This is a genomic window from Micromonospora sp. MP36, from assembly GCF_008119785.1.
Taxonomy (GTDB): Bacteria; Actinomycetota; Actinomycetes; order Mycobacteriales; family Micromonosporaceae; genus Micromonospora.
In genome coordinates, this window is sequence record NZ_VSFA01000034.1 from 1 (window position 1) to 55651 (window position 55651).

General features: G+C 73.4%; 54 protein-coding genes and 1 riboswitch (1 of these 55 cut by a window edge). Of the genes, 21 read left to right on the top strand and 33 right to left on the bottom strand.

Annotated elements, in window-relative coordinates; genetic code table 11:
- Positions 1-308: 308 nt before the first annotated feature.
- Positions 309-1184, bottom strand: a complete 876-nt coding sequence (locus tag FXF52_RS21630) for a DUF2726 domain-containing protein (RefSeq protein ID WP_255472202.1) — start codon at positions 1182-1184, stop codon at positions 309-311.
- A 210-nt stretch (positions 1185-1394) separates the two neighbouring features.
- Here FXF52_RS21630 and FXF52_RS21635 point away from each other — a divergent pair, with 210 nt between their 5' ends.
- The 7 genes from FXF52_RS21635 to FXF52_RS21665 all read left to right on the top strand — a co-directional run bounded on the left by FXF52_RS21635 (position 1395) and on the right by FXF52_RS21665 (position 5214).
- Positions 1395-1583, top strand: a complete 189-nt coding sequence (locus FXF52_RS21635; RefSeq protein ID WP_148799387.1) for a hypothetical protein — start codon at positions 1395-1397, stop codon at positions 1581-1583.
- Positions 1584-1597: 14 nt separating this feature from the next.
- Positions 1598-1981: an Asp23/Gls24 family envelope stress response protein gene (locus tag FXF52_RS21640; protein ID WP_148799389.1), complete on the top strand. Its 384-nt coding sequence runs from the start codon at positions 1598-1600 to the stop codon at positions 1979-1981.
- A 1-nt stretch (position 1982) separates the two neighbouring features.
- Positions 1983-2501 (top strand): hypothetical protein, encoded by a 519-nt coding sequence (locus tag FXF52_RS21645; RefSeq protein WP_148799391.1) that lies wholly within the window; start codon positions 1983-1985, stop codon positions 2499-2501.
- A complete protein-coding gene (locus tag FXF52_RS21650; RefSeq protein ID WP_148799394.1) occupies positions 2498-3049 on the top strand; it encodes a hypothetical protein in 552 nt (183 codons plus the stop codon). The genes FXF52_RS21645 and FXF52_RS21650 overlap by 4 nt, the downstream gene beginning before the upstream one ends.
- Positions 3050-3115: 66 nt before the next feature.
- The gene (locus FXF52_RS21655; RefSeq protein WP_148799396.1) at positions 3116-3832 is read left to right on the top strand and encodes a helical backbone metal receptor; all 717 of its coding nucleotides are present in this window, start codon (positions 3116-3118) and stop codon (positions 3830-3832) included.
- Positions 3833-4105: 273 nt separating this feature from the next.
- Positions 4106-4699: a DoxX family protein gene (locus FXF52_RS21660; RefSeq protein WP_370518010.1), complete on the top strand. Its 594-nt coding sequence runs from the start codon at positions 4106-4108 to the stop codon at positions 4697-4699.
- A gap of 146 nt (positions 4700-4845) precedes the next feature.
- Positions 4846-5214 carry an FKBP-type peptidyl-prolyl cis-trans isomerase gene (locus FXF52_RS21665; protein WP_148799399.1) on the top strand — a complete coding sequence of 123 codons (369 nt, stop codon included), beginning with the start codon at positions 4846-4848 and terminating at the stop codon, positions 5212-5214.
- 68 nt (positions 5215-5282) lie between these two features.
- Here FXF52_RS21665 and FXF52_RS21670 read toward each other — a convergent pair whose 3' ends face one another.
- Positions 5283-5633, bottom strand: a complete 351-nt coding sequence (locus FXF52_RS21670) for an STAS domain-containing protein (protein ID WP_148799401.1) — start codon at positions 5631-5633, stop codon at positions 5283-5285.
- A 185-nt stretch (positions 5634-5818) separates the two neighbouring features.
- Here FXF52_RS21670 and FXF52_RS21675 point away from each other — a divergent pair, with 185 nt between their 5' ends.
- Positions 5819-6835 (top strand): SMP-30/gluconolactonase/LRE family protein, encoded by a 1017-nt coding sequence (locus FXF52_RS21675; RefSeq protein ID WP_148799403.1) that lies wholly within the window; start codon positions 5819-5821, stop codon positions 6833-6835.
- A 106-nt stretch (positions 6836-6941) separates the two neighbouring features.
- On the opposite strand, the gene FXF52_RS21680 is transcribed toward FXF52_RS21675, so the two are convergent.
- The 5 genes from FXF52_RS21680 to pdhA all read right to left on the bottom strand — a co-directional run bounded on the left by FXF52_RS21680 (position 6942) and on the right by pdhA (position 13759).
- On the bottom strand, positions 6942-8207 hold the full coding sequence (locus tag FXF52_RS21680; protein ID WP_148799405.1) for an Ig-like domain-containing protein: 1266 nt from the start codon (positions 8205-8207) through the stop codon (positions 6942-6944).
- A gap of 140 nt (positions 8208-8347) precedes the next feature.
- Positions 8348-10027, bottom strand: a complete 1680-nt coding sequence (locus FXF52_RS21685) for a right-handed parallel beta-helix repeat-containing protein (RefSeq protein WP_148799407.1) — start codon at positions 10025-10027, stop codon at positions 8348-8350.
- 110 nt (positions 10028-10137) lie between these two features.
- A complete protein-coding gene (locus tag FXF52_RS21690) occupies positions 10138-11553 on the bottom strand; it encodes a dihydrolipoamide acetyltransferase family protein (protein WP_148799409.1) in 1416 nt (471 codons plus the stop codon).
- Positions 11550-12554, bottom strand: coding sequence for an alpha-ketoacid dehydrogenase subunit beta (locus FXF52_RS21695; protein ID WP_148799411.1), 1005 nt, complete (start codon positions 12552-12554; stop codon positions 11550-11552). The genes FXF52_RS21690 and FXF52_RS21695 overlap by 4 nt, the downstream gene beginning before the upstream one ends.
- Complete coding sequence (gene pdhA, locus FXF52_RS21700; RefSeq protein ID WP_148799512.1) at positions 12554-13759, bottom strand: pyruvate dehydrogenase (acetyl-transferring) E1 component subunit alpha; 1206 nt, start codon at positions 13757-13759, stop codon at positions 12554-12556. Before pdhA ends, FXF52_RS21695 begins: the two co-directional genes overlap by 1 nt.
- A gap of 72 nt (positions 13760-13831) precedes the next feature.
- On the opposite strand from pdhA, the gene FXF52_RS21705 reads away from it, so the two are divergent.
- Positions 13832-14341, top strand: coding sequence for an Lrp/AsnC family transcriptional regulator (locus FXF52_RS21705; RefSeq protein ID WP_148799413.1), 510 nt, complete (start codon positions 13832-13834; stop codon positions 14339-14341).
- A gap of 3 nt (positions 14342-14344) precedes the next feature.
- On the opposite strand, the gene FXF52_RS21710 is transcribed toward FXF52_RS21705, so the two are convergent.
- From FXF52_RS21710 to FXF52_RS21720, 3 genes are all read right to left on the bottom strand, one after another.
- Positions 14345-15319, bottom strand: a complete 975-nt coding sequence (locus FXF52_RS21710; protein WP_148799415.1) for a DNA polymerase domain-containing protein — start codon at positions 15317-15319, stop codon at positions 14345-14347.
- A gap of 56 nt (positions 15320-15375) precedes the next feature.
- Positions 15376-15702 (bottom strand): hypothetical protein, encoded by a 327-nt coding sequence (locus tag FXF52_RS21715; RefSeq protein ID WP_148799417.1) that lies wholly within the window; start codon positions 15700-15702, stop codon positions 15376-15378.
- A 169-nt stretch (positions 15703-15871) separates the two neighbouring features.
- A complete protein-coding gene (locus FXF52_RS21720; protein WP_255472206.1) occupies positions 15872-16114 on the bottom strand; it encodes a hypothetical protein in 243 nt (80 codons plus the stop codon).
- A gap of 136 nt (positions 16115-16250) precedes the next feature.
- On the opposite strand from FXF52_RS21720, the gene FXF52_RS21725 reads away from it, so the two are divergent.
- A complete protein-coding gene (locus tag FXF52_RS21725) occupies positions 16251-16985 on the top strand; it encodes a histidine phosphatase family protein (RefSeq protein WP_148799418.1) in 735 nt (244 codons plus the stop codon).
- A 165-nt stretch (positions 16986-17150) separates the two neighbouring features.
- Here FXF52_RS21725 and FXF52_RS21730 read toward each other — a convergent pair whose 3' ends face one another.
- Positions 17151-17618 carry a FixH family protein gene (locus FXF52_RS21730; protein WP_222870602.1) on the bottom strand — a complete coding sequence of 156 codons (468 nt, stop codon included), beginning with the start codon at positions 17616-17618 and terminating at the stop codon, positions 17151-17153.
- Between the two features lie 122 nt (positions 17619-17740).
- A complete protein-coding gene (locus FXF52_RS21735; RefSeq protein WP_148799422.1) occupies positions 17741-22507 on the bottom strand; it encodes a hypothetical protein in 4767 nt (1588 codons plus the stop codon).
- Positions 22508-22751: 244 nt separating this feature from the next.
- Here FXF52_RS21735 and FXF52_RS21740 point away from each other — a divergent pair, with 244 nt between their 5' ends.
- From FXF52_RS21740 to FXF52_RS21750, 3 genes are all read left to right on the top strand, one after another.
- Entirely contained in the window at positions 22752-24254 is a 1503-nt protein-coding gene (locus tag FXF52_RS21740) for a S8 family serine peptidase (protein ID WP_148799424.1), read from the top strand.
- Between the two features lie 117 nt (positions 24255-24371).
- Positions 24372-24872, top strand: a complete 501-nt coding sequence (locus FXF52_RS21745) for a hemerythrin domain-containing protein (protein WP_148799426.1) — start codon at positions 24372-24374, stop codon at positions 24870-24872.
- Positions 24873-25010: 138 nt separating this feature from the next.
- A riboswitch (ZMP/ZTP riboswitch) is annotated at positions 25011-25099 on the top strand.
- Positions 25100-25117: 18 nt separating this feature from the next.
- Positions 25118-26554, top strand: coding sequence for a glycine hydroxymethyltransferase (locus FXF52_RS21750; RefSeq protein ID WP_148799428.1), 1437 nt, complete (start codon positions 25118-25120; stop codon positions 26552-26554).
- Between the two features lie 171 nt (positions 26555-26725).
- On the opposite strand, the gene FXF52_RS21755 is transcribed toward FXF52_RS21750, so the two are convergent.
- From FXF52_RS21755 to FXF52_RS21780, 6 genes are all read right to left on the bottom strand, one after another.
- Positions 26726-26977: a hypothetical protein gene (locus tag FXF52_RS21755; protein ID WP_148799430.1), complete on the bottom strand. Its 252-nt coding sequence runs from the start codon at positions 26975-26977 to the stop codon at positions 26726-26728.
- 68 nt (positions 26978-27045) lie between these two features.
- The gene (locus tag FXF52_RS21760) at positions 27046-28359 is read right to left on the bottom strand and encodes a PLP-dependent aminotransferase family protein (protein ID WP_148799432.1); all 1314 of its coding nucleotides are present in this window, start codon (positions 28357-28359) and stop codon (positions 27046-27048) included.
- A 1-nt stretch (position 28360) separates the two neighbouring features.
- The gene (locus tag FXF52_RS21765) at positions 28361-29467 is read right to left on the bottom strand and encodes an alpha-hydroxy acid oxidase (RefSeq protein ID WP_148799516.1); all 1107 of its coding nucleotides are present in this window, start codon (positions 29465-29467) and stop codon (positions 28361-28363) included.
- Between the two features lie 4 nt (positions 29468-29471).
- Positions 29472-30455, bottom strand: a complete 984-nt coding sequence (locus FXF52_RS21770) for an alpha/beta hydrolase (RefSeq protein WP_148799434.1) — start codon at positions 30453-30455, stop codon at positions 29472-29474.
- A 9-nt stretch (positions 30456-30464) separates the two neighbouring features.
- Positions 30465-31682 (bottom strand): cytochrome P450, encoded by a 1218-nt coding sequence (locus FXF52_RS21775; RefSeq protein WP_148799436.1) that lies wholly within the window; start codon positions 31680-31682, stop codon positions 30465-30467.
- 60 nt (positions 31683-31742) lie between these two features.
- A complete protein-coding gene (locus FXF52_RS21780) occupies positions 31743-33053 on the bottom strand; it encodes an SGNH/GDSL hydrolase family protein (RefSeq protein ID WP_148799438.1) in 1311 nt (436 codons plus the stop codon).
- Positions 33054-33386: 333 nt separating this feature from the next.
- Here FXF52_RS21780 and FXF52_RS21785 point away from each other — a divergent pair, with 333 nt between their 5' ends.
- The 4 genes from FXF52_RS21785 to FXF52_RS21800 all read left to right on the top strand — a co-directional run bounded on the left by FXF52_RS21785 (position 33387) and on the right by FXF52_RS21800 (position 37329).
- On the top strand, positions 33387-34958 hold the full coding sequence (locus tag FXF52_RS21785) for a class I adenylate-forming enzyme family protein (RefSeq protein ID WP_148799440.1): 1572 nt from the start codon (positions 33387-33389) through the stop codon (positions 34956-34958).
- Positions 34955-36178, top strand: coding sequence for an MFS transporter (locus FXF52_RS21790; RefSeq protein ID WP_148799443.1), 1224 nt, complete (start codon positions 34955-34957; stop codon positions 36176-36178). Before FXF52_RS21785 ends, FXF52_RS21790 begins: the two co-directional genes overlap by 4 nt.
- Before the next feature lie 87 nt (positions 36179-36265).
- Positions 36266-36658 carry an MmcQ/YjbR family DNA-binding protein gene (locus FXF52_RS21795; protein WP_148799445.1) on the top strand — a complete coding sequence of 131 codons (393 nt, stop codon included), beginning with the start codon at positions 36266-36268 and terminating at the stop codon, positions 36656-36658.
- Positions 36655-37329, top strand: a complete 675-nt coding sequence (locus FXF52_RS21800; protein ID WP_255472208.1) for an HAD family hydrolase — start codon at positions 36655-36657, stop codon at positions 37327-37329. Before FXF52_RS21795 ends, FXF52_RS21800 begins: the two co-directional genes overlap by 4 nt.
- Positions 37330-37335: 6 nt before the next feature.
- On the opposite strand, the gene FXF52_RS21805 is transcribed toward FXF52_RS21800, so the two are convergent.
- Entirely contained in the window at positions 37336-37806 is a 471-nt protein-coding gene (locus tag FXF52_RS21805; RefSeq protein WP_187413619.1) for an LOG family protein, read from the bottom strand.
- A gap of 98 nt (positions 37807-37904) precedes the next feature.
- On the opposite strand from FXF52_RS21805, the gene FXF52_RS21810 reads away from it, so the two are divergent.
- From FXF52_RS21810 to FXF52_RS21820, 3 genes are all read left to right on the top strand, one after another.
- A complete protein-coding gene (locus tag FXF52_RS21810; protein ID WP_148799447.1) occupies positions 37905-38513 on the top strand; it encodes a hypothetical protein in 609 nt (202 codons plus the stop codon).
- 71 nt (positions 38514-38584) lie between these two features.
- The gene (locus FXF52_RS21815; RefSeq protein ID WP_148799449.1) at positions 38585-39304 is read left to right on the top strand and encodes an SGNH/GDSL hydrolase family protein; all 720 of its coding nucleotides are present in this window, start codon (positions 38585-38587) and stop codon (positions 39302-39304) included.
- A gap of 15 nt (positions 39305-39319) precedes the next feature.
- Entirely contained in the window at positions 39320-40834 is a 1515-nt protein-coding gene (locus FXF52_RS21820) for a hypothetical protein (RefSeq protein ID WP_148799452.1), read from the top strand.
- Positions 40835-40840: 6 nt separating this feature from the next.
- Here FXF52_RS21820 and FXF52_RS21825 read toward each other — a convergent pair whose 3' ends face one another.
- From FXF52_RS21825 to FXF52_RS21880, 12 genes are all read right to left on the bottom strand, one after another.
- Positions 40841-42196 carry a hypothetical protein gene (locus FXF52_RS21825; RefSeq protein WP_148799454.1) on the bottom strand — a complete coding sequence of 452 codons (1356 nt, stop codon included), beginning with the start codon at positions 42194-42196 and terminating at the stop codon, positions 40841-40843.
- A 3-nt stretch (positions 42197-42199) separates the two neighbouring features.
- Entirely contained in the window at positions 42200-43165 is a 966-nt protein-coding gene (locus tag FXF52_RS21830; protein WP_148799456.1) for an alpha-ketoacid dehydrogenase subunit beta, read from the bottom strand.
- Positions 43165-44133, bottom strand: a complete 969-nt coding sequence (locus FXF52_RS21835) for a thiamine pyrophosphate-dependent dehydrogenase E1 component subunit alpha (protein WP_148799458.1) — start codon at positions 44131-44133, stop codon at positions 43165-43167. Before FXF52_RS21835 ends, FXF52_RS21830 begins: the two co-directional genes overlap by 1 nt.
- Positions 44130-44927, bottom strand: coding sequence for a DUF3050 domain-containing protein (locus FXF52_RS21840; RefSeq protein WP_148799460.1), 798 nt, complete (start codon positions 44925-44927; stop codon positions 44130-44132). The genes FXF52_RS21835 and FXF52_RS21840 overlap by 4 nt, the downstream gene beginning before the upstream one ends.
- Before the next feature lies 1 nt (position 44928).
- Positions 44929-45852, bottom strand: a complete 924-nt coding sequence (locus FXF52_RS21845) for a phytanoyl-CoA dioxygenase family protein (RefSeq protein ID WP_148799462.1) — start codon at positions 45850-45852, stop codon at positions 44929-44931.
- Positions 45849-46955 carry a 4-hydroxyphenylpyruvate dioxygenase gene (hppD, locus tag FXF52_RS21850; RefSeq protein ID WP_148799464.1) on the bottom strand — a complete coding sequence of 369 codons (1107 nt, stop codon included), beginning with the start codon at positions 46953-46955 and terminating at the stop codon, positions 45849-45851. Before hppD ends, FXF52_RS21845 begins: the two co-directional genes overlap by 4 nt.
- A 71-nt stretch (positions 46956-47026) precedes the next feature.
- A complete protein-coding gene (locus tag FXF52_RS21855) occupies positions 47027-48361 on the bottom strand; it encodes a beta-ketoacyl synthase (protein ID WP_148799466.1) in 1335 nt (444 codons plus the stop codon).
- Complete coding sequence (locus FXF52_RS21860; RefSeq protein WP_148799468.1) at positions 48358-50007, bottom strand: class I adenylate-forming enzyme family protein; 1650 nt, start codon at positions 50005-50007, stop codon at positions 48358-48360. Before FXF52_RS21860 ends, FXF52_RS21855 begins: the two co-directional genes overlap by 4 nt.
- Entirely contained in the window at positions 50004-50510 is a 507-nt protein-coding gene (locus tag FXF52_RS21865) for a beta-ketoacyl synthase chain length factor (protein WP_255472209.1), read from the bottom strand. Before FXF52_RS21865 ends, FXF52_RS21860 begins: the two co-directional genes overlap by 4 nt.
- Positions 50507-51601: a beta-ketoacyl synthase gene (locus FXF52_RS21870; protein ID WP_148799470.1), complete on the bottom strand. Its 1095-nt coding sequence runs from the start codon at positions 51599-51601 to the stop codon at positions 50507-50509. Before FXF52_RS21870 ends, FXF52_RS21865 begins: the two co-directional genes overlap by 4 nt.
- Complete coding sequence (locus FXF52_RS21875; RefSeq protein WP_148799472.1) at positions 51594-51839, bottom strand: acyl carrier protein; 246 nt, start codon at positions 51837-51839, stop codon at positions 51594-51596. Before FXF52_RS21875 ends, FXF52_RS21870 begins: the two co-directional genes overlap by 8 nt.
- Positions 51839-52105, bottom strand: a complete 267-nt coding sequence (locus tag FXF52_RS21880) for an acyl carrier protein (protein WP_148799474.1) — start codon at positions 52103-52105, stop codon at positions 51839-51841. The genes FXF52_RS21875 and FXF52_RS21880 overlap by 1 nt, the downstream gene beginning before the upstream one ends.
- Before the next feature lie 17 nt (positions 52106-52122).
- On the opposite strand from FXF52_RS21880, the gene FXF52_RS21885 reads away from it, so the two are divergent.
- Complete coding sequence (locus tag FXF52_RS21885; protein ID WP_148799476.1) at positions 52123-52731, top strand: 4'-phosphopantetheinyl transferase superfamily protein; 609 nt, start codon at positions 52123-52125, stop codon at positions 52729-52731.
- A gap of 8 nt (positions 52732-52739) precedes the next feature.
- On the opposite strand, the gene FXF52_RS21890 is transcribed toward FXF52_RS21885, so the two are convergent.
- A complete protein-coding gene (locus FXF52_RS21890) occupies positions 52740-54086 on the bottom strand; it encodes a class I adenylate-forming enzyme family protein (RefSeq protein WP_370518011.1) in 1347 nt (448 codons plus the stop codon).
- 361 nt (positions 54087-54447) lie between these two features.
- Positions 54448-55651, bottom strand: the 3' portion of a protein-coding gene (locus tag FXF52_RS21895) for a beta-ketoacyl synthase N-terminal-like domain-containing protein (protein WP_148799480.1). The gene runs 50 nt beyond the window's last position; 1204 of the gene's 1254 nt are visible here — the last part of the coding sequence; the start codon falls outside the window, past its right edge — the gene reads right to left on this strand; it ends in the stop codon at positions 54448-54450.

The window sequence follows — 55651 nt, forward strand, 5'->3', positions numbered from 1 at the left end:
GGTTCACCGTCGGGCACACCGGGGTCACGCTGAGAAATCGGCGTGACCCCGGTCGACTTTTCCCCGCGTTAACAATTTTCATCCACGGGAGCAGAGGCGGCAGCCGACTCCACCCCGTCGCCCCGCTGCCCTGATCAACCGGCTGGGCGGGGTTCGTCGCCAGCTACCTCGACGTCGACCTGGTCTCCGTCCGGCACGTCGCCCCGTCGTACGCCGGGTGGTAACCGGGTGTCGAAGGCGGGCGTCTGGTTGGCCCGCTCCATCATCGGGATGCGGTGCGAACCGTCACCGGCCCAGACCGCGCGGGGTCAGTCGGCGCAGAGGTGATCGAACGCGAAGCCGCCGTCGAGTTCGTCCCGCCGGGCGGCGAGCCGCCGGATCTGCTCCCGCAGTGCGTCCCGGTCCACCAGCGGCGGCTCGGTGACCTCAAGGTCGCGCAGCCGCTCCCCGAGCGCCACGGCGGCCAGGTCCTCGGCGAGCCGGCCCGGGTCCACCCCACAGGAGAAGCGCTGCGCGAAGAGCTGGACCCGCTCGACCAGGCACCGGCCGGGCCGCACCTCGACCCAGCTCCACCCCTCGGCCGGGCCGTCCGTCCAGCACACGTGCAGCCCGCGGACGATCGGGTCGGCGAGGCGCCGCTCGACGTACGCCTCGACGGCGGCGGCCCGGGCCAGCGCCCCGAGGTCGTTGACCGGCCCGCGACGGCCGTCGGGGAGCCGGCCGACGATGTCCCGGAACCCGACCGCGTCCCCGCCCTCCGGTTCGGTGCCGGCCGCGTAGCCGCGCGCGTCGATGACGTACTCGGCCAGGCGGCGGCCGTGCTCGGCGCCGCCCAGCGTCGGCGACTCGACCCGCAACACCGGCAGGCCGACCGCGGCGCAGACCGCGCTGGTCATCCGCTCGGCCCGCTGAGCGGCGGAACCGGCCGGCGCCGGCGGGACGAACTGCACGGCGAACACCGGCCAGCCGGTGTCCGCGGCGCACACCACCTGGTCGAAACCCTCCCGGCTGGCGGTGTTCCACTGGTGTCCGGTGATCCCCGGCGGGCGCCCCTGCACCAGCTCGCTCAGCCGCCGCGACGCGTACCCGACCTGGCCGGCCCGGCTGAACAGCGGGGCACCCGTGATCGGACGCAGCCAGGACGCCGCCACGCTGCCGGTGCTCGTCATCTTCGCCAGATCCATCCGTCGCTCGATCGACGCTCGAGTGTAGGCGTTCGATCATGGCCGACGCCTCGCCGGTGCCGGGGGGACCCGCCCGTTGGGCCGGCGCCCTGACCGGCTCGTACCCGTTCGTCGCCTTCGCCCGGCACCGGCCGCGCCCGCCATGAGTGCGCGACGGGAAAAGGGGTACGCCCCGCCCGTCCGGTCGGTCACCGCACAGCGGAGGTGGGCATGACGCGCCAGCAGTTCGGGTTCCTCGCCGGGTTCCTCCTGGTCGCGGTCTGGGCGCTCGGCGGGGCCGGCGCGGCGGCGGGCGCCACCCTGGCCGGGCTGGTGGGCTGGCTCCTGGTGCGGATCCTCGACGGGGACGTCACCGTGCCCGGGCTCGCCGACCGGGCCCCCGCGGACCGGCGCCGCTGATTGGAGGGCGTCCGATGACCGGCACTCTGCCCCGGCGCGCCACCGCTGTCCCCGGCGGTGCCTTCCCGCCGGCCCGCCCCTGGACCGAGGAACGGCTCGCCCGGCTTGTTGAGGACGTGGCGCGGCTGACCCCGGCCGTGTCCGGCCCGGTGGCGACCGTCCGGGTGGACGGGCCCGCCGCCCGGATCGACCTCGACCTCGTGGTCAACTACGGCGTCCACCTGCCGACGGTGGCGGCGGCGGTCCGCCGCCGGGTCACCGCCCGGATCGCGGCGCACACCGGCCTGGCCGTCGAGTCGGTCACCGTCACGGTGGTGGACGTCGTCCTGGACACGGACCCGCCGTACCCCGGAGGCGACGGCGCCCGGGGCCGCGCGGTCACGGCGGCCGGGGGTTGATGTGCGGACGGCCAACCGGATCGCCACCCTGCTGCTCGCCGTCGCCCTGCTCGCCGCCGGGGCGCTCGCCGTGGCCGAGGGGCTGCTCGCCGCGCTCGGCCGTCCCGGTCTGCTGATCCACCGCTGGTACGCGACGCTCACCACCACCCGCTGGCAGGACGCCCCGGTCCGGGCGGTCGCTGCCGGCGTGGCCCTGTTCGGGTTGGTCGTGCTCGCCGCCGAGCTGCGCCGGTGGCGCCCGGCCCGGCTTCGGCTCGCCGCGGACGACGGCTGGCACCTGCACCGCCGGTCGGTGGAACGGCGGCTGGCCCGCGCGGTCTGCGCCGTGCCCAGCGTCCGCCGGGCCCGGGTACGCCTGCGCCGGCGGGGGGACGCCTGGCGGCCCCGGGTGATCGCCACCGCCGATCCGGCGGCCCGCGCCGACGTCGAGTTCGCCCTGCGCCGCGAACTCGACCGGCTGGCCGCCCCGCGCCGGGGCCGGATCGAGGTCCGGCTCCTACCGGCCCGGCGGTCCACGTGAGCAACGCCGCCCACCGGCTGCTGTGGACGGTGCTCGCCCTGGCGCTGGTGGCCGTCGGCGGGGCGGCGCTGGCGGTCGGGCTGGGCTGGCTGCCCGGCGGCGGCGCCCCCTTGCTCGCGGCCGGCGCGGCCACCTGGTGGCGCGCCGGTACGCCGTGGAGCCCCCTCGCGGTGGCGGTCGGCGGGGTGCTGGTGACCCTGCTCGGGCAACAGCTGCTGGTTGCGGGGCTGCGGGTGCCGGGCCAGCTGGCCGGGACCCTGGCGCATCCCGGTGACGGGCGCGGGCGTACCCGGGTGGCGAGCGAGGTGCTGACCGCCGCGCTGGAGCGGGATCTGTGCCGGGCTCCCGGAGTACGCCGCGCCCGGGTGGTGCTCACCGGCGCGATCGGCCGGCCGGACGTCTGGGTGGAGGTGTGCCTGGACCCGGACGCGGGTCTCGACGCGGCCCGCGCGCACGTGGACGCCGCGGTCCGGCGGTTCGCGGCGACGATCGGCTGCCAGCCGGCCCACCTGGACGTGACCGCCCTGGTAGCCGAGTCCCCGCGCTGACCCGCCCGCTCGTCGGTTTGCCGACCGCCTGCGGGAGCATGGACGGGACCGAGGGGAGGGCCCGACGTGCGGGTGGTGTCGCTGGTGCCGTCGTTGACCGAGGCGGTGGCGCTGACCCGGCCCGAGGTGCTGGTGGGGGCGACCGACTGGTGCAGCCATCCGGACGGGCTGGACGTCGCCCGGGTGGGCGGGAGCAAGTACCCGGACCTGGACCGGGTGCTCGCGCTCCGGCCCGATCTGGTGCTGCTCAACGAGGAGGAAAACCGGCGTGCCGACGCGGCGGCACTGCAAGCGGCCGGCGTACCGGTGCGGGTCACCTTCCCCCGGACGGTGCCGGAGGCGCTGACCCAGCTCGGCGAGCTGGTCGCCGCGCTCGGCGTGACCGGCGAGCCGGACTGGTTGCGGGCCGCCCGCCGGGCCTGGGCCGACCTGCCCGCCCCGACCGCGCGCCGGGCGGCGGTGGTGCCGGTGTGGCGGCGGCCGTGGGTGGTGCTCGGCCGGGACACCTTCGCCGGTGACGCGCTGCACCGGCTCGGGGTCGCCAACCAGTGGGCCGACCACGCGGAACGCTATCCCCGCCCGAGCCTGGACGAGCTGCGCGGGCGACGGCCCGACCTGGTGGTGCTGCCGGACGAGCCGTACCGGTTCACGGCTGACGACGGGCCGGAGGCGTTTCCCGGCGTACCGGCCGTGCTGGTGTCGGGCCGCCACCTGACCTGGTACGGGCCTTCCCTCGCCGAGGCGCCCGCGCTGCTCGCCGCCCAGCTCGCCCGTCCGGTCTGAGCACGGCGCGGGCCCACCGGTCGGGTGGGCCCGCAGCCGGCGACGTCGCAAACCTGCCATGCCCGCCGACCTCCTCTTTCCACTCACGACGCTAGGACCGCGTCGGTGGCGCTGGGCAGAGGCGGTGGACCGGCCGGGGCAGGCCGACCGGACCGGCCGGAGACGGGTCCAAGGTCCCGGGCAGGAGCGGCCTGGTCGGCCCTGCCCGCCGCGCCAGCGCAGAGCTGGAATGGAGTTGCCACCGGAAAGCGCGGTGCGAGCCACAGAAGGGACGTGGACACCATGACCGCGACGATCGAACGGGTCACCGCCAACAACAAGGCGCCGACCAACACCAGGGTTCCGGCGGTCGCCACCACCCGTAACGTCGAGACCACCCGCGCGAAGGCCCTCCGGTACGTCCTCGCCGGCCTGCGGATCGCGCTGGGCTGGACCTTCCTCTGGGCCTTCCTGGACAAGATGTTCGGCCTCGGGCACGAGACCGCGGCGAAGGCCGCCTGGATCAACGGCGGCAGCCCGACCAAGGGCTTCCTGGCCTTCGGCACGGCCGGCCCGTTCCAGGGCTTCTACCAGGGCATCGGCGGCGCGGCCTGGGCGGACTGGCTGTTCATGCTCGGCCTGCTCGGCATCGGTGTGGCGCTGCTGCTCGGCATCGGCACCCGGATCGCGGCGGTCGCCGGCGGGCTGCTGCTGGTCATGATGTGGACGGCCGTGCTGCCGCCCGCGAACAATCCCTTCATGGACGACCACCTGATCTACGCCGGTGTGCTGGCGGTCCTGGCCCTGGTCGGCGCCGGCGACACCCTCGGCCTCGGCCGGGTCTGGGCGCGGCTCCCCATCGTCCAGCGGCTCCCCTGGCTCAGGTGAACTGAGCCCCGGGCGGGCGCCACCTGCGGTGACGCCCGCCCTTTCGGGCGACGACCGGTCCCTTTGCCGGGACCGGCGCGGATCGGCCGGTCGCGATCCGGCAGGATCGACGGGGACCACACCCGGAACACCGAGGAGACCCGCTCATGCAGAAGCCCGAGGTTGGCCCGATCGAGGGCGCGCCGCCCGCCGATCTCGTCGTCGAGGACATCACGGTCGGCGAGGGCCCGGAGGCCCGCTCCGGCCAGCTCGCCACCGTGCACTACGTCGGCGTGGCCCACTCGACCGGCCGCGAGTTCGACGCTTCGTGGAACCGGGGTGAGCCGTTCGAGTTCCCGCTCGGCGGCGGCCAGGTCATCGCGGGCTGGGACCAGGGCGTGGTCGGCATGAAGGTCGGCGGCCGTCGCCGGCTGACCATCCCGCCGCACCTGGGCTACGGCGCGCGGGGCGCCGGCGGCGCCATCAAGCCGAACGAGACCCTGATCTTCGTGGTGGACCTGCTCGGCGTCCGCTGACTCGGCCCACCGGGCCGTCGGCAGCCCATGCCGGCGGCCCCGGGCCGTCCTGCTGAGACGGTCGAGGGTCAGGCCGCGACGAGCTCCGCCGCGACGACCGACTCCCGGACCGGCATCACCCGGTGCAGCCCGGTGGCCCGCAGCACCCGGGCGACCACCGGACCGGGATCGACCAGCACCAGCTCGCCGCCCCGGGCCCGGACCCGCAGGTGCGCCGCGACCAGCGTGCGCACACCGGCCGCGGAGAGCAGCCGCACGCCGGAGAGGTCCACCCGCAGCACGGGCCGCGCCGGGGCCGCCCAGAGCGCGGCCCGGAACGACGCCACGGTGGCGATGTCGATCTCGCCGACCGCCCGGAGGTCGACCTCGTGGTCGCCCACGGTGATCTCGACGTGGAACCGGTCGTTGTGCTGCCCCATGCCGAGAAATCTATCCTGGGGGACCGACACTTCCGGCCTGCCGGAACCCGGGATCCGGGTACGTCCCGGGTCCGACCCCGAGACCCTCGGGGTTGTCCCCCAGACCCGCGGGTCGGCCCGTCAGCGGAACCACGACACGCCGTCGGGAGCTGCCCGGCGCGACATCGGCGGGGAACAATGACCCGATGGCCGTCCCCCGCCAGCGTCCGCCCCTGCTGATCCGGCCGGTCCGCGAGCCGGCCACCGTGCCGCCGCCGTTGGCCGGGCCGTGGGCCCCCACCGACGACCGGCTCGACCGGGCCGATCTGCTGCCGCTGCCCGACGGCGGGCACGGCCCGGAGGACGTGCTGATCGACCCGGACGGCCGGGTGGTCAGCGGCGACGAGCAGGGCCGCCTCTGGTGGTGGCCGGCGGACTGCCCGGCCGGCACCCGCCCCACCCTGCTGGCCGAGACCGGCGGCCGGCCGCTCGGCATCGAGCTGGACCCGGTCGACGGCGGGCTGGTGGTCTGCGACGCGTACCGGGGGCTGCTGCGGGTCACGCCGGACGGGGCGGTGCGCGAGCTGACCGGCGGCGAGGCTGTGCACCTCGCCGACAACGCCACGGTGGCCCGGGACGGCACGATCTACTTCACCGACTCCTCCGACCGGTTCCCGCTGTCGCACTGGAAGCGGGACCTGCTGGAGCACCGCCCCAACGGGCGGGTGCTGGCGTACGACCGGCGGACCGGACGCACCGAGGTGGTGACGGACGGCCTGTACTTCCCCAACGGGGTGGCGCTGACGCCGGACGAGTCCGCACTGATGCTGGTGGAAACGGCGACCCACCGGCTGCTCCGGGTGGACCTGCCGGAGGGCCGGGCCACGGTGCTGACCGACCTGCCGGCCTATCCGGACAACGTGTCCGCGGTGGGCGACGGCACCTACTGGATCGCGCTGCCCAGCCCCCGGCTGCCGATCATGGAGAAGCTGCTGCCGCATCCCCGGGTACGCCAACTCGTCGCGCTGTTGCCGGGCGCGGTGCAGCCGCAGCCGCGCCGGTATGGGCTGGTCGCGCGGGTGGACGGCGCCGGACGGGTGCTGCGGACGCTGCACGGGCCGAGCGGGACGTACCCGATGATCACCGGGGTGCGGCAGCACGGGCAGCGGCTCTGGCTGGGCAGCCTGACCGCGGCGGGCGTGGCCCGCGTCGACCTGGCCTGACCGCCGACGTCGACCCGCCGTGGTTCCCGAAGGGGCACCGTCGGGCCGACCGAGGGGTCGGCCCGCCGTTACGGCGGGCCAACCATGGTTGTTCCTCCCCCGGTGGTCAGCCGCCGCTGCTGGAGGGGGCGGGGGCGGGCGCCGAGCCGCCGGCCACCGCGCCCGGGTGCGGCGTGGCGCTGACGGTGGGCTTGAGCCCGGCCGGCACCGGCAGCGCGCTGCCCTTGGCGAACTCGTCCCAGCCGACGTTCCAAGCGGTCCAGCCGTTGCCGGCCTGCAACTGCACCTCCGTGCCCTTGACCGTGACCAGGTCACCGACGTGGGTGATGCCCATCAGCCAGTCCGCCGCCGAGGTGGAGACGTTGGCGCAGCCGTGCGAGGTGTTGGTGTAGCCCTGTTCCCCTTCCGACCACGGCGCGGCGTGGATGAACTCGCCACCCCAGGTGAGCCGCTGGGCGTCGTCCACGTCGACCACGTACCCGCCGTTCGCCTCACCCCGGGTGTCGAAGGTGGTCCGGTCGAACTTCTCCATGATCACCATGTTGCCGCTGGAGCTGGGCGTGTCCGGCTTGCCGAGGCTGACCGGGATCTTCTTGAGCAGCTTGCCGTCCTGGTAGACGGACATCTGCTTGGTGGCGTTGTCGATATCGAGCGAGACCTGTCGATCGATCTTCGAACTCGCCGAGCGGTCCGCGTCCCCGATCCGGTCCTTGCCGATCGGCAGCCCCTCCAAGCCGGCCCGCACGCTGATCTTCGTGCCCGGCTTCCAGAAGTCGGGGGCCCGGTAGTAGACCTGCGTGCCGTCCCCCACCCACGACCAGGTGCCCGGCTGCGGCGGATCGGTCTTCACGAACAACCGGCGTTGCACATCCGCCCGGGCCTCCTTCGGAATGCCCGGCTCGAAAGCGACCACCAACGGCATGGCCGTCCCGTACGTCTGCTCCCCGGTGAAATACAAAGTACTCTTGATCGCCTGTTTGGTCGATTTCGCCATTGTGGTGAACGTCGTCTTCTGCGTGGCCGTCTTCCCCTTGTCACCGGTGGCGGTCACCTCCGCCGTGTACGTCCGCGAATTCTGCAACGGGCGCGCCGGGACCCAACTGGACCCGTCCTCGCGGGGCTCCGCCGGCACCTGCGCACCCTTGTCGTCGGTCAACCGCACGCCGGTGATCTTCCCGTCCTTGACGGTGGCCCCCACCTCGGCGCTGACCGGCACGTCCTTCGTCCGGTCGGCCGGTGTCACCGTGATCGAAGGGCCGGCAGCATGACCGTGCTTCACCACCGACTTCGGCCCGGCGGTGCACGCGCCGACCGCCAGTGGCGTGGCTGCGATGGTCACCGCGAACAGCGTCATTCGCCGCCTCAGGTCCATTTTCCGCACCCCATTTCCACTCCCCCTTCGTTCACATTCTGTCGGTCGCCGGAGAAGCTGTCGGCCGTTCCCGACAATTGCTTGACCGGGGCGACTTCACTTCTGTCGGGCGCGTACGGGAATGGGAATTGTTCGACCTCTCAGTCCCATTCGTCGTCGCCGTGGTTGCGTTCCCACCGGCCGCCGATCGGCGGGGTGTCGAGCCGGGTGGGGCCCTCGGCGTTGCCGGCCAGGTCGTTGTCCTCCACCCGGCAGTCCACGCAACTGCCCCGTTCGGTGATCCAGAACCCGTGCGTCTGGGTGGCCGGCCGCAGGCTGTCCCAGACCCGGTTGCCCCGGATGCTGGCCGAGTCGAGCGCGGCGTGCACGGTGATGCCGGCCCGGGCCCCAGGCGCCCCCGGCAGCTCGTACGCGGTGCCGGGCGTCGGGACGTCCGCGCTCCAGGCGGTGACCGCGTCGGGGCGGACCGGCGCCAGGGTGAGCTCAGTGGCGTTGTTCGCGGCCACCAGCGCCATCCGGCCGCCGACCCGGACCACCTTGCCCCGGTGCTCGTCCTCCTGCCACTCGGCCCGCCGGTCGACCACCAGCTTCTCGCTGTAGCGCACCGACTCGCCGCCGCCCCGGACGACCGGGCCACACTGCCGTCCGTTGCTCCGGATCCGGTTACCGACGATGATCGCGTCGCCGATCGGCCGGTCGATCCGGATCGCGTCCAGGCTGTTGCCGTAGAAGTCGTTGCTCTCGATGACGATCTCCCGGGCGCACTCCTGCTCCTCGCCGCCCAGGCTGCGCTGGTGGTACCCGTACCGGCCGTTGCCGGTGATCCGGTTGCCCCGGATGGTGTACGGCCCGGGGGTGTTGCCGATGCTAACCCCGTCACGCACGTTGCCGTCGATCACGCAGTCGGTGAGGATGCCGCCGCGACCGGCGGTGCCCGTGGTGCCCTTGGCCGAGACATGGAATCCCGCCTCCAGGTTCCCGGTCAGGGTGCAGGCGGAGACGATCAGGCCGTTGGCGCCCCAGTCGGTGATGCCGAAGCGGTTGCCCTGGGCGTGGCAGCCGATGATCCGGATCCCGCGTGGCCGCAACGCCCCGGCCTGCTGCAACTCCAGGAAGATTCCGCTCGTGGCGTTGCCGACCGCCGAGCAGTTGATGATGTTGACCCGCTCGATGCTCCCCCACCCGCCGACCCCGACGCCGACGCCGGCCCCTCCCATCTCGGTGCCGTTGTCCAGCCGCCCGCAACCGGCCACCAGCACGCCGTCGATCAGGCAGTCCTGGAGGAAGTCGCAGCCCAGGCCCGTGCCCGCGGTGTGGTGGATGTAGAGGTTGCGGAACACGCCCCGCACGACGTACTGGAGCCCCAGCCCCTTGGCCAGCGGGTTGTACTCGGCCGACGCCACCCCGGAGCCGTCGATCTCGAAGTCGGCGAAGGTGCAGTCCGCCAGGTGACGCTCCCGGTCCGCGCCGTGCAGCGCCGCCGTGTGAAAGGCCAGCGGGGTGGGATCGGCCCGGTTGCCCGAGTTGCTCAGCACGAACCGGGTCGCGCCCGGACCGGCGCCCAGCAGCGACACCCCGCTGCGCCAGACCGTGCCGGCGTCCCGGATCGAGTACACCCCGGGCGGGCAGTAGATCACCCGGGCCCGCCGGTCGGCGGCGTACGCGTCCCCCAGCCGGTCCACCAGCGCGGCGAACGCGGGCTGGTCGTTGGTCGTCCCGTCCCCGGTCAGCCCGTGCTCCCGGGCGTTGCACATCAGCGGCGCGCCGGCGACCGGGTGCGGGCGTACGCCACCGGCGGAGGGCACGTGCGAGTGCTGCATCCCGTTCCTCCCCCTCGGCGACCGGGCTCGCTTTCCCGGTCCGGCGGCGGAGAAACGGCGAACGGCCCCGGCCCCCGGGCGTGGCCGGGGCCGGGGCCGGGGCCGGGAGGTCAGACGTTCGCCACCAGCAGGGCGGGCTGCTCGACGCAGTCCGCCACGTGCCGCAGGAAGCCGCCGGCCACGCCGCCGTCGCAGACCCGGTGGTCGAAGGTGAGGCTGAGCTGCGTCACCTTGCGGACCGCGAGCTGCCCGTCGACCACCCAGGGCTTGTCCACGATGCGGCCGACACCGAGCAGCGCCGCCTCCGGGTGGTTGATGATCGGGGTGGAGCCGTCCACCCCGAACACCCCGTAGTTGTTCAGGGTGAAGGTGCCGCCGGTCAGCCGCGCCGGGGGCAGGGTACCGGCGCGGGCCGCCGCGGTGGTCTCCGCGAGGGCGGCGGCCAACTCCCGGGTGGTCAGCCGCTGGGCGTCGCGCAGCACCGGGACGACCAGGCCCCGGTCGGTCTGCGCGGCGATGCCCAGGTGCACCCCGGCCGACTGGATGATCCGCTGCCCCTCGGTGTCCACGTGCGCGTTGAGCTGCGGGTACTTTCGCAGACCACTCAGGCAGATCCGGGCCAGCAGCGCCAGGATGCTGACCGGCGCGTCCGGGGTGGCCGCGTTGATCGCGGCCCGGGTCGCCAGCAGCCCGGTCGCGTCCACGTCGACCCAGATGGTCACCTCGGGGATCTCCCGCCGGCTGCGGGAGAGCTTGTCAGCGATGACCTTGCGGATGCCGGTCAGCGGGATGACCACGTCACCGTCCCCGCCGGGGGCGAGCCCGACGTGCGCGTCCGGCACGGCGGCCAGCCGGGGCGCCGGGGCGGCCGAGGCGGCCTCCACGTCGGCGCGGCGGATCACCCCGCCGGGGCCGGTGCCGCGCACCGACGCCAGGTCGACCCCGCGCTCCTTCGCCAGCCGTCGCACGATCGGCGAGATGACCAGCGCCGCCGTCCGCGGGGCCGGGCCCACGGCCACCCCGGCGCCGCCGGCCGCCGCGCCACCCGGGGCCGGGTCGGCCGCCGCCGGCCCGGCGGCCCGGTCCGCCGACCGGCCGGTCGGGACCGGCGCGGCGGCCGGGGGCTCCGGGGCCAGCGCGAGCCGGGGGCGGCGACGCCGCCGGCCGGAGCCGCCGTGCCCGGTGCCGTACCCGATCAGCACGTTGCCGGAGCCGGCCCGCTCCTCCTCGCGGTAGGTGGCGTGCCCGGCCGCCTCCGCGCTCCCGCCGCCGTCCAGCGGCGCGATGGTGATCAGCGGCTGGCCGACCGGCCGGACCTCACCCGCCGCGCCGTGCAGGGCCACGACCCGACCGGCGTACGGGCAGGGCACGTCGACGACCGCCTTGGCGGTCTCCACCTCGACCACGGTCTGGTCCACGGTGACCACGTCGCCGACGGCGACCCGCCACTCGACGATCTCCGCCTCGCTGAGCCCCTCGCCAAGGTCCGGCAGGAGGAAGTCCAGAGTGCCCAGGGCGGTGCTCATGCCGCCACCCACCGGGTGTCGGGCTGGTCGTCCCACTGCAGGCGGGCCACGGTGTCCAGCACCCGGTCCACCGAGGGCAGGTGGGTGTGTTCCAGCATCGGCGCCGGGTACGGGATGTCCAGGCCGGACACCCGCAGCACCGGGGCGTGCAGGGCGTGGAAGCAGCGCTCCTGCACCCGGGCGGCGATCTCCGCGCCCACCCCGGCGAAGCCCTGCGCCTCCTGGATCACCACGCACCGGCCGGTCTTCCGCACCGACGCGGTGACCGTGGCGTCGTCGAACGGCACGATGGTGCGTACGTCGACGACCTCGAGGTCCCAGCCCTCCTCCCGGGCCGCCTCGGCCGCCTCCAGCGCGACCGGCACCGCCGGCCCGTACGCGACCAGGGTGGCGTCGGTGCCCGCCCGGCGCACCACGGCCTTGCCGAACGGCGCGGTACGCGCCGGCAGCTCCGCCTCGGCGCTGGAGAAGTAGAGCTTCTTCGGCTCCATGAACACGACCGGGTCCGGGTCGTCGATCGCCTCGCGCAGCAGCGAGTACGCGTCCTCGACGGTGGCCGGGGTGACCACCTTCAGGCCCGGGGTGTGCGCGTAGTACGCCTCGGAGGAGTCGCAGTGGTGCTCCACGCCGCCGATCCCGCCGGCGTACGGCACCCGGATGACGATCGGCACGCTGAGCGCGCCACGGGTGCGGTTGCGCAGCTTCGCCACGTGCGAGGCGATCTGCTCGAACGCCGGGTACGCGAACGCGTCGAACTGCATCTCGACCACCGGCCGCAGCCCGGACATGGCCAGGCCGACGGCGAAGCCGACGATGCCGGCCTCGGCAAGCGGGGTGTCGAAGCAGCGTTTGTCGCCGAACCGGGCCTGCAGGCCGTCGGTGATCCGGAAGACGCCGCCCAACTGCCCGACGTCCTCGCCGAAGACGACCACCCGCTCGTCGTCCAGCATCGCGTCGGCGAGCGCGGCGTTGAGCGCCTTCGCCATGGTCATGGTGGCCATCAGGCGTCCCCCTCCTCGTCGCGGTCGGCGGCCAGCTCGGCGCGGACCTGCTCGCGCTGCTCGACCAGCTGCGGGGTCGGCTCCGCGTACACGTGGTCGAAGAGGCTGAGCGGGTCGACCGTCGGCTGGGCGTTCATCCGGTCGCGCAGCGCGGCGGCGTACGCCTCGGCCTCGTCGGCGATCGCGGCGACCGCGGCGTCGTCCAGCTCGCCCCGGGCCCGCAGGTACGCCTCCAGCCGGGCGATCGGGTCGCGGTCCCGCCACGCCTCGACCTCCTCGGCGTCCCGGTAGCGGGTCTGGTCGTCCGCGTTGGTGTGCGGCTCCATCCGGTAGGTGTGCGCCTCGACCAGGAACGGCCCCTTGCCCGACCGGGCGTGCTCGACCGCGCGGGTGAGCACCGCGAGCACGGCCACCGGGTCGTTGCCGTCGACCTGCTCGCTGGGCACGCCGTAGCCGACGCCCTTGTACGCCAGGCTCGGCGCGGCGGTCTGCCGGGACAGCGGGACGCTGATCGCGTACTTGTTGTTCTGCACGAAGTAGACGACCGGGGCCTTGAACACGGCGGCGAAGTTGACCCCCTCGTGGAAGTCACCCTCGCTGGTCGCGCCGTCCCCGATGAAGGCCAGCGCCACGGTGTCCCGCCCCTGGTACGACTCGCCGTAGGCCAGGCCGGCGGCATGCACGCACTGGGTGGCAAGCGGGGTGCACTGCGGCGCAGTGTGCCGGGCGGCCGGGTCGTACCCGCAGTGCCAGTCGCCGCGCAGCAGGGTGAGCACCTCGACCGGGTCGATGCCCCGGGCGGTCAGCGCCATCGACTCGCGGTAGGTCGGGAAGACCCAGTCGGTGTCGCGCAGCGCGAGGACCCCGCCGACCTGGCACGCCTCCTGGCCCCGCGAGGACGGGTAGACGGCGAGGCGGCCCTGCTTGGTCAGCGCGGTGGCCTGCACGTCGAAGCGGCGGCCGACGACCATCCGCCGGTACATCTCGCGCAGCGCGTCGAGCGGCGGCTCGGGGTAGTCGTCCCGGGCCGGCAGCGGGGTGCCGTCCGGGTTGAGCAGCCGGACCGGTTCGGTACGCGGCAGCAGGCCGGCCGACGGGTCGGGGACGGAAGGGTTGGCCTTCCGGCGGGTGCGGGGGGATGCCCTGCGGACCGCCTGGGGTGTGGTCGTCACGGCGGGGACCTCCTGGACGTGTGGTGGACCTATGCTCACGCCGTCGGATGATTGACTCAAGTTGCCCGCTGAACGCGGGACGAATGGCATGACTGGGAGCGGTTCATGAGCCAGGAGACCAGCCCGGCACCGGCCGTGGCGGGCGGAACGGGACGTTCGGCCGGGCCGCTCGACGAGGTGGACCGGCGGATCCTGCGCGAACTGGTCGACGACGGCCGGCTCTCCATGCGCACGCTGGCCGAACGGGTGCACGTCTCGCGCACCAACGCGTACGCCCGGGTGGAGCGCCTGATCCGGGACGGGGTGATCACCGGGTTCCGGGCCCGGGTGGCGCCGGAGCCCGCCGGGCTGGGTACGTCGGCGTACATCGCGCTGACCATCGAGCAGAACACCTGGCGGGAGGTGTCCGAGGAACTCGCCCGGGTGCGCTACGTCGAGCACGTCGCACTGCTCAGCGGCGAGCACGACGTGCTGGCCCTGGTGCGGGCGCCGGACAACGCCACCCTGCGGGACGTGGTGCTGGAGCGGGTGCAGAGCATCGCCGGGGTGCTGTCGACGCGTACCTGGCTGGTCTTCGAGGAGTTCGACGGGGCGCAGAGCCCGTGGCAGCAGTAGCTGTCAGCGTTCCGGCGGCGCCTCCAGGCCCTCCCGGTCGGCCAGCTCCAGCAGCGGCTCCAGGGAGAACCGGCGGTCGTCCAGGCCGGCGTGCGGGTCGCCCCGCTCGGCGAACCGGGCCGGCATGCTCACCACGTCGAAGTCCTCCGGCCGCGCGTCGTCCAGCTCCGACCAGTCCAGCGGGGCGGAGACCAGCGCCTGCGGGGTGGGCCGGATCGAGTACGCCGACGTGATGGTGTGGTCGCGGGCCATCTGGTTGTAGTCCACGAAGACCGGCCGGTCCCGCTGCTCCCGCCACCAGGTGGTGGTCACCATGTCGGGCAGCCGACGCTGCATCTCCCGGCCCAGCGCCAGCACCGCACGCCGGCACTCGCCGAAGCTCCACCGCGGCTCGATGGACAGGTAGACGTGGATGCCCCGACCGCCGGTGGTCTTCGGGTAGCCAGCCATCCCCAGCTCGTCGAGGAACGCGCGCACCTCGTGGGCGACCGGGACCACCTGGGCGAAGTCCACCCCCGGCATCGGGTCCAGGTCGATGCGGAGCTGGTCGGGGCGCTCCACGTCGCCGGCGGACACCGGCCACGGGTGGAAGCGCAGGGTGCCCAGGTTGACCGCCCAGATCACCACGGCCAGCTCGCTCGGGGCCACCTCGTCGGCGGTCCGGCCGCTGGGAAAGGTGATGTGCGCGGTGCGTACCCACTCGGGCGCCCCGGCCGGCAGCCGCTTCTGGTAGAACGCGTCGCCCCGGTTGTCCTGCCGGGTGGCGATCTTCGCGCCCTCGAACACGCCGCGCGGCCAGCGCTCCAGCATGGTCGGCCGGTCGCGCAGAGCACGCAGGATGCCGTCGCCGACGGCGAGGAAGTAGCGGACCACGTCGAGCTTGGTCAGCCCGCGCTCCGGGAAGTACGGCTTGTCGGGGCTGGAGACGCGGACCACCCGCTCGCCTACCCGGATCTCCTCGGCCGCCGTGGTCGCCACGCCTCACACGGTAGCGGGCGACGGGCCGCCACGGTCGCCCGCCGCGCAGCGGAGGGTCAGGAGACCAGCATGACGCCCACGACGACGAGCGGCAGCCCGACGAACAGGAAGATCCCGACGCCGGTCAGGACCCGGCCGCCGCCGCCCGTCTCCCGCTCGGGCGCGAGCCCGAAGGCCGCCCGGGCGCCGAGCATGCCCACCCGGCTGAGGGTCAGGTCGCCGGTGACCCCGAGCAACGCGCCGACGACGATCAGGGCGACGGCGAACCGGGAGACGAACTCACCGCCGGACACCGCGACCCAAACACCCGCGCCGGCCGCGACCACCACCAGCGCGATCACCAGCAGCACCAGGGCTTCCCGCAGACCCTTGAGGACCGTCATCGATGGCTCCATCCCGTCGTGTCGGACGGGACATTCTGTTCCATCGACGGGTCCGACCGCTGCCCCGTTCCAGGCAGCGGTCAGCCGGGCGGCACTGCCCGGGAAAGGGTCGCGGCTGCCGGGACCGGCGCGCGTACGGCGTGCGTCCCGGCCCCGGCCGCGCCGGTGCTCAGCGACCTTCCTGCTGCATCCGTGCCATGAGCATCTGCTTGCCCTGGTCACCGGCCTTGCGGTTGTTCTCCTGGATCTTGCGGAACCAGTTGGCGAGTTCGGTGTCGCCGCGCTGGTCCGCGTCGGCGATGTACGTGTCCATCCGGTAGATGTTCTCCAACGACATCTGCAGCGTGTGGATCAGGTCGTAGTTCTTGTCCCGCACCGGGCTCATCTGTTCCTTGGTCATGGTCGTGGCCACGACATACCTCCCCCATGTCTCGGCTTGCGGTAGCGCCAGCGCATACCCGCCCGCGACGGGTTCACGCCCCGCCGGTCCGGCGGACGCGCGGCGGCCGCACGGTTACCGCCCGGCGGGCCCGGGTACGGGAGGCCGCATGGCGGAACTGGCGGCGCTGTGGATCGTGCGGCACGGCGAGAGCACGGCCAACGTCGCGGCGAGCCGGGCGGAGGCGGCCGGGGCCGAACTGATCGGACTCACCCACGAACGCGACGCGGACGTGCCGCTGTCGCCGACCGGGCAGGAGCAGGCCCGGGTCACCGGACGCTGGCTGGCCGGGCTGCCCGAGGCGCACCGCCCCGACCTGGCCGTGGTGTCGCCGTACCTGCGGGGGGTGCAGACGGCCGACCTGGCGCTGGCCGGCACGGGCATCCCGGTCAGCCGGGACGAGCGGTTGCGCGACCGGGAGCAGGGCATCCTCGACGGGCTGACCGAGCACGGGGTGCGGCAGCGGTTCCCCATGGAGGCGGAACGCCGGACCCGCCTCGGCAAGTTCTACTACCGGCCGCCCGGCGGCGAGTCCTGGCCCGATGTGGCGCTGCGGCTGCGCGCGCTCCTCGGCGACCTGCGCCGCGACCACGAGGGCCGGCGGGTGCTGCTCTTCGGCCACGACGCCCTGGTCTTCGTGCTCCGCTACCTGGTGGAGGGGCTCACCGAGGACGAACTGCTGGCGCTGACCCGGGCATACTCGATCGCCAACTGCTCGGTCACCGGCTGGTCGGTCGACCCCACCGGCCGGCTCGCCCTGGACATGTTCAACGACGTCACCCACCTGCACGAGGAAGGGGCGCCGCGAACCCGAGAGGACGAGATCCGTGCCGAGCCGGTCTGACGTCATCGCCCCCGCCCTGCTGCGGGTCTGGGCGCTGAGCATCCAGGTCCCACACACCCTGGCGACCGTCTGGACTCACATCTGCTGCGAGTCCCCGCGACGTGGTCGTGGGCCGGCTCCCCAAGGGACCGACCCACGACCTCAGGTTTCATGGACAGGCGGGCATCAGCTCTTCGTCACCCCCTGCACATCAACCCGCTTGTCCGCTCGCGATGCCATCGGTTGCCGCACCTCGACAGTGACGTTGTACTCGCCGATCATGGGCACCTGGGTAACAGCTTGATACGTGCCGGGCCGGCCGGCCACCTCGGCCATCACGATCGGACCCTTCTTGTGGGACAGCGGCATGGCCACCATGTCGGTGTAGGCGAACACCTGCCCCTTCGTGATCGGATCGTAGGAGCCGGGTGCGGTGACCTTGGCTTCGATCCGCACCTGCAGGTCGCCGATATGCTGGGCCGTCACGTCGATCGACGCCGCCGGCTGCTCCTGGCCTGCCGCCGGCTGGCCGGCCCCCTTCTTCTCGGCTTGCCCCGCGGACACGTCCGCTACGGCGGTCGGTCGAGTGAGCAGGAATCCCAACGCTCCGATCATCAGCGCGACGGTCATCCCCAGACAGATGCCGAGGATCATGCCTTGGCGGAACGGACTCGGGCCCCGGTGCCGCTTGCTCCGGCCGCGGCCGGCCGGTCTTCTGACCGGCCCTCGCGACGGCGGCCTGCCCAACATCTCATCGGGCAGCCTGAGTTTGCTGGTCACCGTCGCCTCCCTCGGCGTCCGCGGCGGCTGGCCGGTGCCGGTGTACCGAGCCAGGCCAGGGACTGTGGGGTGGTTCCGCTGGCGCTCCCTGACGGCCCGAGCGGGTGATCGGCAAGTTGGATCAGATTGGACTGCGCTGTGGCATGCACCCGGAACAGCCCCCATTGCCCCCCGGTCATGTGACGAGCGAGGGTGTTGGTGTGGTAGAGGTAGTCGCCCGCCGCAGCGCGGCGGCCCCCAGCCCCGCCGGTGACGGCCGGGTCAAGGACGATGTCGTAGACCACCCCTGGGTTGAACTGGCCCTGGCTCGCGGCGATCTGGGACTGCGGGTCGTTCGGCGAGCGCCGCCAGGTGTGATCGTGCAGGCTGAAGCTCGTCGAACGCGGGTCACCGACGGCCTGCCCGACCCGGAAGACGGTCTTGTCACCGGCATACGACTGGAACAGCGGTGTCGACGGATCGCCGTGTATCGCTGAGCTGAAGATGTTGGTGATGTTCTGGTCCGTCGCGTACCGGTGCGACCAGGGTTCGTTGCGGTAGTTCACCGAGAACTCGCCCTGGTCCTCGGGGTCGTCCGCCTCCCGACTCGGCGTGGTGACCAGATCGAAGTTGTCCGGCACCGGCGGGTCGTCTGCGGTGTTGCCGTTCGTGTCCTTCCGGAACAGCGCCAGATCGCTGTTGAGCAGGACGATGTTCTCCCGGAAGTCCGGTTGAGTGGGGTGGGTGATGACGGCGCTCGTGCCACTGGTGAGGGCGCGGCCGTCGACCGGGCTGACCCAGTTCGATCCGGCGGGTTCGATGACCAGCGCGCCGTACAGACCGTGGTGCAGGTGGTTCTGGACGTCCGCGCCGTCGCGCAGCAGGGCCATCCCGGTGACATTCGTGGGAATCTTCCAGCGGTACTGGGTGCTCCCGCCGGGTGCCACCGCGACCGGAGGCGTCGATTCCACGAGCTGCGCGGTGATGGAGGCCTTCGCGCTGACCGGGAACGGCTGGAATCCTGGCACGTTGTGTTCGTTCTTCGGGGGTTGGTCGATGCAGGCCGGATAGCTCAGTACCCCGCGCTTGAACCCGAGTTGCCCCGGTTCGATGGCCTCGTGGCAGTGCGGGGCCATCTTGGCGGGGTCGATCTTGTTGGTGAACGTGACGGCGATGCAGTCACCCGCGTTCGCCCTGATCACCAGTGGCTCGGGCTGCTTCTTGCCGGTTCGGATCGCATTCTCGTCGGCCGCCAGCGCGTACATCAGACCGTTGGGGTCGTGATCACCGGCGTTGTTGTAGGTGATGTCCTTGTTAATCGCCACGATGCTGAAGGACCGATCCGCCCCCGTCGTGCAGGTCTCGGCGGCCGGACTCGCGTTTTCCGCCGCCTCGGCCCTGGCCGCTCCCGAGGGCAGGACATCCCCGCCGATACAGAAGTCCGCCGGATAGTCGGGCAGTGTGGGGACCGACGGCGGCGGCCCGAACTCGGGGTTCGAACAGGAGTACAGCCGCACCTTGCCCCAGGCGCCGAGGAAAAAGTCGTCGGCGCCGCCGAGGTAGTACTCGAAGTCCTGCGTCATCACATGTTGCGTCAGGGGCGGGAACTGGTCCAGTGGCATCGCTAGCTCGAAGTACTCCAGGATGCCGATGTGCTGCGCCTGCACGACGTTCGACTCAGGGTCCTTGGGTTCGAATTTCCAGCGGAAGCGCTCGAGGTTGAAGCCGTGCGACTCCTCCTGGGACAACTGGAAAATCTGGAACTTCACCGGGTCCCCGCCGTACGCATGCAACAGCGGGGTGTACGGATCGCCGTGGACCGATGAGTTGAACAGGTCCGCCGGGTCGGCGTTCCTGCGCGCCTCGAACGGCTCGAGGCGGTAGTTGATCCCCATGACGCCCTGGTCATCAGTGCTGGACGGGAACTTGGGCGGATGCACCGGCACGCCGTCGTTGGTGACGAAGGCGTCGTCGTTGCTGGTGTTCGGGTCGTCCGGCTGGAAGACCGGCACGTGGTCCTCTATGAAGAGCGAGAAGTTGCGGTAGTCCTTGCCGTCGGTCTGCTGGCCGGCGTAGTCGGTCGTGGGTGTGCAGTGCAGGTCGAAGATCGTCCCGATCGGTGAATCGGGCCGAGGGTTAGGCGACGGCACGCATCCAGCCGGGTGGATGGTCGAACCACCGAAGAGCCCGTTGTCCTGATGGACGTTGGGGAAGAAGTGGTCGTGGAAGGAGTTGGTGCTCGTGTTCTCGTGGACGAAGTCGCGGTAGGTGATGGTCTGGTCGATGTCGGCGCCCTGGTCGTAGTTCCAGCCGTTGGCCGCCCCGTCGGACGACAGCACGTCGAACTGGACCATGTGCTGGTGCAGGCCGACCTCGTTCGTCTCCTGAGCGCGGTCGAAGACATTGCCGCCGAACTGCCGGGGCAACTCGTTGGTCAGCTTGTAGACGACGCAGTCCCCGACGTTCAGGATCGGCGCGAAGGGCTCCGGTTTTCGCCCGTCCCGCACCGCCTGTTTGTCCGACTGCAGCACGTAGACCCGGGACTGCGGATTCGTCCACTTCAGCTCCGGGTTGTACTCCTGGCTGATTTCGATCGCCGCCACCTCATAGGTCTTGGTGGGGCGACCGGCGGGACAGGGATCCTGGAAGTAGCCTCCAGGCACCTTGGCCCCCGGGTCCGCCGCCGCCTGCTCCAAGGCCGTCGGCGGGAAGACACCGGCTTCGCTGCGGTCGGGCACTCCGAGCGGCGGTTTGGGCGCCTTGAATCCGAATTTGCCGGGTACGAACAGCGGGAAGCCAGGTCTCCCCGCCGTCGGCGAAGGCGGCGGGTTCACCCCGTCCACGTCCTTCTGATAGTCGAAGTCCGCAAGTGGTTCAAGTGCCGGGATGGGCGTCCCGTCCGGGTTCCACCGGCTCCCATCCTCGAATTTGTCGAGGGTGCGGTTGAGCCCCCACATGCCGGTGGCGAAGTGGGGGTAGAGGTGGCAGTGGAAGATGATGTCGCCGAAGGTGGCCGGCTTGTCCCGGTGTGCCGATCCGGCGCCTCCCTGGACGACCAGACCGTAGTGGCTGCCGGGCGACACCGCCTGCACATCGAGGACGTTGGTGGTCGTCGTCCGGTGGGTGGGCTTGCTGATCTGATCCAACCCGCCCTCGTCAGCCGGGTCGAACATCCAGCGGTTCACGTGCCAGTGGAACGTGTGGGTCTCCAACTCGGCCGGGTGCAGCAGCCGGACCTGCGTCGGCTCACCGCGGTAGTTGGCGAACACCAGGTCACCGCCGCCGGGATCGCCGTACGCCCAGGAGGAGAGGGCTGTCTCCTCTCCGATGCAGCGCTCCGCGTCGTACTCTTGGGCCGCCCGGGTGGCGGCCGGGCAACCCACCTCTTCCCGGTTGAATCCGGGTTCGGAGCGGTAGTTGAAGGCGAACCATTCCAGCTTGACCGGCACCTCACCTTGGACGAGGGCGTCCGCGTCACCGCCGCCGAGGCCCGGCAGTGTCCCCTCGGTCAGCAATTCCAGCTGGGCAGCCGTCGGCTGCACGCACTCGTTGCCACCCTGTTCCCCGCTAGATTCGCTGCGGCAGAAGCGGGTCAGGATGCCCGGCTCCGCCTCCACCTCGTCGTGCATGAACAGCACGTTCTCCCGAAAGTCGGAGCCGTCCGGCCGCTGCACGACGGCCCGCGTGCCCGACGAGAGCGGCGCGCCCGTGCGGGAGTCCACCCACGTTGCGCCCGGCGGCTCAACAATGATGGCGCCGAACGCGCCAAACGAGTGCGAGCCGATGAAGCGGACCTTGCCGGTGCTGTCGACCGGGCGGGTCTGCTGCGACGAGAAGTCCGCTCCGTCCTTGAACTGGAACTCGCCCTCCACCTGAGCGAACAACCGGTAGGTGATGGTCTGGCCGGGGCGGGCGGTGGAGTCGGGGTTGTAGCCGGCGATGGTGCCATCCGAGCCCTTGACGTCGTAGTCAAGCCCGTCGAAGTGCATCGAAGCGTTCGGCGCCACGGTGCGATCAAAGTCGTTGTCGGGCACCGTGAGCGCGGGGGCGAACTCGCGGGGTGCCGTGGTGACCGTGCCCGCAGCGCGCAAGGTCTCCCCGGGCAGCGTGAAGATCGCATTGTCGCGTACCTGCCGAGTGAGGGACGGCGCCGCTTCGTTGAGGCGGTTCGTGAACTGAACCTCGACGCAGTCGCCCCGATTGACGCGCAATGTCAGGGGCTCGATCAGGTCGTTCTCGTCCGCCTTGGCCGGGTTGGCGGCATCGGCGAAGCCGCTCCGGACCTTTTCGACGTTCTCATCGAGCACGTACATGCGGCCTTCCGGCACCACGTCCCCGAAGCGGTTGAGGAAGATCGGCAGATTGATGAGCGAGACCGTGAAGCGTTTCGGTGTCTGACCTGCGGAACACGGATCACTGGATGAGGCGGGCTGCGGTCCGGGCAGTTGAGCGGCGGTTGCCTGGCTCACCATCCAGATCGATCCGGCAGCGAGCGCCATCCACAGCCCCGCTCCGAGGGACAGCGCGAGCTTGACCGGCCACGACGGATTGCGCCGGGCCCGCAAGAGCACGAGCGCGACGACGGCCAGGATGACGAGGATGGGAGTGAGGTCGGCATACGGTGCGGCCATGCATCCTCCTGGTATGACCAAGACGGTCGGACCCAGGGACGCGCGACGAACCTGATACAGCCATGACGCGCAACAGTTACACTGCGCGACCCCCCGAGGCCGGTCTGCAGTACAGACGACAATCATCGTCTTCGAAACAGTGAAGTGTGTCAATGATTTTGAGCGGCATGCGGTCGGTTGGGGCCTGCTGTCGTGGCATCGACAGAGACCGACCGACCCAGTCAACTGACCGGGGTTTGGCCACCGTCTGACGGTTGTTGTTCGTCCGTTCGGGTGTGTGTAACACCACACCGGCTCCCTACGCTGATCCCTCGAAGGCGAGCAGCCTGCTCGTTTTCCGCCGGTCCCCTGCCCGCCAGGCATGGGGCTCGGCTGGATCGGCCCTCTGGGAGTCTGTGTGAAGAACCTTCGTCGCAAGACACTGGCCGCAGCGTCCGTCGTGGCGCTCGGCGTCGGCCTCGCCGCCACCGGCGGGCTGGCACCGGCGGCCGCAGCCGGACCGGACACCACGTTCCTGGTCCTCGCCCCACAGGGCGGCAAGACCGACAAGGCCGCCGCCCGCGTGGCGGCCGCCAAGGGCACCGTCGTGGCCAGCTACGACCAGATCGGTGTGCTCGTCGTCCGCTCGACCAACCCGAATTTCGCCACCCAGGTGGCGGGCGCGGGCGTCGAGTCGGTCGCGTCCACCGCCGGCCTGGGCACCGCCCTCGACGAGGGCGAGACCGTGGAGGTCTCCGCAGAAGAGGTCGCCAATGCCACCGGCGACCCGACCAAGGAGCCGCTGTACGGCCAGCAGTGGGACATGAACACGATCCACGTCCCGCAGGCCCACGCCGTCACCAGCGGCAGCTCGAACGTCGTGGTCGGTGTGCTGGACAGCGGCATCTCCAGCAGCCACCCTGACCTGGCCAGCCAGATCGCCAAGGACAAGAGCGCGTCCTGCATCGGCGGTGTCGCCGACACCACCGAGGCGGCCTGGAACCCGACCACCTCGGACCACGGCACCCACGTGGCCGGCACCATCGCCGCCGCCGTCAACGGCGTCGGCGTGACCGGCATCGCGCCGGGGGTGAAGGTGGCCGCCGTCAAGGTCGTAAACAACGACCAGTTCATTTACCCCGAGGCTGCGATCTGCGGCTTCATCTGGGCCGCCGACCACGGGATGCAGCTGACCAACAACAGCTACTACATCGACCCGTGGGAGCTGAACTGCCGCAACGACGCGCGCCAGCGCCCGGTGTGGCAGGCCGTGCAGCGGGCGATCCGCTACTCGCAGTCCAAGGGCGTGCTGAACGTGGCGTCCGCGGGCAACTCGAACTTCGACCTCGCGCACAAGATCACCGACACCGGCAGCCCGAACAACGTGCCCGACGACCAGAAGGAGAACCGCGAGAACCTCACCAACGCCTGCCTCGACCTGCCGGCCGAGGCGCCGGGCGTGGTGACCGTCGGTGCGGTGGGTCCGACCGGTGCGAAGAGCTTCTACTCCTCGTACGGCCAGGGCGTCATCGACGTGACGGCGCCGGGTGGTGACAGCCGGTTCCGCACCCAGGGCGCGCGCCCGACCACCGCGGACCAGATCCTGTCGACCATCGCACTGCCGAACGCCAAGGGCGAGATGGTCAACGGGTGGGGGTACAAGCAGGGCACCTCGATGTCCGGCCCGCACGCCACCGGTGTCGCGGCGCTGGCGTTGTCGGCGCACCCGGGGATGACCCCGGGCCAGCTGTCGTCGTTCCTGGAGCGTACGGCGGTCGCGCAGTCCTGCCCGGCGGGCGTCTACAACCCGGCTCCGCTGCACCCGGACGGCCCGCACGCCTACGACGCGACCTGCTCCGGCGGGGCCCGCAACTCGTTCTACGGCGCCGGCATGGTCGACGCGTACAACGTGGTCAAGTAACACCCGCACCACCAGCGACGGGGTCCGGCGTTCCGACGTCGGGCCCCGTCCTGCTGTTTGCGCTGTTCCGGGCGGGGGTACCGGGGGCGGCATCCGCCGACTCGAGGAGGTCACCCGGTGTCCACCGATGCCATCGTCCTGTTGAAAGAGGACCACAAGGAGATGCGCCGCCTGTTCAAGGCGTTCCAGGATGCCGAGGAGGGACCGGCGAGCAAACGGCAGCAGCTGGTCCGGCAGATCCTCGAGGCGCTGACCGTGCACACCTACCTGGAGAACGAGGTGATGTACCCGGAGGTCCGCAAGCTGGTGCCCGACGTCGAGGACGACATCCTCGAGTCGTACGAGGAGCACCACGTCGCGGACGTGCTCTGCTTCGAGCTCTTCACCATGGCTGCCGAGGACGAGCGGTACAACGCCAAGACGACGGTGCTGATGGAGAACGTGCTGCACCACGTCCAGGAGGAAGAGGAGGAGTGGTTTCCGAAGGTGCGCGAGGCGCTCGGGCGCAACCAGCTGCAGGAGATCGGCGCGCGCATGATCGAGCTGCGCCCGAAGGCGCCGAAGACCCCCACCGCACCGAAGGCGCTCAAGAAGTCACTGGACGCGGTGACCGCCTGACCTGAGGTGACGTGCCGCGGGACCCGGCTCCGGCGGGGTGGGTCCCGCCGTCATGAGGCGGCCCGGCCCCCGGCCGGCGCGACCTGCCCGGTCGGCCGGAGGTGGACCGGGCCGGCCCGCGGCGTACCCGGTAGGATCGGCGCGGGCCGTGACTGGCGCGTGGGATGGAGCACCATCGGGGAGCGGTCCCGTCACGAGGACGCACGCCGAGCGCCTGGGCCTTCCGCACGTCATCAGGAGGTCGCATGTCGCTGAACGCCGAATCCACCGCCTTCCGCAGCGCGCTCGAGGTGATCCGCGCCGTCGAGCCGCGGGTGGCGGACGCCATCGGGGCGGAGCTGGCCGACCAGCGCCAGTCGCTCAAGCTCATCGCCAGCGAGAACTACGCCTCCCCCGCCACCCTGCTGGCCATGGGCAACTGGTTCAGCGACAAGTACGCCGAGGGCACGGTCGGCCGCCGCTTCTACGCGGGCTGCCAGAACGTGGACACGGTCGAGGCGCTCGCCGCCGAGCACGCCCGGGAGCTGTTCGGTGCGGCCCACGCGTACGTGCAGCCGCACTCCGGCATCGACGCCAACCTGGTCGCCTTCTGGGCGATCCTGGCCGATCGGGTGGAGTCCCCGGCCCTGAAGAAGGCCCAGGTACGCCAGGTCAACGAGCTGACCGAGGCGGACTGGTTCGCGCTGCGCCGAGAGCTGGGCAACCAGCGGATGCTCGGCATGTCGCTGGACGCCGGCGGGCACCTGACCCACGGCTTCCGCCCGAACATCTCCGGCAAGATGTTCGACCAGCGCAGCTACGGCACCGACCCGGCCACCGGTCTGGTCGACTACGACAAGGTCGCCGAGGCGGCGCGGGAGTTCAAGCCGCTGATCCTGGTGGCGGGCTACTCGGCGTACCCGCGGAAGGTCAACTTCCGGATCATGCGGGAGATCGCCGACGAGGTCGGCGCCACCTTCATGGTCGACATGGCGCACTTCGCCGGCCTGGTCGCGGGCAAGGTCTTCACCGGCGACTTCGACCCTGTGCCGCACGCCCACATCGTCACCACCACCACGCACAAGTCGCTGCGCGGCCCGCGCGGCGGCATGGTGCTGTGCGGCCCGGAGCTGGCCGACCAGGTCGACCGCGGCTGCCCGATGGTGCTCGGCGGCCCGCTGCCGCACGTGATGGCCGCCAAGGCGGTCGCGCTGGCCGAGGCCCGCCGCCCCGACTTCGCCGGCTACGCGCAGCGCATCGTGGCCAACGCGCAAGCGCTCGCCGAGGGGCTGCTGCGCCGGGGCGCGAAGCTGGTCACCGGCGGCACCGACAACCACCTGGTGCTGATCGACGTCTCCGGGTACGGCCTCACCGGCCGGCAGGCCGAGCAGGCGCTGCTCGACTCGGGCATCGTGACCAACCGCAACTCCGTGCCGCAGGACCCGAACGGCGCCTGGTACACCTCGGGGATCCGGATCGGCACCCCGGCGCTGACCACCCGCGGTCTCGGCACCGCCGAGATGGACGCCACCGCCGAGTTGATCCACACCGTGCTCGCCCAGACCACCCCGGCCGCGAACGCGGACGGCACTCCATCCAAGGCCAAGTACGTGCTCGACCCGGCGCTGGCGGACAAGGTGAGCAAGCAGGCCAGCGAGCTGCTCACCAACTTCCCGCTCTACCCGGCCGTCGACCTCGGCTGACCTCGCCCACGCCCGCCTCCCCCGACGCCCCGCCCGGCCCCGCCCGCGCGGGGCGTCGGCACATCCGGCCGGAACAGCGTTGATCATGAGGTTGGCGGCGGAGGAAAACGCTCTCTCCGCGGCCAACTTCATGATCACCGGGTGGTCCGGGGTGGGGTGGGGTGGGGTGGGTCAGCGGAGGGGGCGCTTGAGGTGGTAGCGGTGCACCTCGGTGCTGCCCTGGACGTTGTTCACGTCCTCGGCGGCGGAGACCAGCTCCCAGCCGTCCCGGCCGACCCGGTTGAGGTGCGCGATCGCGGTGTCCCCGTACGCGGTCACGTCGGAGCGCGACCCGTCCGGGCCGTACCAGACGAACGAGACGTGGAAATTGCGGCCCTGCCCCTGATAGCGGCGGACCAGCAACGCGTACTCCCAGGCAACCATCCGTCCATTATCAACGGTCACCTCCGCGCCGGGCACACGGGTGGTGGCGGAACGGCGACACTGCGGCGTCAGGCCGGGGCGGCCAGCGCGGCCAGCTCGTCGGTGACCAGCGCGGCAAGCCGGTCCAGGCCCAGGTCGATCTCGTCCGGGGTGACCGCGCTGACCGACAGCCGCAGCGCGTTCACCGTGGCCCCGTCGTCGTAGAAGTGGGCCATCGGGGTCCAGAGCACGCCGTACTCGCGGGCCGAGCGGTGCAGCAGCGCGTCGTCCACGCCGAACGGCACGGTCACCACCACGAAGAAGCCGCCGGCCGGCACGTTCCAGCGCACCGGGCCGCCGGCCGGGAAGCGCCGGGCCAGCCCGTCGACCAGGTGCCCCAGGTTGCGGGCGTACGCGGCCCGCTCCCGCGCGTTCGCCGCCAACAGCGAGCAGTCGTGGGCCAGCAGCGCCCCACCGATCACCGCCTGGGCGATCGGCGAGGTGTTCACGGTGACCATGCTCTTGATCTTGGCCAGCTGGTCGGCGAGCGGGCCGACGGTCCCGTCGGAGCCGGCCACCCGCTGGTCGGCGACCACGTACCCGACCCGGGCCCCGGGCAGCACCGTCTTGGCGAACGAGCCGAGGTAGACCACCCCGCGCCGGCCGTCCAGCGCCTTGAGGGTGGGCCGCCGCTCCGTGCCCCCGGCCGGGAAGAGGCCGTACGGGTTGTCCTCGATGAGCAGCAACTCCTCCTCGGCGGCGAGGTCGAGCAGCCGCCGCCGCTGCGCCAGGTCCATGCTGACGCCGGACGGGTTGGCGAAGTCGGGCATCACGTAGCAGGCGCGCGGGCGCAGCCCCTCGGCCCGGGCCCGGCGCAGCTGCGCGCGCAGGTCGGCCAGGTCGATCCCGTCCGGGCCGCCGGTGACCGGGCGCACGGGCAGGTCGACCAGGCGGGCCGCGCCGGTCAGCCCGACGTACGTGGGGGCGACCGCGAGCAGCACGTCCTCCGGGCCGGCCCGCAGGGCCCGCAGCACCAGGAACATCGCCTCCTGGCAGCCGACGGTCACCACGATCGCCTCCGGGTCGACGGTGATCTGCTCGTCGACGGCGAGGTTGCGGGCGATCAGGTGGTGCACGATGCCCTTGGTCCGGCCGTACTGGAGCAGGGTCCGGTCGACCTGGGCGGGGCTCAGCCCGAGGTCGTCGGCGAGGTGCCGGCGGAAGGTGTCCAGGTGCCGGTGCAGCACCGCGGAGTCGAAGAACTCCTCGTACGGCCGACCGGCGGCGAGCGAGACCGCGTCCGGGTAGTGCTGCGCCACCTCGTTGAGGAAGTTCATCGAGTTCAGCGCGGGGTCGTCGACGCTGCGGTGCAGGGCCGCGACGGTCAGGTCCACGGGCTCCACGTCAGCCTCCGGTCAGGGTGCGCAGGTGCCCGGCCGCCGCCGGGTCGGCACAGCCGGTCAGGGTGAGCGCGTCGCGCAGCTCGGCGGCGAGCAGCGCCAGGGCCGCCTCGGCGCCGGCCCGGCCGCCGGCCGCCAGGGCCCAGAGCAGCGGCCGGCCGACCAGCACGCCGGCCGCGCCGAGGGCGAGGGCGCGCAGCACGTCGGTGCCGCTGCGCACGCCGCTGTCCAGCAGCACCGCGCAGCGCTCCGGCACCGCCGCCACCACCTCGGGCAGCATCGTGGCGGTGGCGGGGGCGCCGTCGAACTGCCGCCCGCCGTGGTTGGAGACCACCACCGCGTCCGCGCCGACCTCCGCCGCGCGGACCGCGTCGCGCGGGTCCAGGACGCCCTTGACCAGCAGCGGCAGCGGCGTACGCTCCCGCAGCCAGGCCAGGTCGGCCCAGCTCAGCGCCGGGGCGAAGACGGCACCGGTGTGCACGGCGACCGCGGACACCCCGGGCGTGCCCTGATGCGCCAGGTCGTCGCGGCCACCGGGGAGGTTCGCCGCGGTCACCTGCGGTGGCAGGGCGAAGCCGTTGCGGACGTCGCGCAGCCGCCGGCCGAGCACCGGCACGTCGACGGTCACCATCAGGGCGGCGCAGCCGGCGGCGTGCGCCCGGTCCAGCAGGTCGGCCACCAGGCCCCGGTCGCGCAGCCAGTAGAGCTGGAACCAGACGCTGCCACCGACCGCGGTGATCTCCTCGACCGGGGTGCTGCCCAGCGTGCTCGCCACGTACGGCACGCCGGCGGTGCGGGCGGCGGTGGCCAGCCCCAGCTCCCCGTCCGGGTGCAGCAGCTTCTGGTACGCCATCGGCGCGACCGCCACCGGCAGGGCGTACGTGCCGCCGGGCAGCGCCGCGTCGGTGCGCGGCCGGTCCACCCCGGTCAGCACCCGGGGCAGCACCGCCACCCGGTCCAGGGCGGCCCGGTTGGCCGCGAGGGTCGTCTCGGCGCCGCTGCCGCCGGCCACGAAGTCCCACACGTCGGGGGGCAGCACGGCCCGGGCCAGCTCGGCGAAGTCGGCCAGACTCGCGGGCGACGGGAAGCCCGCGGCACCCTCGGCGAGCAGGGACTCAGTCACGGTCCGACCCGCCCGCCGTCGAGCCGGCCGCCGAGGAGACCGGATCGAGCCCGAAGCGGTCCCGCAGAAAGGCCGCCGCCTGCTCCTGCGCCCGCCGGCCGGCGTCGAACACGCCCGGCATGGCGAAGAACCCGTGGATCATCCCGGCGTAACGGGTCAGCTCGGTGGGCACCCCGGCCTCCCGCAGCCGCCCGGCGTACCGCTCCCCCTCGGCGCACAACGGATCGTGTTCCGCGGTGATCACCAGCGCCGGGGGCAGCCCGGACAGGTCCTCGGCGAGCAGCGGCGAGACGAGCGGGTGGGCCGCGTCGGCGGGGTCGGCCAGGTAGTGCCGCCGGTACCAGTCGACCGAGTGCCGGTTGAACAGCAGCGGGTCCTCGTCGCCGGCCGGTGCCGGGCCGGGCCGCTGGTCGGTGTTGGGGTAGACCAGCAGCTGGGCGGCGAGCCGAGGGCCGCCGTCCGTGCGGGCCAGCAGCGTGACCGCGGCGGCGAGGTTGCCGCCGGCACTGTCCCCGCCGACGGCGAGCCGGTCCGGGTCGACCCGGTACTCCTCGGCGTGCCCGGCCAGCCGGCGCAGCGCCGCGTAACAGTCGTCGACGGCGGCCGGGAAGCGGTGCTCGGGGGCCAGCCGGTAGCCGACCGTCACCGTCTGGCAGGGCGTGGCGTTGGCCAGCCGGCGGCAGATCCCGTCGGCCGTGTCCACGCTGCCGAGCGTCCAGCCGCCGCCGAAGAAGTAGACCAGCGTGGGCAGCGGGCCGTCGCCGGCCGGCCGGTGGATGCGCACCGGGAGCGGCCCGTCCGGGCCGGGGAGGTGCGTGTCGCGTACCTCGTGGACCGGCTCGACCGCGCCGGCGCCGGCGCGGATCGCGGCGAGGTCGGCGGCGCGGGCCTCGGCCAGGGTCTGCGTGTAGAGCGGTGCGATGCCGGCGGCCGCGCGCGCGGCCCGGTACGCGACCACCTGCGGATCGAGGGCCATGACGTCCTCCTAACTGCCGGTGGTGACGAAGAGCTTGTCGATGCCGCGCAGGAACAGGCTGCCGCTGTAGGTGAAGGGCTGGGTGATCGTCAGACGGGGGAAGCGGGCGAGGAGCCGGGGCAGGGCGAGCCGGCCCTCCAGCCGGGACACCGCCGAGCCGAGGCAGAAGTGCAGTCCCACGCCGAAGGCGAGCGAGGGCGGCCCCTGGCGGTGGGGGTCGAAGCGGTCCGGGTCGGGGAACCGGGACGGGTCACGGTTGGCGGCGGCGATCAGCAGCAGCACGTTCTCGTCCCGCTTGACCGACACGCCGCCCAGCTCGGTGTCGCGGGGCGCGGACCGGGCCAGGAAGTGCACCGGGCTCTCCATCCGCAGGATCTCGTCCACGCAGCCCCGGGCCAGCGCGTCGTTGCCGGGCAGCGCGGCGACCACGTCGGGGTGGCCCAACAGCAGCGGCAGGCCGTTGCTGAACATGTAGACGGTGGTGACGAAGCTGGCGTTGAACAGCACGATGAGGTTGCTGATCAGCTCTTCCTCGGTCAGCTCGACGCCGCCCGCGTCGAGCACCTCGACCAGCCCGCTGATCAGGTCCTCGCCCGGCTGCCGGCGCCGGTGGGCGATCAGGTCCCGGTAGTACCGGCGCAACTCGTCGGCGGCCTGGTTGGCCCGGGCCAGCCGCTCCGGCGTCTTGCCGGCGACGTCCATGTACTCGTCGATCCAGTCGACCCGCTGCCGGTACCAGGCCAGGTCGGCCTCGGGCAGGCCGATGAACTCGGCCATCACCAGCGCCGGGACCGGGTACGCGAAGTCGGCGACGAAGTCGACCTCGCTCCCGTCGGCGCCGGCCTCGGCCAGCCGGCCCAGGCGCTCCTCGACGACCCGGACGATCACCGGCTCCAGCGCACCCAGCCGTCTGGGGGTGAACGTCTTCGCGAAGACGCCCCGCATCCGGGTGTGGTCCGGCGGGTTGATGAACATCATCGAGGAGAGGAAGGTGCGCAGGATCTCCTGCTCCTGCCAGCCCGGCGGGGCGCCCTTGTACCACTCGGGGTCGCGCAGCACCTGGTCGACCAGGTCGTACCCGCCGGCGACGGCGGTGATGGTGCTGTGCTCGGCGCGGGTCGGGATGGCGCTGATCGGCCCGTGCTCGTGCAGGGCCGCGTACCACGGATAGGGGTCCTGCCGGCCCTGCTCGCTGTACAGGCCGGTCAGGATCTCGTCGACGTCCAACGTGCCTCCCCAGGATCGGCGGCGGGGGCGGCATCTGGTCGACGCCGCCCCCGCCGGGTGTCACAGACCGAGCAGCTGCAGCGGTACGGCGTCCGCCATCGCCTGGGCCCCGGTGTCGTTCGGGTGGATGTGGTCCCCGGCGTCGTACGCCGGCAGCAGCCGGGCCGGGTGCTCCGGGTCGCGCAGCACCGCGTCGAAGTCGAGCACCGCCTCGAACTCGGTCGCGCCCGTGCCGCGCAGCCAGGTGTTCACCGCCTGCCGGGTGGCCTCCTTCTCCGGCGTCCACACCCCGGGGCCGCCGTTGCCCTCGTACGGGGTGATGGTGCCGACCAGGCTGGTCAGACCGCGGGCCTGGGCCTGGCGGTTGAGCTGCCGCAGCGAGGCGATGATGGCCTCCGCGCTGTCGCCGTTCATCCAGATGTCGTTGATGCCCAGGTGGGTGATCAGGGTGCGGACCCCGGTCTGCGGGAAGACGTCCTCGTTGAGCCGGGCCAGGGCGTTCGGGCCGAGCTCGTAGTAGCCGGGGAAGCCACCCGCGCCGGGCTCGGTGCCCTCGTGGTTGAGCCGGTTGCCGGACAGGCTCAGGTTGAGCACGCCCGGGGTGCGGACCTCGGGACGGGCGTCGATGAGCCGCTTGGCCAGCAGGTCCGGCCAGCGCCGGTCGGTGTTGACGGTGCTGCCGTTGCCGTCGCCGATGGAGTCGCCGAGCACCACCACCGCGCCGGGGCTGAGCCGGCGTTCCACGTCGATGCCGGAGAGGAACATCCAGCAGCAGTTGGGCCGGATGGTGAAGCCGGTGCCGCCGGCCGCGGTGGTCAGGTCGCCCGCGCCGATGAAGTTGGTGACCCGGGACTGCCCGTGGAAGGTGACGGGGCCGGTGAGCACCGGGAAGTAGAGGGTGACGACCAGGTCCTCCTGCTCCGCCACCGGGAAGGCCAGCGGGTCGCTGAGCAGCTCGGCACCCTTGTTGATGGTGGCCGACGCGGCGCCGTTGAAGGTCAGCGGGCGGACGCTGGCCGGATCGATGTCGGACAGGTCGTCGGGGGTGGTGGTGTCGGGCCGGGCGACGGTGGCGTGCCCGACCCGCACGGCCTGTTCGCCGTAGAGGTTGGTCAGCCGGACCCGGAGCCGGTCACCACCGACGGTGGTCTGCACGGGCATCCGGATGCTCTGGTTGTTCAGGCCGGTGTTGGTCAGGCCGACGGTGTTGCCACGGGTCACCGCGGCGGCCCAACTGCCCGCCCACTCGGTACGCCCTGGCAGGGCGCCCTCGCTGTCGGCGGGGCCGGCGCTCGCGGTGACGGCCGGGGCGCCGGCGACCAGCATCGTTGCGGCGAAAGCTATGACGTGCCATCTCTTCGGGGTCGGCATGGATCCTCCATCGTTGGCAGCCCCGGGCGCGGCACGATCGGCGACTCCGCCCGGGCGATGGACCGGAAACTAGCCGCCGCCGATGACGAGCGTCAATCAACCTGATCGACATGATCGAATGTCCGGCGGGCGTCCGGGGCCACCGTTCGGCTCTGTCCTGTCCGGACCCGCGGGCCTAGTCTCGAAGCCGGCGGCGGTGCGGTCGCCGACCCTGGCACCTGTCGTCGCGTCCCGGCTCCGACCTGCCCGGACGCTGTTCTCGACGGTCGTCGTGGCGCCCCGCGCGGGCGGGCCACCCGCCGACCGCCGGCGGACCACGATGGGGGCTGCGCCATGACTGATCAGCCGAACTACGTGCACGAGGCACTGGACCTGTTCGCCCGCTTCGGCGACCGGGAGGCCCTCGTCGGCGGGGGTCGCCGGATGACCTATGCCGAGGTCGCCGCCGAGGTCCGCGGCCTGGCCGGCGCGCTGCTGCGGCACGGCGTACGCCCCGGCGACGCGGTGCTGGTGATGCTCGGCAACCCGGTGGAGGGCCCGCTGCTGCAACTGGCCCTGCACCTGCTCGGCTGCCGGAGCATGTGGATCGCCCCGGTGACCTCGCGGCGGGAGGTCGACGAGTTCGTCGCCCTGGCCCGCCCCGACGCCTTCGTCCACGACCCGCGCGACCCGGTCGGCGCGGAGATCGCCGCCGGGCTGGCCGCCGTACCGGTGCTCTGCCTCGGGCCGGACGGCGCGGGACCGGACCTCACCGTCGGCGGCGGCGAGCCGGTGGAGCTGCCCGCCGCGGTGCCCGCGCCGGAGTCGTTCCTGCAGACCAGCGGCACCACCGGCACGCCGAAGCTGGTGCACCACCGGGAGAGCTTCTACCGGCAGGTCCTCGCCCTGGCCGCCGATTTCCGGGCGGCCGGCTTCCCCCTGCTGCGGCACCTGTCGCACTCGCCGATGTGGCTGGCCAGCGGCCAGATCACCACGCTGTTCAACCTGTTCACCGGCGGGGTGCTGTTCCTGCGCGAACACTGGGACCCGGCGGCGTTCATCCGGACCGTCGACGCCGAGCGGCTCACCTCCACCTTCGTCACCCCGCCGATGCTCTACGAGGTGCTCGACCATCCGGCGCTGGACGGCGCCGACTTCTCCGCCATGTTCATGTTCAACGTGGGCGCCGGGCCCGCCGCGCCCGCCCGGCTGCGCCAGGCGATCGCCGGCTTCGGCCCGTGCCTGCGCATCGTGTACGGGCTGAGCGAGGCCGTGGTGATCTGCGCCCTGCCGGGGCTGACCGACGACCCGGAGCACCCGGAGCGGCTGCGCTCCTGCGGCCGGCCGTACGGGGACGTGGCGGTGGAGATCCGCGACGCCGACGGCCGGGTGCTGCCGCCCGGCGAGGACGGCGAGGTGTGGGTACGCACCAAGCTGAGCTTCGCCGGCTACCACGGGCAGCCCGAACTGACCGCCGAGACGCTGGTCGACGGCTGGGTGCGGACCCGGGACATCGGCCACCTGGACGCCGACGGCTACCTCTACCTGGTCGACCGGCTCCAGGACCGGATCTCCGCCCGGCGGCGGGGCTGGCAGATCTACTGCCGCCCGATCGAGGACGTCCTCGCCGGCCACCCCGAGGTACGCGCCGCCGCCGTCATCGGCGTGCCGGACCCGGTGGCCGGTGAGCTGCCGTACGCGTACGTGGTGCCCGCCCCCGGGGCGACGGTGACCGGGGACGAGTTGATCGCGCTGGTCACCCGGGAGCTGAGCGAGACCTGGGCGCCCGGCGCGGTGGAGTTCGTCGACGCGCTGCCGCTCAACCGCTCGGCGAAGGTGGACAAGCGCGCCCTGCGCGCCCGGTACGCCGCGGCCCACCCGACCGACGCGGACGCGGTGGGCACCGTGATCGGCAGCTCGGCGTGACCCCGCGCCGGGAACTGTTCACCCTGGTCGGCGCGGACCTGCTGTCCAACCTCGGCACCCGGATCTCGGTGGTGGCCATCCCCTGGCTGGTGCTGGAGACCACCGGCAGCCCGACCCGAATGGGCCTGGTCGCGGCGGCGGAGACCCTGCCGTACATGCTCTCCAGCGCCCTCGCGACCCCGTGGGCAGACCGGTTCGGGGTACGCCGGACCGCCGTCACGGTCGACGCCGCCAGCGCGGCGGCGATGGCGGTGGTCGCGCTAGCCCCCTGGCTGGGGTTCGGGGCGCTGCTGGTGCTGGTCGCGGTGGCCGGCGGGCTGCGCGGCATCGGCGACCGGGTCAAGCACGTGCTGTTCAAGCCCGCCGCCGAGCGGGCCGGCGTGCCGCTGATCCGGCTCACCTCCGCCTACGACGGGCTGACCCGGGGCATGACGCTGTTCGGGGCGGTGCTCGGCGGGCTGCTCATCGACTGGGTGGGGGTGACCCGGGCGATCTGGATCGACGCGGCCACGTTCGCGGTCTGCGCGCTGCTCATCGGGGTGCTGGTCCGGCCGCCCGCCCCGGCGGAGCCGGCGCCCCGGGAGAGCTACCTGCGCGCGCTGCGCGGCGGCTTCGGCTACCTGCGTACCGACCGGACGCTGCTAACCATGCTGGTGGTGGTCTCGGCGTCCAACATGTTCGCCAACGCCAGCGTCGCGGTGTGGATCCCGCTCTGGGTGGACCGGGTGCTCGGCGACCCGGCCGGCTTCGGCCTGGTGCTCGGGGTGTTCTCCGGCGGGGCGCTGCTGGGCAACCTGCTGTTCACCCTCGCCGGGACGCGGCTGCCCCGCCGGTCGACCTTCGCGCTGGGGCTGGCGCTCAGCGGCGCACCCCGGCTGCTGGCGCTCGCCCTCAGCGACGAACTGGCGGTGGTGCTCACCGTGACGTTCCTGTCCGGGGTGGCCATCGCAGCGGTGAACCCGCTGCTCGGTGCGGCCCTGTACGAGCGGGTGCCGGCGCCGCTGCAGACCCGGGTGCTGGGCATCTCCGGGTCGGTGGCCTTCCTCGGCCTGCCGGTGGGGGCGCTGCTCGGCGGCTGGTCGGTGGCGGCCCTCGGGCTGACCCCGGCGCTGCTGGTGATGGCGGTGGCCTGTCTGGCGCTGACCGTGGGGCCGCTGCTGCTTGCCCGGTCGCGCGCCGACCGCCCCACAACCGAACCAGCGGTGTCCACGCCGGCCTGAGCCGTCTGGCGTCAAGCGGCCCGCACTCGGCCACCAGGGCGACGCGGGGCAATCCGGTCGGTCGGTGGGTGGGCGTATGGTCGCTGCATGGCGACCTGGGACGACGTACGCCGGATCGCGCTCGCCCTGCCGGAGACCACCGAGCGCGGCAGCCACGACGACCGGCCCGCCTGGCGGGTCCGGGACAAGCCGTTCGTCTGGGAGCGCCCGCTGCGCCGCGCCGACCTCGACGCCCTCGGCGACGCCGCTCCCGACGGCCCGATCCTCGGCGTCCGGGTGCCCGACCTCGGCGCCAAGGAGGCACTGCTGGCCGACGACCCCACGGTCTACTTCACCACCCCGCACTTCGACGGATACCCGGCCGTGCTGGTCCGGCTCGACCGGGTCGACGTCGCGGAGCTGGCCGAGCTGATCACCGAGGCGTGGTACACCCGCGCCCCGAAGCGGCTCGCCGCCGCCCATCGGGCGGAGACCCGGTGAGCGCCCTCCCGCGTCCCGGCTCGCCGTCAGCGCGCCGGGGGCACGCGCTGGTGTCCGGGATCGTCTTCGACATGGACGGCACGCTGATCGAGTCGCACGCGGTGGTGCCGGCGGCGTACCGGGCCGCCATCATGGACGGCGGTGGGCCGGCGCTCTCCGACGCCGAGATCATCGCCGCGTACCCGCTCGGCCCACCGGCCGCGCTGCTGTCCCACCTGCTCGGGCGCCCGGCCACCGACGCGGACCTCGCCGCCTACCACGCTCACCTGGCCACGCTCGCCGGGCAGGTCACCGTCTATCCCGGCGTGGCGGACGTGCTCGCCGACGTCGCCGGCCGGGTGCCGGTCGGCCTCTTCACCGGGGCCAGCCACCGGGCCGCCGAGATCCTGCTCGACCGGGCCGGGCTGCGCGGACACTTCCGGGTGGTCCTCGGCGGGGACGAGGTCGCGCGGCCCAAGCCGCACCCGGACGGCGTCCGGCTGGCCTGCCGGCTGCTGGGGCTGGCTCCCCGCCACGCCGCGTACGTGGGTGACTCGCCGCTCGACCTGCGGGCCGCCCGCAGCAGCGGCGCCGTCGCGGTGGCCGCCGGCTGGGGCCACCAGTACGACGCCGCGGAGCCGGCGGACCTGGCCGCCGGCCGGCCCGAGGAGCTGCTGGCGCTGCTCGGCTGAGCGCGGTCAGCCCGGCCGGCGCAGCGCGACGTCGACCGCCTCGTCCGGCGTGTCCACGTGCCGCGGGCCGGGCAGCGGGTCGCCGGCCGGGTCGAGGACCCGCCAGCCACCGAGCACGGCCACCGGTACGCCGCGCCGCATCGCCAGGGCCACCTCACTGAGCGTCCCCCACGAGCCGCCGACGGCGATCACCGCGTCGGCGCTCCACACCAGGATCGCGTTGCGGGCCTGCCCCATGTTGGTCACCACCGCCGCCGACACGTCGGCCTCACCCGGATCGGTGCCGTCGTCGGGGCGTACCCCGATCACCAGGCCCCCGTGGGCCCGGGCGCCGGCGGCGACGGCGGCCATCACCCCGCCACCCCCGCCACAGAGGACGGTCACCCGGCGCTCGGCCAGCAGCTCGCCCACCCGCCGCGCCCACGCCACCTCGCCCGCCGCCGCCGATGCAGGTCCACAGACCGCCACCTGCACCATTGCCGGCTCACCCCCGGCGCGAGGATATCGCCGGCGTACGCTCCCGGGCGTGCGCCACGCGCCGCGTCCGCTGGATCGGTGCTCCTACCATCGCCCCTGTGAGACGTACCCGGGAGGAGTTGGCGGCCTCACGGTCGGGCGGGCGGGGGTTCGACGCCGGCATGTGGGCGATACTCGCCGTCCCTGTGCTGTTCCTGCTCGGGCTGACCCTCGGCGGCGTGCTCCTGCTGGTACGCGGCGTCGACGCCACTCTCGCCGAGTATTCGGGAGTGCCCGGGCGGGTGGAGGTCACCCGCTGCACCCCCGACGGGCGCGTGGAGGGGCGGTGGCACTGCTCCGGGACGTTCGTGGCGGACGACGAGGGTTTCCACATCCGTGACGTCACGATCGAGCCTTACCTGGAGGGGCGCCCGACCGCGCCGGTCGACGTGCGGGTCAGCGGCCGGGACGCCACGCAGGCATGGACGTCGAGCGGCGTACCGTTCACCGCGATCGGTGGTGGGCTGGCGTTCCTCGGCATCGTGGGCTGGGGGGTGTGGTCCTGGTTCCGGGACGACGACCCGGAGGAGGGGTTGTCGAAGCGGGCCCGCCGCCGCCTCGAACGGCAACGCAAGGGGCGGGCTGGTCCTCCGCAACTGGGCAACCGGGCTCGCCGCCGGCGGCGCAAGCGACGCCTGGACCAGCGTCAGGGCGACGTCCCGACGTGACCGGCCTTTCCGCGTCCGTCCGCGTGTTTTCCAGGCTGCCGTCTATCGCTCCCGTCGGATAGCGTGCCGTCATGCCATCGACGTTGTGCGAAGCGACCGACCCGCACTGCCTTCGGGAAGGCGAGAGCGCGGCGCTGCTGCGGGGGCATCCGTGGCGGCGGTTCGTGGTGCTGGGCGACAGCGTGGCGGAGGGGCTGTGCGAGCCGGTCGACGGCTACTCCGACCTGCAGTGGGCCGACCGGATCGCCGCCGAGCTGCGCGCGGTCCAGCCCGCGCTGGTCTACCGGAACCTGGGGCGGCGCGGGCTGCGCGCGCACGAGGTGCGGGCGGCCCAGCTGGCGCCGGCGCTGGCGTTCGGCCCCGACCTGGCGCTGGTGGTGTGCGGCGGCAACGACGCCTTCCGGCCCGGGTACGACCCGGGCGCGGTGGACGCCGAGCTGGCCGCGATGATCACCGCCCTCCAGGACGCCGGAGCGGACGTGATCACGGTCGGCATGTTCGACGTCTCGCACAGCCCCGCCGTCCCCGAAGCGCTCCGCGCTGGCCTCGGCGAGCGGATGCGTCGACTCTCGGCCCACACCGGACGCCTGGCCGAACGGCTCGGCACCCGGCACGTGCACCTCACCGACCATCCGGCCGTCGCCGACCCGTCGCTGTACAGCAGCGACGGCCGGCACGGCAGCGCCCGCAGCGACGCCATCGCCACCGCCGAGACCCTCCGGGTGCTGGGCACCCGCGTAACCGGCTCGCCACGCCACGTGTCGAACGGGGCACAGATCGAGCGCCGGTGATGGCACAATCCCGAAATGCCGCCTCTGTTCGCGACGACCCGTCCCGCAGCGTCCATCAGCGACCACGGCCTGTTCGACGCGGTCGAGGACGCCCTACCGGCCCTGGGGTCCGCCGACCCGGTGGTGCCCGACAACGACGCCGGCGCGCTCGGCTGGGGGCTCGCCTGGCGGATGCAGGCGTACCTGCTCATGGCGGAGGCGACCGGCGACCCGAGCCACCTCGGTCGCCTGGTGCGCATGGCGGACGCGGTCATCGCGGCGCGGGACCACCTGCGGGGCGTGCGGGACCACCGCGGCCTCAGCCTGCCGGTGTGGAGTTCCGCCGGCAAGTTCACCGTGGCCACCGCCGTGGTCCCGGACGTGGCCGGCGCCCCGGCCCTGCGCGTGCACCACTGTCCACCGCACGGGGTGAAGGCCGCGGTCCAGGTCACCCCGGTCGGGGACGGCCGGTTCGCGCTCACGGTCACCCCGGCCGGTGACCGGCCGCCGATCGTGCTGGCGGACCTCAGCCTCGCTCCCACCGATCCGCGACGGGCCGACCGGGTGGCCTACGAGCAGCACAGCGCCGACGCGCCGGTGACCGTGGACCTGCTCGACCCGCCGCCGGGCGCCGCGGCGGCGGCGACCGGCTCGCCCGACGTTCGCCGGATCCGGCCCGGCAGCTACCGGTGCCGGCCCGCCCGGGTGGCCCTGGCCGCACAGACCGGGATGATCACCTACCCGCTCGCCGGTCTCGCCCGGCTCGCCCGCGAACGGCCCGACCTGGTGCCCGCCGCCGTCGCCGCGCGCACCGACGACTATCTCGCGGTGGCGCACGAGGCGCTGGCCGTGCACGACCACCAGTGGCGGGTCTCGGCCGACGGGGAGGGCTACCACGTCTGGTTGCCGGACGAGCCGGTCGGGTTCGCCGGGGCCGAACTGCCCACCAATGAGTTCCTCGCCGTCGGACGGACGCTGATCCAGCTCGCCGCCGCGACCGGCGATCGCGGCTACGTCGACCGCGCGGTCGCCATGGCCCGCACCCTGCGCCGGCAGATGCAGCTCCGGAGGGGTGCCCTGGTGTGGTCGTACTGGCCCTCGTTCGGCCGGGTCTACCGCGGCTGGGCGAAGACCGGCGACCCGGTCCGTGACGGCTCGCGCTACCGTCCGCAGTTCCACGGGGTGACGTCGGCCGAGGACGTCACCCACGCACTGCTCGACATCGACTTCGCCGTGCTGTACCACTCGACGCCCCGGCTGCCCGAGGTCTTCTCGGAGGCCGACATGCGGGCCCTGGCGCGTACCTTCACCCACCACGTGCGCGTGCGCCGCCTCGGCCGGCGGCCGACCGTGCGCCGCGACCTCAGCGGCGCCGGTCGACCCGGCACGGCACGCCACGAGGCGCACGTCGCCGGGTGGCTGCCGCTGCGCCGCTGGGATCCCACGGTGGCGAAGGCGGTTTCCGCCGTCCAGCGCAGCCGCCGCCCGGTGCCGCCGATGGCCGTCGACGCCTACTGCGCCGCCCTCCTCACCCGTTGGCGCCGCCCCTGACCCGGTTCAGCCGGTGAGGAGGACGCCGGTCATGAGGACGCCGCGGGCCAGGTTGAGCACCGGCTCGCAGCCCGGGTAGCCGACCCGGGCCAGGGCGCCGGAGCCGGTCCGGCCGAACAGGTACGGGGCCAGGCTGTACGGCACCGCGGCGCGGACCGTCTCCCCGGTCTCGATCTGCACGAAGTCCATCGCCACCCGGTCGGCCTCGTGGTAGCGCTGGAGGATGTTGCCGCCCGCGTCGATCGCGGCGCGGACGCCGTCCGCCCAGGCCACCGCGCTCATCTCCCGGCCGATCAGCACCCCGTGCCCGGCCGAGCCACCGGCCGGTTTCGCCACCAGGTCGGCCTGCTCGGCCAGCGCGCGGTCCAGTTGGTCGGCGGTGAGCGCCACGGTGTGCGGGACGTACCGGCGGATCAGCGCCCGGTCGGTCTCCGACAGCAGCGGAAGGTCGGCCCAGAGCCAGGCGTAGTTCAGCTTGTTGCTGAGCAGCCAGGCGGCGGTGCTGACGAACATCGGCAGGGTGCCGGCCGCGAGGGCCCCGGCGACGGCGTCCAGGCCGGCGCTGGGGGTGACCCGGTTGGGCACGAACAGCCGGAACAGCGCGTCCACCGGGTCGCCGCCGACCACGAGCCGCCGCTCCTCGTCGAGGGTGGCGGTGGAGAGCGGGGCGATGACCAGGTCGATGCCGAACCGCTTGGCCTGGTCGGCGAGCGGGGCGAGGATCCGGATGAACGTCTCCGGGTCGTCCAGCCCCGGGTATTCCGCGTCGAAGTCCATCAGCAGCGCCACCCGGGCCCCGTCGGCCAGCCCGAGGGTGTCCCGGATCGCCACGAACCGCTGGTCCAGCAGGGACGGCGCCGGGCGGACCGGCAGCCCGTCGAGCAGACCGTGCTCCCGGTAGAGGTCGGCGTAGCGGTAGATCACCGTGTCCGCGTCGAAGCCGCCGCCGAGGCTGCTGTCGATGTTGTACTCCACGATGCACGGCACCCCGCCGGAGAGCAGCACGTCCGGCCGGTACGCGGCGAGCAGCCCCTCGTGCAGCGGCTCGTCCTCATCGAGCAGCTTGGTCTCCCCCGCCGGCACGTCGAGCAGCCGGCGCAGTTCCCCGGCGGTGCGGGCGCGCCGCTGGCACGCCTCCAGGATGAGCTGGGCGATCCGGTCGCAGACCTCGTTCAGCTCGCGGAACGCGTCGGCGGTGAGCACCGGCGGCCGGGCCAGCCGCCACTGCTTGTTGTACGTCGCCCGGCCGTGGTAGATCCGCGCCCACTCGGCGGCGCCGGCGGCCACCATCGCCCGGCGGGTCGGCTCGGGAAGGTCCGTCCACGCCTGCTCGGCGGGCGGCCACGGGTAGTTCGGGTCCATCGGTCAACCGTCCTTCATGGTGAGTTGGATGGCGGCGGTGAGCTGGTCGCGGCCGGGCTGCACGGCCCGGTCCAGGGCGGGTGCGAAGGGCAGCACGGCGCCGTCCGGGCGGGTGACCCGGCGGGGCGGCGCGAGCAGCCGCACCCGCTCGACCACCGTCGCGATGATCTCGCCGGCGATGCCGCAGGACCGGTTGGAGTCATCCACCACGACGAGACGCCCGGTGCGCGACACCGACCCGACCAGCCCGTCCCAGTCGACCGGGTACAGCGTCCGGGGGTCGAAGACCTCCACCGACACCTGGTCGGCCAGCTCGTCGGCGACGGCGAGCGCGTCGTGCACCAGGTGCCCGACCGCCACCACGGTGACGTCCGTTCCGGGGCGCCGCACCACGCCCCGCCCCAGCGGCACCGGCGCCAGGTCCACGACGTCAGCCCGCACGTCGAGGGCCCCGGCGGGGGCGAAGACCACCACCGGGTCGTCGCAGCGGATCGCCGACACCAGCAGGCCGTACGCGTCGGCCGGGGTGGCCGGCACCACCGTGGTCACCCCGACGTGGGCGAAGAGGCTGTACGGGTGGTCGGAGTGCTGCCCGGCCCAGCCGGTCCGGGAGCCGGAGCCGGGCACCAGGTAGGTGACCGGCACGGCGCACTGCCCCCCGGTCATCAGTGGGAACTTGTGCGCGTGGTTGACGATCTGCTCGAAGACCAGGAAGAGCAGCGACGGGATCTGGAACTCGAGCACCGGTCGCAGCCCGGCCAGCGCGGCGCCGGTGGCGAAGCTGGTGAACGCCTGCTCGGACAGCGGGGTGTCGAGGACCCGCTCCGGCCCGAACCGCTTGAGCAGCCCGGAGGTGACGTTCGCGGCGGCGACCCGGATGTCCTCGCCGAGCAGGAAGACCGACTCGTCGCGGGTCATCTCGTCGGCGAGCGCCCGGGTGAGCGCCCTGCGGTAGGAGAGCCGGGGCATCAGCCACCTCCGGTCCGGGCGGTGAGCCCGCTGGCGTACAGGTGCTCCAGTGCCGCGGCCGGGTCCGGGGGCGGGCTGGCCAGGGCGTACGCGACGGCCGCGGCGAGGGTCGCCTCGACCTCGGCGTCGACGGCCGCCCGGGCCGCCGGGGGCAGCCGGGCGCCCTGGATGTCGACCGGGTCCCGGGACCGGCCGGCCGCCACCTCGTCGGGCGGGCGGTATTCGAGGCGTACCGCGTGCTCGAAGGTGTGGTGGGCGTCGAACCGGTAGGTGTGCGCCTCGACCAGCTCCGGGCCGCCGCCCGCGCGCATCCGGGCGACGGCGGCGGCGGTGGCGTCGCGTACCTGCTCGGGGTCCTGCCCGTCCACGACGGTGGCCGGCATGCCGAACGCGGCCGCGCGGCCGGCGATGGTGCCGGCGACCGCGCCCGCGACGGGCATGGTGGTGGCGTAGCCGTTGTTCTCGCAGACGAACAGCACCGGCACCCGCCAAAGCGCGGCCAGGTTGAACGCCTCCAGCAGCATCCCCTCGTTGACCGCGCCGTCGCCGAAGAAGGTCGCCCCGACGAGGTCGTCGCCGCGCCGCCGGCGCGCCCACACCGCTCCGGTGAGGATCGCGCCGGCAGCCCCGACGATGGCGTTGGCGCCGAGCACCCCGACGCCGAAGTCCGCGGCGTGCATCGACCCGCCCCGGCCCCGGTTGAGCCCGGTGACCCGGCCGCAGAGCTCGGCGAGCATCCGGGCCGGGTCGGCGCCCTTCCCGAGCACGTGCCCGTGCCCGCGGTGGGTGCCGGTCACCAGGTCGCCGTCGCGCAGCGCGGCGCAGACCCCGGCGGCGATCCCCTCCTGCCCCAGGTACGGGTGGATGCCGCCGACGATCTCCCCGGCGCGGACCAGCTCGATCGCCCTCTCCTCGAAGCGGCGGATCAGCCGTACCGTCCGGTAGAGCCGGACCGGATCGTGGGTCACGCCGGCCGCCCCTCCTTGACGGCGGCCAGGATGTGGTCCCAGAGTCGGGCCCGGGCGGCGAGCGCGGTGTTGACGGTGTCGGCGCACTGCTGCCACTTGGCGTCGTCGTCGCCGCACAGGTCGGCGAGCATCTGCATGGCCATCGGGGTGTGCTGCTCCCCGTCGACCTCGATGTGCCGCTCCAGGTAGTCGACGAACTTGTTGAGCCGCTGGCTGCGTTCGTTGACGGCGACGACCTGGGTGAACATCTCGGGGATGAGGTCCTCCCGGCCGAACGCGAAGGCAGCCGCCTGGCAGTGCACCGGGGTGCTCTCGATGATCCGCCAGGTGGTGCCGGCGAACGCGGCGGACGGGGCCGGCACGCCGGCCTCGACCAGCGCCTCGGTGACCGGCCGGCCGGCGCGCAGCAGGTCGATCAGCCGCGCCACGGCGGTGGTGTCCGCGCCCGCCTCCGTCATGCCCTGCACGTAGAGCTCGAAGTGGCTGAGGTAGCCGTCGTCCAGCTCGTCGCTCTCCTCCACCATGACGATGTCGTTGATCAGGCGGCGGCTGCCGGTCGGGCCGGTCGGGATCCACGGCACGGTGACGCAGGTGAGCTGGCGCTGCAGCGACTTGAGCAGCGACATGAAGTCCCACACCGCGAAGACGTGGTGCTCCATGAAGGTGACCAGCGCGTCGTGGCTGTCCAGGTTGGCGTACAGCGGGTGCTGGACCACCACGTCGCGACGGTCGGCCACCGCCCGTTCGAGCCGCTCGATGCCGGGATGTGTCCTACCCCAGTCGTACCGTGACATGTCAGCCTCCCTGCTGGGCGCGGTCGCGCCAGATGACCGGGCAGAATTCGGGATCGGCGTAGTCCGGCCGGCCCTCGGGGGTGCGGCGGACCAGCACATCGTGGTTGTACGCGGCGAGCGTGCCGTCGGAGAGCGGATACTCCCGCCAGGCGTTGCCCCCGTCCTGCAGGTGCAGCGAGATCGCCCGGCGGGGCCGGCCGCTGACGTTCGCGCCGCTGCCGTGGTAGATCCGGCAGTGGTGGAAGCTCATGTGCCCCTTGGGGATGACCATGGGGATCTTGCGGATCTCCGCGTGGTTGTGCGCGGCGTTCTCGGCGAGCATCACCTCGAGCTGGTCGCGGTCCCGGTCGGCGAAGTGCCGGACCACGGTGTCGTCGGCGCCGATCTCCTGCCAGCGGTGCGACCCGTCGACCATGGTGATGGTGCCCATCTCCTCCCCGCAGTCGTGGAAGGGGATGAACGCGGTGAGCATGCGCTCCGACGACAGGGACGCCCAGTAGTGCTTGTCGAAGTGCCAGGGCACGATGTTGGACGGCTCGCCGGAGATCGGCGGCTTGTAGATCAGCGTGGACTGGAAGACGCGGATCTCCGCGGCCTCGGCCAGCCGGGCGGCGACCGCCCCGATCAGCGGCTTGCGCAGGATCCGGCCGATGACGTCGTGCTCGTAGTGCACGTAGTCGTTGTGCCGCTGCACGTCGCCTTTCGCCGGCTCCCAGTAGGCCAGTTTCGGCGGCCGCACCGGCAGCCGCCGGTCGCGTTCCCCGGCGTAGTAGCGGTCGGTCGCCGCGAGCAGCTCGTCCACCTCGTCGTCGGTGAGCAGCTTCTTCGACAGGTACCAGCCGTGTTCGGCGTAGTGGCGCACGTCCTCGTCGGACGGCAGCAGCGCCGTCTCCGCGGCGGTCAGTTCCGGATGTGTGGTGGTCATGCCCCAACCCCTCCCGCGGTGGCGGTCGCGACGGCGGCGCTCGCCCCCGCCGCGGCCAGTTCCCGTTCCTTGGCCTCGTAGAGCGCCTTGATGTTGCCGCTGCCGAAGGTGCGCGCCCCGCGCCGCTCGATGAGTTCGAGGAAGAGGGTGCGGCGCACGTGCATCGACTCGGTGAAGATCTGCAGGAGCTGGCCCCCGTGGTCGGAGTCGACCAGGATGCTCAGGTCGCGCAGCCGGTCCAGCGGCACGTCGACCGGCCCGACGCGTTGCTCCAGGTCGTCGTAGTAGGTGGCCGGGGTGCCGGCGAAGCGCACGCCCCGCTCGGCGAGGGCGCCGACCGCGGTGACGATGTCGTCGGTGCGCAGCCCCAGGTGCTGCACCCCCGCGCCGGCGTGCCAGCGCAGGAAGTCCTCGATCTGCCCGGGCCGGCGGCTGGTGTCCGGCTCCAGCAGCACCACGGTGACCCGCTCGGATGGGCTCTGCACCACCTTGGAGTTCATCGCCTGCCCGGCGACCTCGATGTGCTCCTCGAAGATCTGCGCGAAGCCGAACACCCGCTCGTAGTGCGCGACCGTCTCGTCGAGCTGCCCGGGCGGCACGCAGACCGCCAGGTGGTCGATCTCGGCGAGCAGCTTGTCGTCGCCGCCGGCGGGCAGCGACTCCACCGCGCCCGGCAGGAACTCCGTCCGGTCGCCGTGCCGCTCGACCAGCCGGTGCACCACGTCGCCGAAGCCGCCCACCTCCGCGGTCACCACCTCGGCGTCCGCCCCGGTGAAGGTGCGCGGCGGGGTCACCCCGGTCGCCCCCCGGTCCACCAGCTCCGCGTACGCCCCGGCGGCGTCATCGACCTCGAGGGCGACCACCGCGATGCCGTCGCCGTGCCGTTGCACGTACGCCGACGCCGGGTGCTCGGCGGTCAGCCCGGAGGTGAGCAGCATCCGGATGTCGGCCTGCGCCAGCAGCAGCGAACGCTGGTCGGCCAGCCCGGTCTCCGGGCCGCCCTGGCCGCGCAGCCGGAACCCGAGCGCGGTGCCGAAGTAGAAGGCGGCCTGCCGGGCGTCCCCCACGTACAGTTCGATGTGGTCTATTCCGTTGATGTTCATCTGTCAGCCTTTCCCCATGTCCCCCCGTGACTGCCGATCCGGGCCTGCGCCGCCCGGGGTGGAACGTTGCATCACCTCCCCGCTCCGGCGGCCGGCGTCGCGGCACCGGCGGCCCGCCGCGCCGCTGACGACCACTGCGGCTCGGCGCGGCTGTCGCCGCGCCGCGACCCGGAGCAGTCGCCGGCGACCCGGCGGAGCAGCAGGCTGACGTTCTGGCCGCCGAACCCGAACGAGTTGGTCAGCGCGTACTCGGCCCGGGTGCTGCGGGGCGCGGCGCGGATGTGGTCCGCCGCGCAGTCCGGGTCCGGGTCGTCGAGGTGGTAGGTGGGCGGCAGCAGCCCGCGGCCGAGCGCGAGCGCGGTCGCCGCGGCCTCCAGCACTCCGGAGGCGCCCAGCAGGTGCCCGGTGAGCGCCTTGGTGGAGCTGACCGGCACCCCGCCGACGCCGAACACCTCGGCCAGCGCGGTGGTCTCGGCGATGTCGCCGAGCTTGGTGCCGGTGCCGTGCGCGTTGACGTAGCCGACCTGGCCCGGTTCGGCGCCTCCGCCGGCCAGGGCGCGGCGCATGCAACCGGCCGCCCCGGCGCCGTCCGGTCGCGGCGCGGTCGGGTGGTAGGCGTCGGTGTTCACCCCGTACCCGGCGACCTCGGCGTAGCCGGTGACGCCCCGGGCGGCGGCGTGCTCGGCACGCTCCAGCACCAGCAGCGCCGCCCCCTCGGCCAGGACGAAACCGTTGCGCCGCTTGTCGAACGGGCGGCTGGCCTCGGTCGGCTCGTCCCAGCCGCGGGCCAGGGCCCGGGCGTTGCCGAAGGTGTCGGCGAAGGTCGGGAACAGCGGCGCCTCGCTCGCCCCGCAGAGCACCACGTCGGCCTCGCCGGCCCGGATGAGCCGTACCGCGTCGGCGACGGCCTGCGCGCCGGACGCGCACGCCGTGCCGACCGACGAGCTGTAGCCGCGGATCCCGTGTGCGATGGCGATCCGGGCCGAGGGCATGTTCGGCAGGATCCCGGTCAGCAGGTACGGGCTGACCGCGGCGCGGCCCCGGGCGGCCCGGGCGAGCACCTGGCTCTCCAGGGTGGACATGCCGCCGACCCCGCCGACGATCACCCCGATCCGGTCCGGGTCGACGTCCCGCCCCACCTCGATGCCGGCGTCGGCGAGCGCCTCGGCGGCGGTGATCAGGGCCAGCAGCACGATCCGGTCGAGCACCTTCGTCTCCGGCCCGGAGGCGACGCTGCGCGGGTCCACCTCCGGCAGCACCCCGGCCACCTCCAGGCAGTCCCGGGCCGGGTGCCCCTCGGGCGGGCGGCGCAGCCCGGACCGGCCGGTGGTGAGCGCGTCGAAGGTCTCCTCGACGCCCCGCCCGGCCGGGGTGAACAGCCCCATGCCGGTGATGACGGCGGTCATGACGAGTGCTCGGTCAGGTAGTGCTCGCGCAGCGCCACCTTGCGGACCTTGCCGGTCACGGTGACCGGGAGGTCGTCGGTGCGGACCGGCACCACCCGGCGCAGGGTGGCCCCGACGTCCGGCCCGAGGGCGGCGCGGATCCGCTCGGTACGGTCCTCGGCCGGATCCGCCCCGACCGCCAGTTCGAGCAGCACGTCAGTGACGACCACCCCGGGTCGCGGCGCGGCGTCAGACACGACCACGTCGTCCTGCTTGACGATCACCACGGTGCAGTCGGTGACGTCGGCGCAGGCGGCGAGGATCCGTTCCTCGGACAGCGCGGTGAAGAAGCGCCTCCCGTCTCCGGCGTCGACCGAGTCGACGGCCCGGTCCAGGTGGTAGTAGCGACCCTCGTCGTCGGCGTAGACCAGGTCACCGGTGAGGTACCAGCCGCGCAGCCGGGACCGGTGGGTGGTGACCGAGTCGTTCCAGTAGCCACGGAACAGCGACGGCGAGTCGATGCCGAGCCAGCCGACCTGGCCGGGCGGCAGCTCGTCGCCGTCGTCGTCGAGGACGGCGACCCTGGTGAACCGGTAGGGGCGGCCGACGCAGCGGCCGTACCGGTTGGTGTCGACGGTGTGGGTGATGTGGAACATCGAGTGCCCCATCTCGCTGGAGCCCAGCCCGTCGATGAAGACCGACCCGGGCACCCGGGTCACCCCGTCGCGGGTCATCACGTCCCGCGAGCCGACCTTGACCAGTCGCCGGACGTGCGGCTCGTGTGAGCAGTCGCCGGTGTTGAACCACAGCCGCACCGAGTCCAGGTCGTACCCGGACAGGTCGAAGCGGGCCAGTTCCGCCCAGGTGACGGAGAACCCGAAGACCCCGTCCGGCCGCCACCGCTGGATCGCGTCGAGCACTCGCTCGCCGTTCTGCTCGGACAGCAGGAACATCTCCGCCCGGTTGCCCAGCGCCTGGTTGACCATCAGCACTGTCGCGGTGTGCGGGGCGGGCAGCGCGTTGAGGATCCGGTTGGTGCCCTGCGCCTGCGGCATGGCCAGCAGGTGCCGGGTGGCGGCGAAGAGGCTGGCGTGCGAGTGCAGCACTGCCTTCGGCACGCCGGTGGTGCCGGAGGTGTGGGTGATGACGATCGGATCGTCGGGGTGGTGCCGGTGGTGGGCCGGGGCGGCGGTCGGGTCGCCGGCGCCCGCGTCGGCGGGCTGGCCGAGCAGCGGCGCGCCCAGGTCGTGCCCGGCGAGGGCCGTGGCGTGGGCGGCGTCGGCGAGCACCCCGGCGGCCCGCAGCCGGCGGATGTACTCGGCGGCGATCTCCGGCCGCAGCTTGCCGTTCATCAGCGCGGGGATCGCGCCGAGCCGGGTCAGCGCCAGGAACGACAGGACCATGTCGGCGGCGCTGCCGGCCCACACGGCGACCGGGTCGCGGCGCCGCACCCCGCGTGCGTGCAGCCAGGCGGCCCGGGCGGCGACCCGCTCGTCGAGCTGCCCGAGGGTCAACGGGTGCTCGGCCGGGTGGCCGTCGACCGGCGTGTCGAAGGTGAGCCCCGGCCCGTCCGGGTCGGCGCCGTGGGCCAGCACCTGGGCGAGCACGTTGCCCGCGCCGAGTTCGGTGTCGGCGGCCAGCGCGCCGCGCAGTCCCTTCGTCCTCATGGACGTCTTCCTCCCCCCAGCAGCACCGCGGTCGCCTCGCCCGGCGTCCCGTCCGGCGCCTGTTCGATCAGGACCAGCAACGCCTCGTCGGCGTCGCCGTCGTACAGCAGCAGTTCCGCCTCGGCGACGGCGTCGGCCCGCGGTTCCCCGGTCGGGCTCAGGCAGACCACCGGGCCGTCCAGTCCCCAGCGCGCCGCGACGTGCCCGGCGATGCTGTTGGGCACCGACTGGAAGAAGAACAGCGGTCCGACCCGGCCGCCGGCGGCGACCGTGGCCCGGACGTGCTCCGCGCTGGCCCGGTCGCCGCTCGCGCTGACCAGCACGATGGCCGTCCGGTTGCCCGCCGGCCGCGGCCTCGCCCCGTACCGCCGGGTGAGGCAACGGTCGGCGACCGCCGCCACCAGCGGGTGGAACGCCGAGTGCACGAAGCCCGGCAGCGGGGGCGGCGGGCCGTCCCCGGGCTCCGGCCAGCGGGCCTCGGCGAGCACGGTCGGCGGGGTCACGGCACACCGACCAGCAGGGCCGTGTTGGCGCCGCCGAAGGCCGCGTTGAGGGTCAGCGCGTGCCCGGTGGCCGCCGGGCGGGGCGCGTCGGTGATGACGTCCAGCGGGCAGGTCTCGTCCGGGCCGAGGAACCCGGCGTTGACCGGCAGCTTGCCGTGCCGCAGGGCCAGCACGGTGACCACCAGTTCGAGCAGCCCGGACGCTTCGAGGGCGTGCCCGTGCACCGACTTGGTGGAGCTCACCGGGATCCGGCCCGCCCGGTCGCCGAACACCCGGCGCAGCGCCGCCGCCTCGGCGGCGTCGCTGTACGGGGTGCCGGTGGCGTTGGCGTTGACGTAGCCGAGCGCCTCGGCCGGCAGCCCGGCCCGGCGCAGCGCCGCGCCGACCGCCCGGGCCAGCCCGCGCCCCTGCGGGTCGGGCTGGCAGGGGTGGTACGCGTCCCCGGCCCGACCCCAACCCCGCACGGTGGCGAGCGGGGACGCGCCCCGGCCGGCGGTGGCGCTCGCCGACTCCAGCACCACGGCGGCCACCCCGTCGCCGAGCAGCAGCCCCTGCCGTCCGGTGCTGAACGGGCGGACCGCCCCGTCGGGGGCGAACGCCCGGCCGGCGTCGAAGAGCGCGTACTGGTCGGGCTCGACCAGGTAGCCGGCCGCGACGACGACCCGGTCCAGGTCGCCCCGGGCGATCAGGGTCGCCGCGTCGGCGACTGCGGTGCTCGCCGACACGCAGGCGGTGGTGTAGACCCGGTGGGCGTCGACCAGCCCGCAGCGTCGAGCCAGGTTCGCGGCGAGCGCGGGCACCTCCGGTCCGCCGTGGACGGCGAGGAACAGCGCCGCCCCGGCCCGGTGGGTGCGGTCCAGCCCGGCCGCCCGGCAGGCGGCGTCGACCGCGTCGGCCAGCTCGTCGGCGAGCGGCCCGGCGTCGGGCAGGGTGGCCGCCACGGTGACCCGGCGGCCGGTGGTGTCGAACCGGCGGACCGGCGCGAACGCCGGGGTGCCGGCGAGCACCCCGGCGAGCAGCGCGTCGGCGCCCCTGCCGAGGGCGCTGAGCGCGTGGACGCCGGTGATCCGCAGGTGCTCCTGCTCAGCCATCTGCGGGGGCGGTCAGTGAATGGTGGAACACGGCGAGGGCGTCGTCGACGGTGCGGATGCCGGCGAGCTGGTCGTCGCTGAGCTCCATCCGGCGGTCGTAGCGTTGCTCGACGAGGTGCACCAGCCAGGCCAACTCCATTGAGCCGATCCGGTCGGGCACCTGGTCGACGGGTTTCGCGGTCAGTTCGGCGAGCATGCTCACCAGGTCAGCTCGCCCCAGGTCGGGCTGACCGGCCATCAGGGGCGGTCGCTCGTCGCGCCGGCCACCCGGTCGGCGACCATGGTGGTGAACTCGCCGACCGTCATCAGGGCCAGCTGCTCCGACTCGTCGTCGGCGAACTTCAGGCCGTACCGGTCCTCCACGCGCACGGCCAGGTCGGCCAGGGCGAGCGACTCGAGGTCGACGCCGGAGGGGCCCAGGGTGGTGTCGTCGTCGAGGTCCTCGACGTCGTAGTTCATGTCGGCGAGCTGCTCGATGACGAAGGTGCGGACCTCGTCGCGCATGGCGTTAACCTCTTTCCGTGAGGCAGCTACCGGTGCCCGGTCGGGACACCGTGTACGTGTGGCTCGGCCGGGCCGCCGGCGACCAGCGGGAGCTGGCGCGGCGGCTGCTGCGGCGCGCGGGTGGCGCGCTGCTCGGCCGGTCGGGGGCGGAGCTCGGGGTGCGGCGGGCGCCGGGCGGGCGTCCCGAGGTGCGGGCCGGCGACGGGCGGACGCTGCCGGTGAGCGTGAGCCACGTCGACGGGCTGGTCGTGGTGGCCGCCCGGGTGGGCGGGCCGGTCGGGGTGGACGTGGAGCGGCGGCGGCCGCTGCCCGCCGCCCCTCTCGCGGGCCGCTGGTACGACCCGGGCGAGGTGGCCTGGCTGCGGGCCCGGGACGAGGCCGGCCGGGACCTGGACTTCCTGCGCCTGTGGACGGCGAAGGAGGCGGTCGGCAAGGCGCTCGGCACGGGGCTGCGCGACGGCGGGCTGCGCCGGCGGATGCCGGTGCCCGGCGGCCCCGGCGAGCTGCTGCGCCCGGTGCCCGGCTGTCCCGGCGTACGGGTGGGCCACCCGGCGGCCGGGGACGGCCTGGTGCTCGCGGTGGCGGTCGCCGGGGCGGCCGGGGAGGTCGAGGTCGTGCTCGCGTAGCGGGCCGGTCATGACGCCGCGTCCCGCAGCGCCGCCGTCGAGCGGACCAGCTTGCCGGTGGTGGTGCGCGGCAACTGGTCGAGCAGGTGCAGGGTCCGCGGCCGCTTGTAGCCGGCGAGGCGTTCGGCGAGCAGCTTGTCCAGCGTCTCCTCGGACAGCGGCCCGTCCGGCTGGACGTACGCGGTGATGCCGTCATCCCAGACCACCACCGCGGCGCCCACCCCGGGCAGCTCGGCGACGGTGGCCTCCACCTCGGTCAGGTCCACCTTCATGCCGCCCACCGACACCTGCGAGTCGAGGCGGCCCTTGACCGTGACCAGCCCGGTCTCCGGGTCGACGGTGCCGGCGTCGCGGGTGTGCAGCCAGCCGTCGGACCAGCGGGTCGGGTCGGCGAGCCCGACGTACGGGGATGCCGGGCAGCTCACCCAGAGCTCGCCGTCGGACTCCCGCACCCGCATGCCGGGGGCGGGGGCGATGGCGGGGCAGTTCGCCCCGTACAGGTCGGTGCCGATGACGCCAACCTCGGTCATCCCGTACATGTTGCCCAGCGGGACGGCGTAGCGGTCGGTGAAGGCGCGGGCGACGGCGGCCGGGACCAGCTCGCCGCCGGTGGTCATCCGTTTGAGCTGGGGCAGCGGCCCCGGCGGGGTGGTGGAGGCGAGCAGCCCGATGTGGAACGGCACGCCGAGTACGGTGGCCGGGGTGTCCTGGGCGGCGACGGCGGCGAGGATCGCGTCGCCGCTGAGCCGCTCCGGCGGCACCAGTTCGACGCCGGCGTGCAGCCCGTAGAGCAGCCCGCCGACCAGGCCGAGCACGTGCACCATGGACGGCAGCAGGATGATCCGCTCGCCGGGCAGCGCCACCCCGTCGATCCGCGTGTAGCGGTGCACCTCGCCGACCAGGTCCTCGGCGGTCCGGCCGATCACCTTCGACGGCCCGGTGGACCCGGAGCTGAGCTGGATCACCGCGTGCGGGCTGCCGGCCGGGCGGTCGGAGTAGGGCGTGATCCCCTCGGTGACGTCGACGAAGATCCGCAGCGCTCCCCCGCCGGTCCGCACCGGGGCCACCACCACCTGCGGGGTGAGCCGGCGCAGCGCCCGGTCGACCTCGTGGTCGGTGAGCCGGTGGTCCAGCAGCACGGCCTGGGCGCCGCTGCGCCAGGTGGCGAGCAGGTTCACCACGTACGCCAGCGACGGCGGCAGCCGCAGCGCGGCGGCGCCGTCGGGACGCAGGCCGGCCGCGGCGAGCCGGGTCTGCGCCTCGCTCACCAGCCGACGCAGGGTGGCCTTGTCGACCGGCTCGGGCAGGCGTAGACAGACGTCGGTGGGACGCCCGGTGAACAGGACATCGTCCACCCAACTCGCCTCTGCCGCCACGGGATCTTCTGCCGCAGGATGCCCAGTCACGATCGCCCACCGCCCAGCCTCAAAGTGGGCGAAATCCGCCCAACAGGTGCGTTCTCCGGGGTGCTGACGAGACCCTACGGCAGCCCTTCGACGCATTGCCACATGCAAATGGCTAGATCAGGAAAAGCGGCTGGGTGGATTGCCGAGGCTCGATCGGACAGGCAGGATCAGGCGGGTACGCCGGCTCGATACACCGCCGGCCGTCCCGCCCTGCGCACGCCTCGGAAAGCCGGCGGATCGGTGCGCAGAACGGCGAGCGGGCGGCGTCCCGGCACTTCAGACACCGCCCGCTCGCCGACCTGCGGCGCGCCTACCCCGGGTTCCCCGTAGCGGGTGGTGGCGCGGCGCCACGCAGCACCAACGCGCTGTTGAAGCCGTCGAAGCCGCGCGCCCCGACCAGCGCGACGCGGCTGCGCGGCCGGCGGTGCTCCCGCAGGAAGGGCAGCTCGCAGCCCGGGGCGGGCCGCTGCGGGCCGGCGGAGGCGGGCAGCAACCCATGGTGGAAGGCGAGCAGCGCGGTGGCCGCGTCCAGCGCCGACCCACCTTGGTGGGCCCGGCCGGTCAGCGGCTTCTGGGTGGTGACCGACGGGGTGCGTTCCCCGAACACCGCCCGCAGGGCGCTCGCCTCGGCCCGGTCGTACGCGGGCACGCCGAGCGCGTCCGGCCAGACCACGTCCACGTCGTGCGGGCGTACGCCGGCCCGGTCCAGGGCCAGCCGCAGCGCGCGGCCGTAGTGCGTCGGGTCGGGGCCGGCCTCGGGATCGGTGGGGGCGGCGTCGTGGGTGGCCGCCCAGCCGGTGATCTCGCCGTAGATCCGGGCGCCCCGCTCCAACGCGTGTCCCAGCTCCTCCACCACGAAGACCGCGCCGCCCTCGGCCGGCACGTAGCCGCTGGCCCCGGCGTCGAACGGCCGGTACGCCCGCTCCGGGTCGGCGACGTCGCTGAGCAGCCCCGAGCGCAGCTGGCAGGCCAGCGCGTACGGGCTCAGCGGACACTCGGTCGCCCCGGCCACCACCAGCGGGGTGCCCCGGCGGACCGTCCGCACCGCGTGGGCGAGGCTGTCCAGCCCACCGGCAGACTCCGACACCGTCACCCCACACGGCCCCTTGAGCTGGTGGTGGATGGACACCTGCCCCACACTGGCCGCGTAGAACCAGGCGATCGACTGGTACGCCCCGACGGTGCGGGTCGGCCCACCCCACAGCCGCTGCAACTCCCGCTGCCCGAACAGGTTGCCGCCGGAGGAACTGGCCAGCGTGACCGCCCACCGGTACGGGTCGGGCGCCCGCTCCGGCAACCCGGCGTCGGCCAGCGCCAGCCGGGTGGCGGCGAACCCGAGGTGGGTCCACCGGTCGGTCTGCACCCGCTGCCGGGTGTCGGCGAACCCGGCGGCGTCGAAGTCGGGCACCTCCCCGGCGACGCGGGTGGGATAGCTCGCCGGGTCGAAGAGGGTGATCGGCCCGACGCGCCGGGTGCCAGCGAGCACGCTGGCCCAGTGCGCGTCGTTGCCGACC

Bases quoted from the DNA above. Each gene is read 5' to 3' on its own strand.
- FXF52_RS21630 (WP_255472202.1), bottom strand. From the start codon at position 1,184: ATGGATCTGGCGAAGATGACGAGCACCGGCAGCGTGGCGGCGTCCTGG.
- FXF52_RS21635 (WP_148799387.1), top strand. From the start codon at position 1,395: ATGACGCGCCAGCAGTTCGGGTTCCTCGCCGGGTTCCTCCTGGTCGCG.
- FXF52_RS21640 (WP_148799389.1), top strand. From the start codon at position 1,598: ATGACCGGCACTCTGCCCCGGCGCGCCACCGCTGTCCCCGGCGGTGCC.
- FXF52_RS21665 (WP_148799399.1), top strand. From the start codon at position 4,846: ATGCAGAAGCCCGAGGTTGGCCCGATCGAGGGCGCGCCGCCCGCCGAT.
- FXF52_RS21670 (WP_148799401.1), bottom strand. From the start codon at position 5,633: ATGGGGCAGCACAACGACCGGTTCCACGTCGAGATCACCGTGGGCGAC.
- FXF52_RS21675 (WP_148799403.1), top strand. From the start codon at position 5,819: ATGGCCGTCCCCCGCCAGCGTCCGCCCCTGCTGATCCGGCCGGTCCGC.
- FXF52_RS21680 (WP_148799405.1), bottom strand. From the start codon at position 8,207: ATGGACCTGAGGCGGCGAATGACGCTGTTCGCGGTGACCATCGCAGCC.
- FXF52_RS21685 (WP_148799407.1), bottom strand. From the start codon at position 10,027: ATGCAGCACTCGCACGTGCCCTCCGCCGGTGGCGTACGCCCGCACCCG.
- FXF52_RS21690 (WP_148799409.1), bottom strand. From the start codon at position 11,553: ATGAGCACCGCCCTGGGCACTCTGGACTTCCTCCTGCCGGACCTTGGC.
- FXF52_RS21695 (WP_148799411.1), bottom strand. From the start codon at position 12,554: ATGGCCACCATGACCATGGCGAAGGCGCTCAACGCCGCGCTCGCCGAC.
- FXF52_RS21705 (WP_148799413.1), top strand. From the start codon at position 13,832: ATGAGCCAGGAGACCAGCCCGGCACCGGCCGTGGCGGGCGGAACGGGA.
- FXF52_RS21715 (WP_148799417.1), bottom strand. From the start codon at position 15,702: ATGACGGTCCTCAAGGGTCTGCGGGAAGCCCTGGTGCTGCTGGTGATC.
- FXF52_RS21725 (WP_148799418.1), top strand. From the start codon at position 16,251: ATGGCGGAACTGGCGGCGCTGTGGATCGTGCGGCACGGCGAGAGCACG.
- FXF52_RS21730 (WP_222870602.1), bottom strand. From the start codon at position 17,618: ATGATCCTCGGCATCTGTCTGGGGATGACCGTCGCGCTGATGATCGGA.
- FXF52_RS21750 (WP_148799428.1), top strand. From the start codon at position 25,118: ATGTCGCTGAACGCCGAATCCACCGCCTTCCGCAGCGCGCTCGAGGTG.
- FXF52_RS21755 (WP_148799430.1), bottom strand. From the start codon at position 26,977: ATGGTTGCCTGGGAGTACGCGTTGCTGGTCCGCCGCTATCAGGGGCAG.
- FXF52_RS21770 (WP_148799434.1), bottom strand. From the start codon at position 30,455: ATGGCCCTCGATCCGCAGGTGGTCGCGTACCGGGCCGCGCGCGCGGCC.
- FXF52_RS21780 (WP_148799438.1), bottom strand. From the start codon at position 33,053: ATGCCGACCCCGAAGAGATGGCACGTCATAGCTTTCGCCGCAACGATG.
- FXF52_RS21785 (WP_148799440.1), top strand. From the start codon at position 33,387: ATGACTGATCAGCCGAACTACGTGCACGAGGCACTGGACCTGTTCGCC.
- FXF52_RS21795 (WP_148799445.1), top strand. From the start codon at position 36,266: ATGGCGACCTGGGACGACGTACGCCGGATCGCGCTCGCCCTGCCGGAG.
- FXF52_RS21805 (WP_187413619.1), bottom strand. From the start codon at position 37,806: ATGGTGCAGGTGGCGGTCTGTGGACCTGCATCGGCGGCGGCGGGCGAG.
- FXF52_RS21815 (WP_148799449.1), top strand. From the start codon at position 38,585: ATGCCATCGACGTTGTGCGAAGCGACCGACCCGCACTGCCTTCGGGAA.
- FXF52_RS21820 (WP_148799452.1), top strand. From the start codon at position 39,320: ATGCCGCCTCTGTTCGCGACGACCCGTCCCGCAGCGTCCATCAGCGAC.
- FXF52_RS21825 (WP_148799454.1), bottom strand. From the start codon at position 42,196: ATGGACCCGAACTACCCGTGGCCGCCCGCCGAGCAGGCGTGGACGGAC.
- FXF52_RS21830 (WP_148799456.1), bottom strand. From the start codon at position 43,165: ATGCCCCGGCTCTCCTACCGCAGGGCGCTCACCCGGGCGCTCGCCGAC.
- FXF52_RS21840 (WP_148799460.1), bottom strand. From the start codon at position 44,927: ATGTCACGGTACGACTGGGGTAGGACACATCCCGGCATCGAGCGGCTC.
- FXF52_RS21845 (WP_148799462.1), bottom strand. From the start codon at position 45,852: ATGACCACCACACATCCGGAACTGACCGCCGCGGAGACGGCGCTGCTG.
- hppD (WP_148799464.1), bottom strand. From the start codon at position 46,955: ATGAACATCAACGGAATAGACCACATCGAACTGTACGTGGGGGACGCC.
- FXF52_RS21855 (WP_148799466.1), bottom strand. From the start codon at position 48,361: ATGACCGCCGTCATCACCGGCATGGGGCTGTTCACCCCGGCCGGGCGG.
- FXF52_RS21860 (WP_148799468.1), bottom strand. From the start codon at position 50,007: ATGAGGACGAAGGGACTGCGCGGCGCGCTGGCCGCCGACACCGAACTC.
- FXF52_RS21870 (WP_148799470.1), bottom strand. From the start codon at position 51,601: ATGGCTGAGCAGGAGCACCTGCGGATCACCGGCGTCCACGCGCTCAGC.
- FXF52_RS21875 (WP_148799472.1), bottom strand. From the start codon at position 51,839: ATGGCCGGTCAGCCCGACCTGGGGCGAGCTGACCTGGTGAGCATGCTC.
- FXF52_RS21880 (WP_148799474.1), bottom strand. From the start codon at position 52,105: ATGCGCGACGAGGTCCGCACCTTCGTCATCGAGCAGCTCGCCGACATG.